43 protein-coding genes and 1 riboswitch are annotated in these 52,201 nt (G+C 70.6%); of the genes, 7 read left to right on the top strand and 36 right to left on the bottom strand.

Features of this window, described 5'->3' with window-relative positions; all coding sequences use genetic code 11:
- Positions 1-288 (top strand): cobalamin biosynthesis protein (locus AB4Z01_RS21510; protein WP_441697365.1); only part of this gene is annotated, 288 nt, incomplete at its 5' end.
- A gap of 116 nt (positions 289-404) precedes the next feature.
- On the opposite strand, the gene AB4Z01_RS21515 is transcribed toward AB4Z01_RS21510, so the two are convergent.
- The 15 genes from AB4Z01_RS21515 to AB4Z01_RS21585 form a co-directional block, all read right to left on the bottom strand.
- Positions 405-1,892 carry a cobyric acid synthase gene (locus AB4Z01_RS21515; RefSeq protein WP_441697368.1) on the bottom strand — a complete coding sequence of 496 codons (1,488 nt, stop codon included), beginning with the start codon at positions 1,890-1,892 and terminating at the stop codon, positions 405-407.
- A complete protein-coding gene (gene cobO, locus AB4Z01_RS21520; RefSeq protein WP_441697371.1) occupies positions 1,892-2,518 on the bottom strand; it encodes a cob(I)yrinic acid a,c-diamide adenosyltransferase in 627 nt (208 codons plus the stop codon). The genes AB4Z01_RS21515 and cobO overlap by 1 nt, the downstream gene beginning before the upstream one ends.
- The gene (cobN, locus tag AB4Z01_RS21525) at positions 2,515-6,441 is read right to left on the bottom strand and encodes a cobaltochelatase subunit CobN (protein ID WP_441697374.1); all 3,927 of its coding nucleotides are present in this window, start codon (positions 6,439-6,441) and stop codon (positions 2,515-2,517) included. The genes cobO and cobN overlap by 4 nt, the downstream gene beginning before the upstream one ends.
- The gene (gene cobW, locus AB4Z01_RS21530; RefSeq protein WP_441697377.1) at positions 6,441-7,469 is read right to left on the bottom strand and encodes a cobalamin biosynthesis protein CobW; all 1,029 of its coding nucleotides are present in this window, start codon (positions 7,467-7,469) and stop codon (positions 6,441-6,443) included. Before cobW ends, cobN begins: the two co-directional genes overlap by 1 nt.
- A gap of 9 nt (positions 7,470-7,478) precedes the next feature.
- On the bottom strand, positions 7,479-8,003 hold the full coding sequence (cobU, locus tag AB4Z01_RS21535) for a bifunctional adenosylcobinamide kinase/adenosylcobinamide-phosphate guanylyltransferase (protein WP_441697380.1): 525 nt from the start codon (positions 8,001-8,003) through the stop codon (positions 7,479-7,481).
- Between the two features lie 118 nt (positions 8,004-8,121).
- Positions 8,122-8,331: riboswitch (cobalamin riboswitch) on the bottom strand.
- 55 nt (positions 8,332-8,386) lie between these two features.
- On the bottom strand, positions 8,387-9,556 hold the full coding sequence (locus AB4Z01_RS21540) for an acyl-CoA desaturase (protein ID WP_441697383.1): 1,170 nt from the start codon (positions 9,554-9,556) through the stop codon (positions 8,387-8,389).
- A 79-nt stretch (positions 9,557-9,635) separates the two neighbouring features.
- Positions 9,636-10,667, bottom strand: a complete 1,032-nt coding sequence (locus AB4Z01_RS21545; protein WP_441697386.1) for an ABC transporter permease — start codon at positions 10,665-10,667, stop codon at positions 9,636-9,638.
- Positions 10,668-10,862: 195 nt separating this feature from the next.
- A complete protein-coding gene (locus tag AB4Z01_RS21550; RefSeq protein WP_441697389.1) occupies positions 10,863-12,359 on the bottom strand; it encodes a sugar ABC transporter ATP-binding protein in 1,497 nt (498 codons plus the stop codon).
- A gap of 200 nt (positions 12,360-12,559) precedes the next feature.
- Positions 12,560-13,582, bottom strand: coding sequence for a sugar ABC transporter substrate-binding protein (locus tag AB4Z01_RS21555; protein ID WP_441697391.1), 1,023 nt, complete (start codon positions 13,580-13,582; stop codon positions 12,560-12,562).
- Positions 13,583-13,679: 97 nt separating this feature from the next.
- Complete coding sequence (locus tag AB4Z01_RS21560) at positions 13,680-13,991, bottom strand: hypothetical protein (protein WP_441697394.1); 312 nt, start codon at positions 13,989-13,991, stop codon at positions 13,680-13,682.
- Positions 13,992-14,025: 34 nt separating this feature from the next.
- Positions 14,026-14,736 (bottom strand): ABC transporter ATP-binding protein, encoded by a 711-nt coding sequence (locus AB4Z01_RS21565; RefSeq protein WP_441697396.1) that lies wholly within the window; start codon positions 14,734-14,736, stop codon positions 14,026-14,028.
- Positions 14,733-15,485, bottom strand: coding sequence for an ABC transporter ATP-binding protein (locus AB4Z01_RS21570; protein WP_441697399.1), 753 nt, complete (start codon positions 15,483-15,485; stop codon positions 14,733-14,735). The genes AB4Z01_RS21565 and AB4Z01_RS21570 overlap by 4 nt, the downstream gene beginning before the upstream one ends.
- The gene (locus AB4Z01_RS21575; RefSeq protein WP_441697402.1) at positions 15,478-16,446 is read right to left on the bottom strand and encodes a branched-chain amino acid ABC transporter permease; all 969 of its coding nucleotides are present in this window, start codon (positions 16,444-16,446) and stop codon (positions 15,478-15,480) included. Before AB4Z01_RS21575 ends, AB4Z01_RS21570 begins: the two co-directional genes overlap by 8 nt.
- Before the next feature lie 4 nt (positions 16,447-16,450).
- On the bottom strand, positions 16,451-17,374 hold the full coding sequence (locus tag AB4Z01_RS21580; RefSeq protein WP_441697404.1) for a branched-chain amino acid ABC transporter permease: 924 nt from the start codon (positions 17,372-17,374) through the stop codon (positions 16,451-16,453).
- A gap of 185 nt (positions 17,375-17,559) precedes the next feature.
- Positions 17,560-18,735, bottom strand: a complete 1,176-nt coding sequence (locus AB4Z01_RS21585) for an ABC transporter substrate-binding protein (protein WP_441697407.1) — start codon at positions 18,733-18,735, stop codon at positions 17,560-17,562.
- A gap of 200 nt (positions 18,736-18,935) precedes the next feature.
- On the opposite strand from AB4Z01_RS21585, the gene AB4Z01_RS21590 reads away from it, so the two are divergent.
- Positions 18,936-19,451: a hypothetical protein gene (locus AB4Z01_RS21590; RefSeq protein ID WP_441697409.1), complete on the top strand. Its 516-nt coding sequence runs from the start codon at positions 18,936-18,938 to the stop codon at positions 19,449-19,451.
- Here AB4Z01_RS21590 and cobD read toward each other — a convergent pair.
- From cobD to cobA, 3 genes are read right to left on the bottom strand one after another with little or no spacing between them, the layout of a single operon-like run.
- Positions 19,448-20,434 (bottom strand): threonine-phosphate decarboxylase CobD, encoded by a 987-nt coding sequence (gene cobD / locus AB4Z01_RS21595; protein WP_441697411.1) that lies wholly within the window; start codon positions 20,432-20,434, stop codon positions 19,448-19,450. The genes AB4Z01_RS21590 and cobD overlap by 4 nt on opposite strands.
- A complete protein-coding gene (locus tag AB4Z01_RS21600) occupies positions 20,431-21,798 on the bottom strand; it encodes a cobyrinate a,c-diamide synthase (protein ID WP_441697413.1) in 1,368 nt (455 codons plus the stop codon). The genes cobD and AB4Z01_RS21600 overlap by 4 nt, the downstream gene beginning before the upstream one ends.
- A 2-nt stretch (positions 21,799-21,800) precedes the next feature.
- Positions 21,801-22,643, bottom strand: a complete 843-nt coding sequence (cobA, locus tag AB4Z01_RS21605) for a uroporphyrinogen-III C-methyltransferase (protein ID WP_441697416.1) — start codon at positions 22,641-22,643, stop codon at positions 21,801-21,803.
- Positions 22,644-22,713: 70 nt separating this feature from the next.
- On the opposite strand from cobA, the gene AB4Z01_RS21610 reads away from it, so the two are divergent.
- Positions 22,714-23,805, top strand: a complete 1,092-nt coding sequence (locus tag AB4Z01_RS21610; protein ID WP_441697419.1) for a cobalt-precorrin-5B (C(1))-methyltransferase — start codon at positions 22,714-22,716, stop codon at positions 23,803-23,805.
- Positions 23,795-24,562 carry a cobalt-precorrin-6A reductase gene (locus AB4Z01_RS21615; protein WP_441697422.1) on the top strand — a complete coding sequence of 256 codons (768 nt, stop codon included), beginning with the start codon at positions 23,795-23,797 and terminating at the stop codon, positions 24,560-24,562. The genes AB4Z01_RS21610 and AB4Z01_RS21615 overlap by 11 nt, the downstream gene beginning before the upstream one ends.
- Here AB4Z01_RS21615 and AB4Z01_RS21620 read toward each other — a convergent pair.
- From AB4Z01_RS21620 to AB4Z01_RS21650, 7 genes are all read right to left on the bottom strand, one after another.
- The gene (locus tag AB4Z01_RS21620; protein WP_441697425.1) at positions 24,546-25,124 is read right to left on the bottom strand and encodes a HupE/UreJ family protein; all 579 of its coding nucleotides are present in this window, start codon (positions 25,122-25,124) and stop codon (positions 24,546-24,548) included. The genes AB4Z01_RS21615 and AB4Z01_RS21620 overlap by 17 nt on opposite strands.
- A 29-nt stretch (positions 25,125-25,153) precedes the next feature.
- Positions 25,154-25,933: a precorrin-4 C(11)-methyltransferase gene (gene cobM / locus AB4Z01_RS21625; protein ID WP_441697428.1), complete on the bottom strand. Its 780-nt coding sequence runs from the start codon at positions 25,931-25,933 to the stop codon at positions 25,154-25,156.
- Positions 25,930-27,729, bottom strand: a complete 1,800-nt coding sequence (cobJ, locus tag AB4Z01_RS21630; protein WP_441697431.1) for a precorrin-3B C(17)-methyltransferase — start codon at positions 27,727-27,729, stop codon at positions 25,930-25,932. The genes cobM and cobJ overlap by 4 nt, the downstream gene beginning before the upstream one ends.
- The gene (gene cobI / locus AB4Z01_RS21635; RefSeq protein WP_441697434.1) at positions 27,726-28,430 is read right to left on the bottom strand and encodes a precorrin-2 C(20)-methyltransferase; all 705 of its coding nucleotides are present in this window, start codon (positions 28,428-28,430) and stop codon (positions 27,726-27,728) included. Before cobI ends, cobJ begins: the two co-directional genes overlap by 4 nt.
- A 211-nt stretch (positions 28,431-28,641) precedes the next feature.
- Positions 28,642-29,865, bottom strand: a complete 1,224-nt coding sequence (cbiE, locus tag AB4Z01_RS21640; protein WP_441697437.1) for a precorrin-6y C5,15-methyltransferase (decarboxylating) subunit CbiE — start codon at positions 29,863-29,865, stop codon at positions 28,642-28,644.
- The gene (locus AB4Z01_RS21645) at positions 29,865-30,488 is read right to left on the bottom strand and encodes a precorrin-8X methylmutase (protein WP_441697440.1); all 624 of its coding nucleotides are present in this window, start codon (positions 30,486-30,488) and stop codon (positions 29,865-29,867) included. Before AB4Z01_RS21645 ends, cbiE begins: the two co-directional genes overlap by 1 nt.
- Before the next feature lie 8 nt (positions 30,489-30,496).
- On the bottom strand, positions 30,497-31,585 hold the full coding sequence (locus AB4Z01_RS21650) for a sirohydrochlorin chelatase (protein WP_441697443.1): 1,089 nt from the start codon (positions 31,583-31,585) through the stop codon (positions 30,497-30,499).
- Positions 31,586-31,799: 214 nt separating this feature from the next.
- On the opposite strand from AB4Z01_RS21650, the gene AB4Z01_RS21655 reads away from it, so the two are divergent.
- Complete coding sequence (locus AB4Z01_RS21655; RefSeq protein WP_441697446.1) at positions 31,800-32,681, top strand: SDR family oxidoreductase; 882 nt, start codon at positions 31,800-31,802, stop codon at positions 32,679-32,681.
- A gap of 154 nt (positions 32,682-32,835) precedes the next feature.
- On the opposite strand, the gene AB4Z01_RS21660 is transcribed toward AB4Z01_RS21655, so the two are convergent.
- Positions 32,836-34,899 (bottom strand): M3 family metallopeptidase, encoded by a 2,064-nt coding sequence (locus AB4Z01_RS21660; protein ID WP_441697449.1) that lies wholly within the window; start codon positions 34,897-34,899, stop codon positions 32,836-32,838.
- A 296-nt stretch (positions 34,900-35,195) separates the two neighbouring features.
- Here AB4Z01_RS21660 and AB4Z01_RS21665 point away from each other — a divergent pair, with 296 nt between their 5' ends.
- Entirely contained in the window at positions 35,196-36,239 is a 1,044-nt protein-coding gene (locus tag AB4Z01_RS21665) for a calcium-binding protein (protein ID WP_441697452.1), read from the top strand.
- A 16-nt stretch (positions 36,240-36,255) separates the two neighbouring features.
- On the opposite strand, the gene AB4Z01_RS21670 is transcribed toward AB4Z01_RS21665, so the two are convergent.
- The 9 genes from AB4Z01_RS21670 to AB4Z01_RS21710 all read right to left on the bottom strand — a co-directional run bounded on the left by AB4Z01_RS21670 (position 36,256) and on the right by AB4Z01_RS21710 (position 51,219).
- Positions 36,256-37,491: a YeeE/YedE family protein gene (locus AB4Z01_RS21670; protein WP_441697454.1), complete on the bottom strand. Its 1,236-nt coding sequence runs from the start codon at positions 37,489-37,491 to the stop codon at positions 36,256-36,258.
- A 147-nt stretch (positions 37,492-37,638) separates the two neighbouring features.
- Entirely contained in the window at positions 37,639-38,085 is a 447-nt protein-coding gene (locus tag AB4Z01_RS21675; protein ID WP_441697457.1) for a hypothetical protein, read from the bottom strand.
- Between the two features lie 182 nt (positions 38,086-38,267).
- Entirely contained in the window at positions 38,268-42,161 is a 3,894-nt protein-coding gene (putA, locus tag AB4Z01_RS21680; protein WP_441697460.1) for a trifunctional transcriptional regulator/proline dehydrogenase/L-glutamate gamma-semialdehyde dehydrogenase, read from the bottom strand.
- Between the two features lie 96 nt (positions 42,162-42,257).
- Positions 42,258-43,946, bottom strand: coding sequence for a cis-3-hydroxy-L-proline dehydratase (gene lhpI / locus AB4Z01_RS21685; RefSeq protein WP_441697463.1), 1,689 nt, complete (start codon positions 43,944-43,946; stop codon positions 42,258-42,260).
- A 331-nt stretch (positions 43,947-44,277) separates the two neighbouring features.
- Positions 44,278-46,281, bottom strand: coding sequence for a CocE/NonD family hydrolase (locus tag AB4Z01_RS21690; RefSeq protein ID WP_441697466.1), 2,004 nt, complete (start codon positions 46,279-46,281; stop codon positions 44,278-44,280).
- 24 nt (positions 46,282-46,305) lie between these two features.
- Complete coding sequence (locus AB4Z01_RS21695; protein ID WP_441697469.1) at positions 46,306-47,907, bottom strand: ABC transporter ATP-binding protein; 1,602 nt, start codon at positions 47,905-47,907, stop codon at positions 46,306-46,308.
- Positions 47,904-48,719 (bottom strand): ABC transporter permease, encoded by an 816-nt coding sequence (locus AB4Z01_RS21700; RefSeq protein WP_441697471.1) that lies wholly within the window; start codon positions 48,717-48,719, stop codon positions 47,904-47,906. Before AB4Z01_RS21700 ends, AB4Z01_RS21695 begins: the two co-directional genes overlap by 4 nt.
- Positions 48,716-49,663 (bottom strand): ABC transporter permease, encoded by a 948-nt coding sequence (locus AB4Z01_RS21705; protein ID WP_441697473.1) that lies wholly within the window; start codon positions 49,661-49,663, stop codon positions 48,716-48,718. Before AB4Z01_RS21705 ends, AB4Z01_RS21700 begins: the two co-directional genes overlap by 4 nt.
- Entirely contained in the window at positions 49,663-51,219 is a 1,557-nt protein-coding gene (locus tag AB4Z01_RS21710; protein WP_441697476.1) for an ABC transporter substrate-binding protein, read from the bottom strand. Before AB4Z01_RS21710 ends, AB4Z01_RS21705 begins: the two co-directional genes overlap by 1 nt.
- Before the next feature lie 207 nt (positions 51,220-51,426).
- Between AB4Z01_RS21710 and AB4Z01_RS21715 the strand changes: the two genes are divergently transcribed.
- The gene (locus AB4Z01_RS21715; protein ID WP_441697479.1) at positions 51,427-51,684 is read left to right on the top strand and encodes a CBU_0592 family membrane protein; all 258 of its coding nucleotides are present in this window, start codon (positions 51,427-51,429) and stop codon (positions 51,682-51,684) included.
- A gap of 218 nt (positions 51,685-51,902) precedes the next feature.
- Here AB4Z01_RS21715 and AB4Z01_RS21720 read toward each other — a convergent pair.
- On the bottom strand, positions 51,903-52,201 hold a 299-nt coding region (locus tag AB4Z01_RS21720; protein ID WP_441697482.1), incomplete at its 5' end, for a hypothetical protein.

Here is a 52,201-nt window from a genome sequence, read left to right on the forward strand (position 1 = left end):
CCGTTCGGCGGCGGCCGCACCGGCGCGGCCTGGCGGGCGATGCTGCGCGATGCGCCGCAGCACCGCTCGCCCAATGCCGGCTGGCCCGAGGCGGCAATGGCCGGCGGCCTCGGCCTCGCCTTGGCCGGGCCGCGGCAGTATCACGGCGCGGTGGTGACCGACGCCTGGATGGGCGATGGCGGCCGGGCCGAGGCGACGCCGCGCGACATCCGCCGGGCTCTGGAGGTCACCAAAGGCGCCGGGGTGATCCTGATTCTTCTGACGGCGGCGACCGCCTTGATCCTGTAGCGCTAATTCTTACCGTCATCGCGAGGAGCGAAGCGACGCGGCGATCCAGAGATCGAGCCGCTGGATCGCCCTGCGAGGCTCGCGATGACGGATATAGTTTTGCGTCACCCGAGTGGTCAGGCGGACAGGCCGGCGATAGCAGCCAAGGCCGCCAGATCGAGATGCCGCTCCAGATGGTCGGCCAGCCCGTCCAGCGTGGCGTCGACCCTGGCGTCATAGGCCAAGCCGGCTTCGGCGCGCGGCCCGAAGCCGGCCAGGAAGGCGGCGCGGAAGCCATCGGCGGCGAACAGGCCGTGGACGTAGCAGCCCGCGACGCGGCCATCGGCAGAGACGGCACCGTCCGGCCGGCCGTCGAGGTCGAGCAGTGGCCGGGCCAAAGCCGGGCCCTCGGTGCGGCCGACATGCATCTCGTAGCCGCGGATCGCGGCACCGGTCGGAAGGTGGGTGCCGGCGACGGCGACCAGGCTCTTCTCCGGCGTCATCACGGTTTCGAGGTCGAGCAGGCCGAGCCCGTCGGCCGAGCCGGGCGGGCCGTCGATGCCGTCCGGGTCGTGCAGCCGGCGGCCCAGCATCTGGAAGCCGGCGCACAGGCCCAGCACCCGGCCGCCGCGCCGGACATGGGCGATCAAGTCGATGTCCCAGCCCTGGGCACGCAGGAAGGCGAGGTCGCCGATGGTCGATTTCGACCCCGGTAGCAGCACCAGATCGGCGTCGCCCGGCAGCGCCTCGCCGGGCGGCACCATCCGCACCGCCACATCCGGCTCCAGCCGCAGCGGATCGAGGTCGTCGAAATTGGCGATGCGCGACAGCACCGGCACGGCGATGGTGATGGCCCGGCCGCGCGGCGTCTCAATCTCGGCCAAGGCGTTGGCGTCTTCGGCCGGCAGAAGCGACGCCTGCGGCCAGTGCGGCACGATGCCGAGGCCGCGCCAGCCGGTACGGTCCTCGACGATGCGCATGCCGTCGGCGAACAGGGCGGCGTCGCCGCGGAAGCGGTTGATGATAAAGCCGCGGATCCGCGCCGCCTCTTCCGGCGCGATCACCGCATGGGTGCCGACCAGGCTGGCGATGACGCCGCCGCGATGGATGTCGGCGACCAGCACCACCGGCAAATCCGCCGCCTCGGCGAAGCCCATATTGGCGATGTCGCCGGCCCGCAGATTGACCTCGGCCGGGCTGCCGGCGCCCTCGACCAGCACCAGGTCGGCCCCGGCCGACAGGGACCGCCAGCTGTCCAGCACCGCGGCCAGCAGCTGCGGCTTATGGGCGGCGTAGTCGCGGGCCTTCAGCGTGGCGATGCGGCGGCCCTGGACGATGACCTGGGCGCCGGTCTCGCTCTCCGGCTTCAGCAGCACCGGGTTCATGTGGACGGTCGGGTCGACGCCGCAGGCGCGCGCCTGCAGCGCCTGGGCCCGGCCGATCTCGCCGCCATCCGCCGTGACCGCCGCGTTGTTCGACATGTTCTGCGGCTTGAACGGCCGCACCCGCAGGCCGCGCCGGGCGAACACCCGGCACAGCCCGGCGACGACCAGCGACTTGCCGACGTCGGAGCCGGTGCCCTGGATCATCAGGGCGGGCGGACGGCCCCCAGGGCCAGGGCCCATCAGAATTCGATCCCGGCCTGCGCCTTCACCCCGTCGCGGAACGGGTGCTTGATCTGCGTCATCTCGGTGACCAGGTCGGCGATCTCGATCAGCTCGTCCTTGGCGTTGCGGCCGGTGACGATGACATGGGTGTCCGCCGGCTTCTCGTCGCGCAGGAAGGCCACCACCTCGTCCACCGGCAGGTAGTCGTAGCGCAGCACGATGTTCAGCTCGTCCAGCAGCACGAGGCGGTAGGACGGGTCGCGGATCATCGCCTTGGCGGCCTCCCAGGCGGCGTGGGCGGCGGCGATGTCGCGCTCGCGGTCCTGCGTCTCCCAGGTGAAGCCCTCGCCCATCGCGGCGATGGTCACGAGGTCGGGGAACCGCTCCAGCACATGGCGCTCGCCGGTGTCCCAGCTGCCCTTGACGAACTGGACCACGCCGGTGCGGAAGCCGTGGCCGATCGAGCGCAACACCATGCCGAAGGCGGCGGTCGACTTGCCCTTGCCCTTGCCGGTGTGGACGATCAGCAGGCCCTTCTCGATGGTCTTGCCGGCCAGCATCCGGTCGCGCACCGCCTTCTTCTTCGCCATCTTCTCGGCGTGGCGGGCGTTGATCTCGTCCTCGGTCATGCCGTCGGTGTTCATCGGCCGGGCTCCTTCGTCAGCGTATTGAGCTCATGGTAGACGGCATTGGCGCGCGGCTGCCACAGGCCTCGGTCCAGCGCCTCCTGCAGCCGCTCCGCGATCTCGCGCGCCGCCGCCGGATTGGCCTGCTCCAGGAAGGCGCGGACCTCGGGGTCGCCGAGCATGGCGTCATAGACCAGGTCGAACTGGTGGTCGGCCACGGCGTCGGTGGTGGCGGCGAAGGCGAACAGATAGTCGACCGTCGCCGCCATCTCGAAGGCGCCCTTGTAGCCGTGGCGCATCACGCCGCGGATCCATTTCGGGTTGACCACCCGGGCGCGGACCACGCGGGCGATCTCCTCGCGCAGGGTCCGGATCACCGGTCGCTCGGGGCGCGAATGGTCGTTGTGCCAGACCGCCGGCCGGGCGCCGGACAGGTGATGGATCGCCGCCGCCAGCCCGCCCTCGAACTGGTAGTAGTCGTCGGAATCAAGCAAATCGTGCTCGCGGTTGTCCTGGTTGTGGACCACCGCCTCGACCCGCTCCAGCCGCCGGGCGAACAGGTCGTGCGCTGCCGCGCCCTCGGCACCGTCGCCATAGGCCCAGCCGCCCCATTCCAGATAGGCGCGGCCGAGATCGGCCTCGTCGCGCCACAGCTTCTCGTCGATCAGCGCCTGCAGCCCGGCGCCATAGGCCCCCGGCTTGGAGCCGAAGACCCGGAAGCCGGCGCGGCGGCGGGCCTCGGCCTCGGCCATCCCGCCTTCGACCAGCGCCGCGGTCTCGGCCCGCACCCGGGCGGCGAGCGGGTTCGCCTCCTCCGGCTCGTCCAGCGCGGCGACGGCACGGACGGCGCTGTCGAACAGGTCGATCTGGCTGGGAAAGGCGTCGCGGAAGAAGCCGGAGACGCGCAGGGTCACGTCGACCCGCGGCCGGCCCAGCACGCCCTCGGGCATCACCTCGAAGCCGGTGACGCGGCGGGATGCGGGGTCCCAGCGCGGCTGCACGCCGAGCAGCGCCAGCGCCTGGGCGATGTCGTCGCCGCCGGTGCGCATGTTGCTGGTGCCCCAGGCGCTCAGCGCCATGGTGCGCGGCCAGTCGCCATGCTCCTGCCGGTGCCGCTCGACCAAGAGGGAGGCGGATTTCCAGCCGAGATGCCACGCGGCCGGGGTCGGCACCGTGCGGCTGTCGACCGAGTAGAAGTTGCGGCCGGTCGGCAGCACGTCAAGACGGCCACGGGTCGGGGCGCCGGAGGAGCCGGGCTGGACAAACCGCCCGGCCAGGCCGCGCAGCAGCCCGTCGATCTCGGCCACGCCGGAGCGGTCGACGGCCGGGGCGACCGCAGCCGTGATTTCGGCGAGGACCGCGGCGGTGGCGGCCCACGCCGGTTCAGGCATCCGAGTGCCGGCGACCAAGTCCCGCGCGATCCCTTCCAGCCGCTCGACCGTGTCGCCATGGGTGCGCCAGCCCGCCTCCGACCCCAGCACCGCTGGGCGCGGCCCGGCCCAGACGTCGCCGAAGCGGCAGTCGAGCGGGTCGAAGCCGAGGCCGAGATCATTCGCCAAAGCGCGGATCAGCGAGGCGTCGCCGCCCTGCCCCGCCCCGCGCGGCACCCGTGTCAGTGCCACCAGCAGGTCGGTGCGCTGGTCGCCCTCCGGCGAGCGGCCGAAGATGTGCAGCCCGTCGCGGATCTGCATCTCCTTCAGCTCGCAGAGATGGTTGTCGATCTGCGCCAAAGCGGAGTCGGAATCGGCATCCGCCGCCACGCCGCAATCGCGGTCCAGGCCCGAGCTGCGGGCCAGGTCGAGGATGCGGTCGCGCAGATGGGCCAGCCTGCGCGGGTCCATGCCGGCGGCCTCGTAGTATTCGTCGACCAGCGCCTCGAGGTCCTTCAGCGGGCCGTAGCTCTCGGCCCGGGTCAGCGGCGGCGTCAGATGGTCGATGATGACCGCGGCGGCACGGCGCTTGGCCTGGGTGCCCTCGCCCGGGTCGTTGACGATGAAGGGGTAGAGATGCGGCACGGGGCCGAAGGCGGCCTCCGGGAAGCAGTCCTGCGACAGCGCCAGCGCCTTGCCCGGCAGCCATTCCAGGTTGCCGTGCTTGCCCATATGGACGATGGCCTGGGCGCCAAAGCCGCCGCGCAGCCAGGCGTAGAAGGCGAGATAGCCGTGCGGCGGCACCAGATCCGGGTCGTGATAGGTCGCCTGCGGGTCGATGTTGTAGCCGCGCGCCGGCTGCACGCCGATGACGACATGGCCGAAGCGGTGCACGGCCAGGCGGAAGGCATCGCCCTCGACGAAGGGATCGACCTCGGGCTCGCCCCAGCGAGTCGTCACGGCAGCCCGCACCGCCTCGGGCAGGGTGTCGAAGAAGGCACGGTAGTCGGTCAGGGGATAGGCCTCGCCGCCGGAGCGATCGGCCCGGTTCTCCAGCGCGTTGGTCGGCCCGGCGGTTACCCGCGCCATCAGCGCTGCCGCATCCTCCGGCACATCCTCCACGGCATAGCCGGCGGCAGCCAGGGCGCGCAGCACCTCGACCGTCCCGGCCGGGGTGTCGAGGCCGACGCCGTTGCCGAGCCTGCCGTCGCGGTTCGGGTAGTTGGCCAGGACCAGCGCGACCTTGCGCTCGGCCGCCGGCGTGCGGCGCAGCCCGGCCCAGGCGGCGGCGAGATCCGCCACGAAATCGATCCGGTCCGACACCGGGCGGTAGGACACCACGGTGCATTCGGTCAGAGGATCCCAGCGCGCCTCCGACTTGAAGGAGACTGCGCGGGTCAGCACCCGTCCATCGATCTCGGTCAGAGCGACGTTCATCGCCAGATCCTGGGCCGACAGGCCGCGGGTGCCGTCGCGCCACGCCGCCTCGGCGCCGCCGGCGAACACCACCTGCAGCACCGCGCAGTCCGCCGCGTCGAACGGCGTCGGCTGGGCCGGACCGCCGGGGCTGGACACGGCGAAGCTGGTGGCATTCAGGATCACCGCCGGCGGATGGCGGGTGAAGGCGTCGGTGATCAGCTCGGCCGAGACCGCGTCCTTGAGGCTGGAGACGAAGACCGGCAGCGGGTTCAGCCCACGGGCCCTGAGTGCTGCGACCAGCGCGTCGACCGGCGCCAGGTTTCCCGCTTGCACCAGCGCCCGATAGAAGACGAGGCCGATGACGGGGGCGGTGGTGGCGTCCCGCTCCCCTTCCCTGACGCTTTCCTTATGAGTCCCCCCTCCCCTTGCGGGAGGGGGTAGGGGGAGGGGGTTGTCGAGCGAAGGGCTCGGTATCGCCGGTCGGCCTTTGGACTGTGGCTCCTGCGGCGCGAACCCCCTCCCCCTATCCCCCTCCCGCGGGGGGAGGGGGGACTCGGTTTGTTCCCTCCACCGCTGCTCGATCTCGCCAAACGACGGATGCCGCAGGTCCGGCCAGTACAGCCCCGCCCGCAGCAGCGGCCGGGGCTCGGCCCAGGGCAGGTCGTGGCCGGCCAGGGTGGCGGCATAGGCCAGGAAGCTGCGGGCGTTCTCGATGCCGCCTTCGACCAGATAGCGCCACAGCCGCCCCCTGGCCTCTTTCGGCAGGGTCGAGAGGTCGTCGAGATCGGCATCCGGCTTGTCGTCGCCCGGCAGCACGGCCAGGGCGATGCCCTCGCGCCGGCAGGCGGCATGCACCTGCTCGATGCCGTAGCGCCAGTACCCTGCTCCGCCGAGCAGCCGCACCACCACCAGCTTCGCCCGGCTGACCACGTCGTCGACATAGGTGTCGACCGACAGGTTGTGGCCGAGCTGCAGCAGGTTCGCCAGCCGCAGCCGGGGGAAATCCTCGCCGAATCCGGACCGCGCGGCCGACAGGCAGGCGAGCTCAGTGTCCGCCGCGGTCAGCACGACGATGTCGCCCGGGCTCTGGCCCAGATCGACCGCCTCCGACCCGTCGGCGATGCTGCCCGGCCTGGTGGCGAGGAGATGCATCAGGCCGCCAAGGCCGCGGTGATGGCGGCACGGTCGAGGCCGCGTTCGCCGATCACCACCAGGGTGGTGCCGCGGGCCTCGTCGGCGCGCCAAGCGCGGTCGTAATAATGCTGGATGCGGCCGCCGACCGCCTGCACCACCAGGCGCATCGGCTTGCCCTCGACCGCGGCGAAGCCCTTCAGCCGCAGGATGTCGTGCGCCTCGATCACCGGCTTCAGCTTGCGCGCCAGGGCGTCCGCGTCGGCCACTGTGCCGAGGTCGACATGGAAGCTCTCGAAATCATCGTGGTCGTGCTCGTCCTCCGCATCGTGGTGGGAGGGGCGCGCCGCCAGGTCGTCCTCGGCCGCGGCGCCGAGGCCCAGCAGCACCGCGGCGTCGATGGCGCCGTGCCGGGCCTTGACCACCTTCACCCCCGGCCGCAGCTGCGCGGCCAAGTCGGACGACACCGTCGCCAGCCCGGACTCGTCCAGCAGGTCGGTCTTGTTCAGGATCACCATGTCGGCGCAGGCCAGCTGGTCCTCGAACAGCTCCTCCAGCGGGCTGTCATGGTCCAGCGCCTCATCGGCGGCGCGCTGGGCCGCCAATGCTTCCTCGTCCGGTGCGAAGCGGCCTTCCGACATGGCGGCGCCGTCGATCACGGTGATGACGCCGTCGACCGTCACCCGGGTGCGGATCTCCGGCCAGCCGAAGGCCTTCACCAGCGGCTTGGGCAGGGCCAGGCCGCTGGTCTCGATCACGATGTGCTCCGGCGGGTCGGCGCGGTTCAGCAGCTTCTCGATGGTCGGGATGAAGTCGTCGGCAACGGTGCAGCAGATGCAGCCATTGGCCAGCTCCACCACATCCTCCTCGCGGCAGGTGGCGTCGCCGCAGCTGCGCAGCAGGTCGCCATCCACGCCGACATCGCCGAACTCGTTGATGATCAGCGCCAGCCGGCGGCCATTCGCGGTCTGCAGCAGGTGGCGGATCAGCGTGGTCTTGCCGGCGCCGAGGAAGCCGGTGATGACGGTCGCGGGGATCTTGGCGGGCATTCGGGGTCCTCAGGCGGATTTCAGGGTCAGGGGAAGGCCGGCGGCGACGAAGACGACGGCGGGCACGGCGGCCGCCACGGCCTGATGCAGGCGCCCGGCATGGTCGCGGAAGGCGCGGGCCAAGGCGTTGTCGGGGACGATGCCGAGCCCGACCTCGTTCGACACCAGCACCACCGGGCCGGGCGGCACCGCGAGCCAGCGCACCAGCCGGTCGGTCTCGGCGGCGATGTCGCGGTCGGCATGCATGAGATTGGAGAGCCAGAGCGTCAAGCAGTCGACCAGCACGGCGCGGCCGGGGCCGGCCACCTGGCCGAGCGTCTCGACCAGGTCGAGCGGCGCCTCGACGGTGCGCCAGCGCGAGCCGCGCTGGGCCTGGTGGCGGGAGATCCGCTCCACCATCTCGGCGTCCCAGGCTTCGGCTGTGGCTAGATAGATACAGTCGCCGGGCTGGCTCTCGACCAACGCCTCGGCATGGCGGCTCTTGCCCGACCGGGCGCCGCCCAGCACCAGCGTCGCCGCCGGCAGCTCAGACATGGATCGGTCGATGCAACACGCCCTCGCCCCTCGCTCGGCCGGACAGGGCTTGGACGCCGGAGACGGCACCGGAGGCGCCGCGCATCCCGCGCCACCGGTTCACCCCGCCCGGCGGTTCGCACGCATCGCCTCGCCGGCAGGTCTCCTGGCTCGCGGGTCATCGCCTGCCTCCGCCTTCCCGGCCATCGGCCAGTGGCTGTCGGAGGTGGGCTCGCCGCCTACAGTTGCGGGGGCAGCCGCGGATCAGGCCTGAAAGACAGACCGTCCCGCGTTCCCTTTTCACCCCTCTGGCGTCCGCCTTCGGGGAACCGGTTGCGCGATGGCGGCACAGTAGGCGGCGCGGGACGCAGGGTCAATCGATGCCGATTGGATGTGGCGGGGGCTCAGGCCGCGGCGAGGCGCTTGCTGACCGCTTCGAGCACCAGGTGATGGGCCCGTTCGACGATGTCCTCCATCGACCGGGTCTTGGCGAACATGGAGGCGGCGCGCGCCCGGATCTCATCGCGCGTCGGCAGGGCCGGGAGATGCGCCTTGGCCAGCAGGTCCGCAGTCTTGTGCTGTGCGGTCGCCAGGGCGTCGCGGAGGTCGGCCAGGGTCGGGGCGTGTGCATGGGCCCGCGCCTCGTGCAGCGCCGCGGCGATGCGCTCGATCGGGAAGGTCGCCGCCAGCTCGGCCGCTGCGCGCTCGATGATCTTGGTGCCGAGCCGCTGCTCGTTGCGCAGTACGGCCTCGGGCGGGGTCTTGAGGTTCCAGACCACGCCGCACCAGGACAAGGCCTTCAGGATGTAGAAGGTCGGGTCGACCTCCCACCACCGGAAGCCCTGGCGCACGCTGCTCTGATAGGCGTGATGGTTGTTGTGCCAGCCCTCGCCCATGGTCGCCAAAGCGAGCAGCCAGTTGTTGCGGGAATCGTCGCCGGTGACATAGCGCTTCCGGCCATGCACATGGGCCAGCGAGTTGATGCAGAAGGTGCCGTGATAGACCAGCACCGTGCTCCAGACGAACCCGACCACCAGCCCGGGCCAGCCGCCGATCAGGAAGGTGATCGCGGCCAGGATGACGGCCGGGGTCAGCTCGTATTTGTGCAGCAGCATCAGCTCGGGGTAGCGCGCGAAATCGGCGATCTTGCTGAGATCCGTGGTGCGGTGGCGGGTCGAGAAGATCCAGCCGAGATGGGCATAGACGAACCCGCGATGCCGCGGCGAATGCACGTCCTGTTCGGTGTCGGAATGCAGGTGGTGGTGCCGGTGCTTGGCCGCCCACCACAGCGTGCTCTTCTGCGCCGTGCTCTGCGACAGGAAGGCCAGGATGAACTGGAACACCCGGCTGGTGGAATAGGCGCGATGGGCGAAATAGCGGTGGTAGCCGGCCCCGATCGCGAAGATGCGCAGGAAGTACAGCACCGCGCAGATCGCCACGGCCTGCCAGGTGACGCCGGTCCAGATCGCCGCGAAGCTGGCGAGATGGAGCAGGACGAACGGCACCGCCTCCGGATACAGGATGTCCTCGTGGTCGTGCGAGGCGTCGTCCGGATCGGTCCGCGGGATGCTCATGGGCTCCGTCATCTACTGGTGCATCGACCTCGACGAAGGGGCGCCGGGCGTCCCCTAGATAGGGATCGGTGCGCCGCCGTCAAGCGGAAGCAGCGCCGCGCACCGTCCGCAGGCGCTGGGCATAGACGTTGATCACCAGGGCCGCCAGCAGGATCAGTCCGCGGATCAGGATCTTCAGGAAGCTGTCGATGTCGACATGGTCCAGGCCGTTGTTCAGCACGCCCAGGATCAGCACGCCGATGATGGTGTTGCCGATGCCGCCGCGGCCGCCGAACAGGCTGGTGCCGCCGACCACCACCGCGGCGATGGCGTCGAGCAGGAAGGTGTCGAACTCGTTCTGCTGGGCGCTGCCGAAATAGGCCACGCCGAGCATGCCGGCGAGGCCGGAGCAGACCGCCGAGATCACCATCACCGCGCCGATGACGACCCGGACATTGACGCCGGAGAACTCGGCCGCCTCGCGGTTGCCGCCGACCATGTAGACGTAGCGGCCGAAGCGCGTATAGGTCAGCACCAGATGGGCGACCAGCAGCGTGATTCCCGCCACGATCACGATCCACGGGATGCCGCCGATCGAGCCCGACCCGAGCATGACCAGGAACGGCGGCACGGCATAGGCGATCTGGCCGCGCACCAGCATGGCGCAGATGCCCGCGCCGATCTGCATCATCGCCAGCGTCATGATGAAGGACGGGATGCCGATCCGGGTCACGCCGAAGGCGTTGATCAGGCCCAGCGCCGCGCAGCTGGCCAGCGCGATGACGATCGCGGCCCAGCCCGGCAGCGGCACATTGGCGATGTTCACATAGGATTCCTGCAGCGTGAAGAAGGCGACCACGATGCCGGCGGCGTTGGCGATGGCGGCGACCGACAGGTCGATCTCGGCGCACAGGATGACGAAGGTCAGGCCGACGGCGATGATCGCGGTGACCGACACCTGGTTCAGGATGTTGCTGAAATTGTCGACCGTCAGGAAGGATGGGCTGGCGACGCCGAAGAACACCAGCAGGGCGATCAGCGTGATGAAGGGCGCGATGTTGCGCAGCTGGCTGCCCAGCATGGCGCCGAGCCGGCTTCCGGCGCTGCGGGTCGGTGTGGTCTGCGCATCCATCAGGATTCCGCCCCTATCGTGCCAACGATCTGAAAGATGAATTCGTCATGGCGAGCCCCGCAGGGGCGTGGCCATCCAGCGGCACCGCCCTCTGGATGGCCACGTCGCTTCGCTCCTCGCCATGACGGGGAAGGGCTGGAGAGTCGATCTCACAGCCCGTTGATCTCACATACAGAGAGATGGTCCGCATTTCTGTCACGCCGCCTCGAGCAGGCGGTCCTTGCTGACCGTGCCGTCCGCGAATTCTCGGGCGATCTGGCCTTTGCGCATCACCAGGATGCGGTCGGCCAGCGCCAGCACCGTCTCGGGCTCGGCCGAGACCACCACGACGCCGATCCCCTGGTCGCGCAGGCCGCGGACGATGCCGACCACATCCTCCTTGGCGCCGACATCCATGCCGCGGGTCGGCTCGCTGAGGATCAGCACGCGCGGCGGGTAGGTCAGCCACTTGGCTAGCGCCACCTTCTGCTGGTTGCCGCCCGACAGGGCGCCGAGCTCGGCATCGACATGCGGGGTGCGGATGCGCAGCGAATCGACATGCTTGCGGGCGATGACACGCTCGGATTCCGGCTTCAACAGCCAGCGCGAGATCCGGCCGAGGATGCTGATCGAGACGTTCTTGTAGATCGGCTCATGGTGGAACAGCATCGCCCGCCGGCTTTCCGGCACGAAGGCGATGCCGGCCCGCCGGGCCTTGGCGGTGGTGGACAGCCGCACCGGCTGCCCCGCGACGGAGATCCGGCCGCTGTCGGACGGCAGCTTGCCGAACATGGTGCGCGCCAGCTCGAGCTGGCCGCAGCCCATGAAACCGTAGATGCCCAGCACCTCGCCGGCCCGTACCTCGAGCGAGATGTCGCGGTAGCGGCCGGCCAGCGACAGCCGGTCGACCGACAGCACCACCGGATGGCCGGGCTTCGGATCGAGCCGGAACTCGCCGGTGTAGCTTTCCTCCAGCTCGTCATGGCCGGTGCCGATCATGCGGTCGATCAGCATCATCTTGTCGGTCCCGGCCGCCGCGGCGGTCATGACGCGCTGGCCGTTGCGGAACACCGTCACCGAATCGGAGATTTTCAGGATGTCGTCGAGGAAATGGGAGATGAAGACAAAGCTGCGCCCCTCGTCGCGCAGCCGCCGCAGCACGCCAAACAGCCGCTCGATCTCCGGCGGCGACAGTGCGGAGGTCGGCTCGTCCAGGATGATGATGCGGGCGCCGGAGAACAGCACCCGGGCGATCTCGATCAGCTGCTGCAGCCCGATCGGCAGCGCGCCGGCCGCTGTGCGCGGGTCGAGATCGATGCCGAGCCGGCGCAGCTGCTCCCCCGCCGCGCGGCGCATGCCGGCCCAGTCGACCAGGCCGAGCTTGGTCAGCGGCTGCGAGCCGAGGAACACGTTCTCGGCCACGCTGAGGTCCGGCACGATGCTCAGCTCCTGATGCACCATGCCGACACCGGCCGCCAGCGCGTCGCGGGCCGAGCGGAAGCGGACCTCCCGCCCGTCGATCTGCATCCGGCCTTCATACCCGGAATGCACGCCGGCGATGATCTTCATCAGGGTCGACTTGCCGGCGCCGTTCTCGCCGACCAGGCCATGGATCTCGCCGGCCTTGAGCGCGAAGTCGACATCCCGAAGGGCCCGGACGCCACCGAACGCCTTCGAGATGCCGCTGAGCTCGAGCACAGGGGTCTGGGTCATCGTCCGGGTCTGTCCACTGCTGTCCGGCCGAGGGTTCGCCCCAAGCCCCCATTGTCATTGCCGGGCTTGACCCGGCAATCCAGAGGGTCTCGACATCCTCTGGATGCCCGGGTCAAGCCCGGGCATGACAGTCTAAAGTTGCGACGTTGGATCCAGAGTCGACCGGCTGTTTGCATGTCTCGCTCGACCGGACCCCGCGATCAGATCAGGAAGTGATCCTGCATCCACTGCATCCCGGCCGCGTTCGCCTTGGTCACGACCGGACCGTCGGTGACCACGGATTTCGGAATGCCCTCCCCGCTCTTCTCGCCGGCCGTGACCGCCGCGACCCCGGCGATCACCGCACCGCCATGGATCCGGCAGGACGGGTTGCGCACGGTGGCGAACATGCGGCCTTCCGCCACCGCCGAGATCGCCGGCGGCATGGCATCGACGCCGCCGATCAGGATGTCGGTCCGGTTGTGGGCCTTCATCACGTTGTAGGCGGCCAGCGCCATGTCGTCATTGTGGAAGAACGCGGCGCTGATCTTCGGATACTTGGTCAGGTGGGTTTCCCACAGCCGCGCCGTCTTCGACACGTCCCAGTCGGCGGGGTCGGTGTTGAGCACCTCGATCTTCGGATACTGCTTGACCACCGAGTCGAAGCCGCGCGCCCGGCCCTGCGCCCCGGTGTGGCCGAGGGCGCCCTGGGTCATGATGATGGTGCCCTCGCCCTTGATCGCCGAGCACAGGGCCTGGGTCACCGAAGCGCCCATGAACTCGTTGTCCGGGGCTAGGAAGGAGTGGACGTTGAGCTGATCCAGCGGCGCGATCAGCGTGTCCATGTCGATCACCGGGATGCCGGCATCGATCATCTTCTGCACCGGCTGAGTCAGGGTGCCGATGCCGAAGGCCTGGATCGCCACGAAATCCCATTTCTGGGACGCCATGTTGTCGATCGCGCTGCGCTGCTTCGGCGCCGCCAGCTCGCCGTCGAACCAGGTGATCTCGACATTGAACAGCTTGCCCCAGAATTCCGCCGCCTGCTTGCCCTGGGCGCACCAAGTGGCCTGCAGCCCGGCGTTGGAGAAGGCCGCCTTCAGCGGCTTTTCGGACCGGCCGGCAGCTTCCGCCGCCTGGGCCGCCATCTTGAAATCCAGCCCGCCGAGCGCGGCTGCCGCGCCGGCCGTGGCCGCAGCGGCCATAATGAAATCGCGCCGGCTGCGATGCTCGCGGTCGCCCATGAACGTCCTCCCAAATCGTGCTRTCGAAACACAGTCACCCGGGGCTTCTTCCGAGCCCCGGCGAAACTCTGGCAGTGGTCGGGAGGCGACGCAACGGCTATTTGTCAGACAGATTGATCCGCACCTTGTTCTGCCCGACGCGGGCCGCCAGGACGGAGAAAGCGGGCGCCGGTTCCTCCGCCGCGGCCCGGTTGGCCAGGCGGAGATAGCGCAGCGGGAAGCAGATCGCCTCGACGTTGGCGGCGCTGACCCCGGCCGGGCGCCGGGCATCGGCGACAAGACCCGATTCCGCCTTCGCCAGCGCCTGGTCGATCTCGTCGACGCTGAGCAGGCCCTTGTCCCGCAGCGCCGTCATCAACGCCGTCATCGCGGCGTAGACACCTTCGAGCTGGAGATTGGCGGTGTTCATCTGGCACTCCCGGGCTGGACGGCACTGTTTTCGACTATAGCGCCAAATAGCGCTCCCGGGTTCCCTCGGCTGCGGCCAACTCGGCGCTGCTGCCGGTCCACACCACCCGCCCCTTCTCGATCACGGCGTGGCGCTGGGCCAGGCGCAGCAGAGCGTCGAGGGTCTTGTCGACGATCAGGATCGACTGGCCCTCGCCCTTCAGCCGGTCGAGGCAGCTCCAGATCTCGGCCCGGATCAGCGGCGCCAGCCCCTCGGTCGCCTCGTCCAGCACCAGCAGCTTCGGGTTGGTCATCAGCGCCCGGCCGATCGCCAGCATCTGCTGCTCGCCGCCGGACAGCTGTCGGCCGCGGTGCCGCCGCCGCTCCACCAGCCGCGGAAAGACGGCGTAGACCCGGTCCAGCGTCCAGGGCGCGGCACGGTGGAAACGGTCGGCGGCGGTGGCGACCAGGTTCTCCTCGACCGTCAGGGTCGGGAAGATCTGGCGGCCCTCCGGCACCAGCCCGATGCCGGCCTGGGCGATGCGGTAGGGCGGCAGGCCGGTGATGTCGGATCCCTCGAAGCGGATGCGGCCGGCACCAGGGCGCAGCAGGCCCAGCAGGCTGCGGATGGTGGTGGTCTTGCCCATGCCGTTGCGGCCGAGCAGGGTCGCGATCTCCCCCGCCGCCACGGTCAGGGAGATGCCGAACAGCACCTGGGCGCCGCCATAGCCGGCCTCCAGCCCCTCGATCTCCAAGAGCGCGCTCACGCCGTCTCCTCGCCGAGATAGGCGGCGCGGACCTCCGGGCTGGCGCGGATCTCGGCCGGCGTGCCGGTGGCGATGACGCGGCCGTAGACCAGCACCGAGATGCGGTCGGCCAGGGCGAAGACCGCACTCATGTCGTGCTCGACCAGGATCATCGGCAGCGTGCCGGCCAGGCCGCGCAGCAGTTCGACCAGCCGCGCCGTCTCCTCGCGCCCCGTGCCGGCCATCGGCTCGTCCAGCACCAGCAGCTTCGGCTCCAGCGCCAGGGCCATGGCGAGCTCGAGCTGGCGCTTCTCGCCATGGCTCAGCGCCGCCGCCGGCACATCGCCACGGGTGCCAAGCCCGGTGCGCTGCAGCAGCGCCCGGGCCGCCGCGTCGATCTCGCGGTCGCGGCCGACCGGGCGGACGAAGCGGAAGCTGGAGCCGCGCCGGCGCTGCACCGCGGTCGCCACGTTCTGCAGCGTGGTGAAGCTGGGCAGCAGGCGGGCGATCTGGAAGGTCCTGGCCAGGCCGCGCTGGGCCCGGCGATGCGTCGGCAGGCGGGTGATGTCCTCGCCGAAGAAGCGGATGGTGCCGGCATCGGGCACCAGCCGGCCGCAGATCTGCTGGATCAGCGTGGTCTTGCCGGCGCCGTTCGGGCCGATCAGAGCATGGATCTCGCCGGGCCGGACGTCGAAGCCGACGCCGTCGGTGACGGTCAGGGCGCCGAAGCGCTTGCACAGGCCCTCGACTTGCAGGACCGGATCAGTCATGCCAGACCTTCCCGAGCAGGCCGCCCAGCCCGCCGCGCAGGAACAGCACCACCAGGATCAGCAGCGGCCCGAAGATCAGCCGCCAATGCTCGGTGACGTCGGACAGCAGCTCCTCGGCCAGCAGGAAGGCGGCGGCGCCGACGATGGCGCCGTGCAGGCTGCCGATGCCGCCCAGCACCACCATCACAATCAGCTCGCCCGAACGCTGCCAGGACATGTAGGCCGGGCTGACGAACTCGGCCTGGACCGCCAGCAGCGCCCCGGCCAGGCCGGCGATCGCCCCGGCGATCACCGTGGCGGCCAGGCGGTAGGCGAAGGGGTCGTAGCCGAGGGCGCGCATCCGCTCCTCATCCTCGCGGCAGCCGCGCAGCACCCGGCCGAAGCGCGACCGGGTGACGGCACGGCACAGCGCCCAGGCGGCGACCAGCAGGAGCAGGACGATGTAGTAAAAGGCTGACCGGTCGTTCAGCCAATTGAAGCCGGCCAGCAGCGGCCGCGACCACAGCGTCAGCCCGTCGTCGCCGCCATAGGCGGACAGGCTGGTCATGGTGAAATACGCCATCTGGCCGAAGGCCAGAGTGATCATGATGTAGTGCACGCCGCGGGTCTTCAGCGACACCGCGCCGGTCAGGGCCGCGAAGACCGCCGCCGCCAGCATCGCCGCCGGCAGCAGCAGCAGCCCCTCCTCGAGCCCCGCATCCATCAGGATGCCGACGGCATAGGCGCCGAGGCCGATGAAGGCGGCATGGCCGAAGGAGACCAGCCCGCCATAGCCGAGGATCAGGTCCAGGCTGACCGCGGCGATGGCGAAGATCATGATCCGGCCCGCCACGGTCAGCGGATAGGTGCCGCCGAGCAGCGGCGCCACCACCGGCACCAACGCCAGCACGGCGAAGATCAACAGTGCCGGCCAGACCGAGCGCAGCACCGATCGGGATGCGCCGATATCCGCTGTGGTCATCGCGTCACTGGCCATGGGCGGGGAACAGCCCCGCCGGGCGCCAGAACAGGATCACGGCCATCAAGAGGTAGATCAGCATCGAGGCCAGCGCTGGCCCGACCTGGTTGGCCGAGGCCGGCGCCAGCACCAGCCGGAACAGGTCGGTGGCGAAGGACCGGCCCAGCGTGTCGACCAGCCCGACCAGCAGCGACGCCATGAAGGCGCCCTTGATCGAGCCGATGCCGCCGATGACGATGACGACGAAGGCCAGGATCAGGAAGTTGTCGCCCATGCTCGGCTCGACCGCGAAGATCGGCCCGGCCAGGGCGCCGGCGAAGCCCGCCAGCATGGTGCCGACGCCGAACACGATCATGAACAGCCGGCGGATGTTCACTCCCAGCGCCGAGACCATGTCGGCATTGCTGGCCCCGGCCCGGACGCGCATGCCGACGCGGGTGCGCGCGATCAGGATCCAGAGCAACAAGGCGACGCCGAGCCCGGCCGCCAGCACGGCGAGGCGATAGACCGGGTACAGCAGCCCCGGCATCAGCGCGATCGACCCCGACAGCGCCTCCGGCATCGGCATGCTCAGCGGCGACGAGCCCCACAGCGCCCGCACCGCCTCGTTGAAGAACAGGATCAGCCCGAAGGTGGCCAGCACCTGGTCGAGATGGCTGCGGCCATAGAGGTGCCGGAACACCAGCACCTCCAGCATCAGGCCCAGCAGCAATGCGGCCGCCAGGGCCAGCAGCAGGGCCAACAGGAAGTGGCCTGTCAGCCCATAGAAAGCGACGGCGAAATAGGCGCCCAGCATGTACTGCACGCCATGCGCCAGGTTGATGAAGTCCATCACCCCGAACACCAGCGTCAGCCCTGCCGCGATCAGGAACAACAGCACGCCGAGCTGCAGCCCGTTCAGGGCCTGGACGACCAGGAGGGTGGTGCTCATGGGGCTGCCCCCCTCCCCCCATTCCCTATTCCGTCATCCCCGCGAAACCGGGGATCTCGTCCCAGACCGGTCGGAAAGAGATTCCCGCTTTCGCGGGAATGACGATGTGGAGAATCGGGAAAGCTCTGGAAAATCCTGACGAGCGGTAATGGAAAGCGTCCGTCCACAGGCATCCGCCCTTCCGCTCAATCCATCTTGCACTGGTCGGCGTAGGCGTCGCCGTAGTGCGGGAAGACGGTCTCGACCCGGCTGGTGACGAACTTGCCGTCGTCGMGCTTCACCACCTCGGTCAAATAGAAGTCCTGGATCGGGAAGTTGTTCTTGTTCCAGGCGAAATCGCCGCGGACGCTGGTCCATTTCGCGTCGCGGATGGCGGTCTTCAGCGTCTCCGCGTCGGTCTTGCCGCCGGCCTGGCGGATGGCGGCGTCGATCAGCTTGGCGGCGTCATAGCCGTTGGCGGCGTAGAGCGCCGGGGCGTAGCCGTATTCTTTCTCGAAGGCGGCGACGAAAGCCTTGTTGGCGGGGTTGTCGAGGTTCGGCGCCCATTGCGCCCCGGCGAACAGGCCGAGCGCCGCGTCCTTGGTGGCCGGCAGCGTGGTCTCGTCGACGGTGAAGGCGGACAGGAACGGGATCCGGTCGGCCAGGCCGGCCTGGCGGTACTGCCGCACCAAATTGACGCCGGAGCCGCCGGGCATGAACACGTACACCGCCTGCGGCTCGGCCGCCGCGATCTTCGCCAACWCGGCCGAGAAATCCTGCTGGTTGACCTGGGTGTAGATCTCCTCGACCACCTCGCCCTTGTAGTGGCGCTTGAAGCCGGCCAGCGCGTCCTTGCCGGCCTGGTAGTTCGGGGCGATCAGCGCGACCTTGGCCCACCCTTTGTCCTGGGCGTATTTGCCCATGACCTCGTGGTTCTGGTCGTTCTGGTAGGAGACCGAGAAGAAGTACGGGCTGCAGCCCTTGCCGGCCAGCGGCGACGGCCCGGCATTGGCGCTGATCAGGATCTTCTCGGCGTCGGTCACCGGCTTGGCAACCGCCATCATGACGTTGGAGAAGACGACGCCGACGACGATGTCGACCTGGTCGCTTTCCAGCAGCTTGCGCACCTTGTTGACGGCGATGTCGGGCTTCAGCTCGTCATCCTCGACCACCACCTCGGTCGGCAGCCCGCCGAGCGTGCCGCCCAGCTCCTTGACCCCGAGCTGGAAGCCGTCGCGCATGTGCTGCCCCAGCGCCGCCGGCGGGCCGGAGAGCGTGGCCATGAAGCCGATCTTGAGCTTGCCCTCCTCGGCCTGCGCACCGAGCGGCAGGGCCGCCGTCATCAGCGCGGCCATCAGCAGGGCCGGAACGCGTCTCGCCATGATGCTCTCCCCCGTTTCTTGTCGAGCGCCGGCAGTGGGCCGCCGATCGCGCCGCCAGTCTTTCACGCGCCTCCGTCGGGCGGAAGCGATTGGATCCATCTAATCATGAAATGCTTTAAGGTTAAAACAGATTCAGGCCGGGTTGCGCCTGCGGTCGGCGGGGCTATGGTCGCAGCATGCCGAAGCGAACGAAACCCCGCATGCCCTCCGCGATGCTGCTGGTCGGCAGCATGTTTACCGTCGGTGCGATCCTGCTGTTCCTGCTGGCACGGCACCTGTGGTGGACCGAGCCGCGCCCGTCGACCGCGCTGGTCATGGTGATCGCCTTCGACTGGGCGGTGGCCGCGATGGTCGGGTCGATGATCCTGGTCTCGATCACCTCGGGCCGCGGCCGTCGCACGGCCCGCGGCCGCCGCAGGGCCAGGGCCCGAAAAGGCCGGGTGACGGTCGAGCTGCAGGAGAGCGACCCGCGCCGGACCACGCGGCTGACCGGCCCGGGCGCCGAGATGTCCGCCTCCTCCGACATCCAGGTCGGCAGCCGCCTGCCGGCGCTGTTCCTGTTTGCGGCCTCGGCCGGGCTCGCCGTCTTCGTCGTCTGGTTCCATCTGCAGGGTCAGTCGACCTGGATCGGCACCGGCGTCTCGCTGATCCTGGCCTCCTACGTCGGCAACTGGGCCCGGAACGCCTGGCCGCGGCCCGAGGCGGCGAAACCCTAGCCGAGCGCGGCGGCGAGCCGGGCGAAGCCGGCGGCGTCGCCCGGCAGGCCGAAGCGCAGCAGCGTCGGCCGGTCCGGGAAAGGCCGGACCAGGATGCCGGCGCGACCGAGGCGGTCCCAGATCCTCGCCGCCTCGGGATGCTCCACCAGCCGGAACAGGTCGGTGCCGCCGCAATCGGCGAAACCATGGGTAGCGAGCAGATCGGTGAGCCTGTTGGCAGCGGCCAGAAGGCGCGCCCGCGTCTCGTCCTGCCAGCCCCGGTCCGACAGGGCGGCGATGCCGATCTCGATCGCCGGGCCTGGTACCGCCCAGGGTCCGAGCCACCACGCCAGCCGGTCGATCTCGGCCGCCGTGCCCAGGGCGAAGCCGAGCCGGATGCCGGCCAAGCCGAAGAATTTACCGAACGATCGGAGAATCAAAAGCCCTGGGCACCCGGCCTCGGCCGCGACGCTCGCGCCCGGCGTGACCTCGGCGAAGGCCTCGTCGACCACCAGCAGGCCGCCACGCGCCGCCAAGCCGTCGGCCAGGGCCAGCAGGCGCTCGGAATCGACGATGCGGCCGTCCGGATTGTTCGGGTTGACCAGCACCACGACCTCGGCCGTCGCGGCCTCCTCCAGCGAGCCGACGGTGGCCACCCTCGCGCCCTCGGCGCCCCAGCAGGCGGCATGCTCGCCATAGGTCGGGCCGAGGATCGCCACCCTGGCGCCGGGACGCAGCCGCGGCAGCAGCTGGATCAGGATCTGGGTGCCGGGCGCGGCTACGACCGGTACGTCCGCCGGGGCGCCGTAGCAGGCCCGGGCGGTCTCCAGCAGCCGGCGCAGCCGGTCGTGCTGCGGCAGCCGTTGCCATGCGGCGGGATCGATCGCCGGGATCGGATAGGGCACCGGGTTGATGCCGGTGGAGAGGTCGAGCCAGCCCTCGGCGGGACGGCCCCAGCGGGCCTCGGCCGCGGCCAGATCGCCGCCATGCGGAACCATGCTCATGCCCGGTCGATCAGGTGGAAGAAGGAGCCGAAGACCGAGCCGCTACGGCGGCCGAGGCGACCGAGCGGCGCGCCCTCCGCATCCCAGGCCTCGAACAGCGCCTCGCCCGGTCCCTCGGACAGGATCGAGGCGTAGTGGAACTCGTGCCCGCGCCAGACGGTGCCGGCGGCGCCGAGCGGCGTTGCGGCGGCCAGCGCGGCGCGGCGATAGCCGAGATGCAGCTTGCGTTCGGCGAAAGAAGTCTCGACCGGCAGCAGCCCGGCCATGGCGTAGCGGCGCCCTTCGGCGTCGGTGAGCCCGGTGCCCAGCACCATATAGCCGCCGCATTCGCCGTAGATCGCCCGGCCCTGCCTCGCCGCCGCGCGCAGCCCGTCGAGGAAGCGGCGATGGCCGGCCAGCCGGCCGGCCTGGAGCTCGGGATAGCCGCCGGGCAGATAGACCGCATCGGCGGACAGGTCCGGCGCCGCGTCGGCCAAGGGCGAGAACGGCAGGATCTCCGCCCCCGCCTCGCGCCAGGCGGCCAGGAGATGTGGATAGGCGAAGGCGAAGGCCGTGTCGCTGGCCACGGCGATGCGTTGGCCGAGGGGCGGGATATTCGTAGGTTGGGTTCGCGTCGGCGAACCCAACATGCCTCCGCCGGAGCCACCCCGTTGTTGGGTTCGCGAGTCGCGAACCCAACCTACTCGGAGCAAATTCTCTACATCCACCCCCGCCCCGACCGCCTCCCCCGCCGCGGCGAGGAACGCCTCCAGCGCCGCATGCTCGCCGGCCTGGACCAGGCCGAGATGGCGGGAGGGCAGCGCCAGGGCCGGCAGCCGCGGCACCAGGCCCAGCACCGGGAGGCCGGCATGGGCGGCGGCGCGGCGCAGGATCGCCTCGTGCCGGGCGCTGCCGACCCGGTTGAAGATCACCCCGGCGATCCGGATGTCGTCGCGGAAGCCCTTGAAGCCGGCCAGCACCGCGGCGGCGGAAAAACCCTGGCCGCCGGCATCCAGCACCAGCACCACCGGCCAGCCGAAGCGGGCGGCGAGGTCGGCGGCCGAGCCGTCGCCGACCGAACCGGGCCCGGGGGCGCCGTCGAACAGCCCCATCGCCGCCTCGACGATCAGGAGATCGGCGCCTTCGGCCTGCCGTGCCGCCAGCGCATCCAGCGTCTCCGGCCGCATCGCCCAGGCGTCGAGGTTGATGCAGGGCCGGCCGCTGGCCGCGGCGTGGAAGGCGGGGTCGATATAGTCCGGCCCCGACTTGGCCGAGGTGACGGCGATGCCACGGTCGCGCAGATGGCGCAGCAGGCCGAGCGTCACCACCGTCTTGCCGCTGCCGGAGGCCGGCGCCGCGATCATCAGGGCAGGGCAAGCGCTCATGGTCAGGAGGCCGCCTCGCCCTTCGAACGGGTGCCGAGCGGGTCCGGAGTCAGGGCCTTGCCCTCGATCGCACCGAGCCAGTCGAGCGCCTGACGCAGCCGCACCACCTCGCCCACCACCACCACCGCCGGGGCTTCCATGCCCTGGGCCACCACATCCTCCGCCGCCTTGGCCAGCGTGGTCTCCAGCACCCGCTGCTGCGGCGTCGTCGCCCGGCTGATCACCGCCACCGGCTCGGACGGCGACCGGCCGCCCTCGATCAGATGCGCCGCGATCCGGGCGATGTGCTTGATCGCCATGTAGACCACGATCACCGGCGAGCCGCGGGCGATCGCGTCCCAGGCGACGCCGGCGGTGACGTCGCCGCTGGCATCGTGGCCGGTCAGAAAGGTGACGGCGTGGTTGGTGTCGCGATGGGTCACCGGGATGCCGGCATAGGCCGGGCCGCCGACGCCCGCGGTGATGCCGGGGACGATGCGGAACGGGATGCCGGATTCGACCAGGGCCAGCCCCTCCTCCCCGCCGCGGCCGAAGACGAAGGGGTCGCCGCCCTTCAAGCGCAGGACACGTTTGCCGGCCTGGGCGAGTTGGATCAGCTTGGCCGTGATGTCGGGCTGCTTCGGCGACGGCTTGCCGCCGCGCTTGCCGGCGAATTCCAGCACCGCGCCCGGCGCTGCCAGGCCGATGATGGCATCGGAGACCAGCGCGTCGTAGACCACGACATCGGCCGAACGCAGCGCGTGCAGCGCGTGCAGGGTCAAGAGGCCGGGATCGCCGGGGCCGGCGCCGACCAGCCAGACCCAGCCGGGCTCGAAGGCCGGAAAGGACAAGGGAAGATCAATCATCACGGCCACCTTAAAAGCCATGCGCCGCCGCGGCTAGGCAGCCTGCGACGCTTCCTGTATCGAAACCCGTATGGCCCGTAAACCCGAGGGACCGCTGCGGCGCGGCTGGACCACCGGCGCCTGCGCCACCGCCGCCACCGCCGCCGCCTACACCGCGCTGCTGACCGGCCGCTTCCCGGACCCGGTGGCGATCACCCTCCCTCGCGGGGAGACGCCGGCCTTCGCCCTGGCGCTGGAGGGCCGCGGCGACGGCTGGGCGCGCGCCGGCATCATCAAGGACGCCGGCGACGACCCGGACGTGACCCATGGCGCGCTGGTGGTGTCCGAGGTGCGGCGCGGGCCGGACGGGTCGGGCGTCACTTTCAAGGCCGGCCCCGGGGTCGGCACCGTCACCCTGCCCGGCCTGCCGATTCCGCCCGGCGAGCCGGCGATCAACCCGGTGCCGCGGCGGATGATGACCGAGGTTGTCGCCAGGATCGCGGCCGAGCACGGCGACCCTGGCGATATGGTGATCGAAATCTCGATCCCGGACGGCGAGCGGCTGGCGCAGAAGACCTGGAATCCGCGGCTCGGCATCCTGGGCGGCCTGTCGGTGCTGGGCACCACCGGCGTGGTCGTGCCGTTCTCCTGCTCCGCCTGGATCCACTCGATCCATCGCGGCATCGACGTCGCCCGGGCGCTGGGCCTGCCCCATGTCGCCGGCTGCACCGGGTCGACCTCCGAGGCCGCGGTGGTGGCGCGTTACAGCCTGCCGGACATGGCGCTGCTCGACATGGGCGATTTCGCCGGCGGGCTGCTGAAATACCTGAAGGCGCATCCGATCCCACGCCTGACCATCGGCGGCGGCTTCGGCAAGCTGACCAAGCTGGCGCAGGGCTTCCTCGACCTCCATTCCGGCCGCAGCGAGGTGGATTTCGACTGGCTGGCCGACCGGCTGGCGGAGGCCGGCGCCCCGGCCGGCATGGCCGAGCAGGCGCGGCGCGCCAACACGGCCAAGCAGGTGCTTGACCACGCCTCGGGTGCCGGCATCGCTTTGGCCGATTTGGTGGCCCGGCGGGCMCAGGCGACGGCGCAGGGCGTGGTCGAGGGCAGTGGCGTCGCGGTCGAGATCCTGGTGTTCGACCGCCAGGGCGGGCTGGTGGGGGCCGCCGATGGCTGGTAGGCGGCTGCTGATCCTCGGCGGCACCGGCGAGGCCGCGGCGCTGGCCCGCGCTCTGGCAGAGGCTGGCGAATGGGAGGTCACCACATCGCTGGCCGGGCGCACCCGGGCGCCGGCGGCGCTGCCCGGCGTGGTGCGAGTCGGCGGCTTCGGCGGCATCGACGGGCTGGCGGCGTATCTGCAGGCCGAACGGATTGACCGGGTGGTCGACGCCACCCATCCCTTCGCCGCCACCATCTCCGCCAACGCCGCAGCCGCCTGTGGCCAGCTCGGCCTGCCGCTGCTGCGGATCGAGCGGCTGGCCTGGATGCCGGTGCCGGGCGACCGCTGGATCGATGTCGCGGATGCGGTGGAGGCGGCCGACTGGCTGGCCGGAGCATTGCCAGCCGGCGCGGCCGTGCTGTTGACCTTGGGCCGGCAGGATTTGGCGCCGTTCCAGCGCTGCCCGGAGTTGCGCTTCGTGCTGCGCTCGATCGAGGCGCCGGCGGCGCAGGATCTACCGCCGGACTGCCTGCTGCTGAGCGAGCGGGGGCCTTTCACATTGGATGGCGAGCGCGCGCTGATCGCCCGGCACGGCATCCGCGCCGTCGTCGCCAAGAATGCCGGCGGCGACGCCACGGCGGCGAAGCTGGCGGCGGCGCGCGAGGCGGCGATCCCGGTGGTCATGATCCGGCGCCCTGCGCCCCCGGCGATGTCGGACGCCACTGGGGCCGTAGCCGACATCGCCGGGGCGCTGGACTGGCTCAGCCGGCCGCGATGACCACGCCGGCGACGGCGATGGCCGCGCCCAGCGCGCGCTCCACCGGGGCGAAGCGCAGCCGGTTCAGGCCCAGCGCCGCGCCGATGCCGATGCCGTGCAGGATCGCGGTCGCGGCGATGAAGCCGAGCCCGTAGGTCACGGCCGAGGAATCCGGGTGCATCTCGGCACCATGGGCATAGCCGTGGAACACGGCGAAGACCCCGGTCACCGCCATGCCGATCCAGGCCACCGGCCGCACCGCCAGCGCGATCAAGGCGCCGAAGACGATGATCGACCCGGCGATGCCGAGCTCGACCATCGGCAGGCCGAGGCCCTGGATGCCGGCGATGCCGCCCACCGCCATCAGGGTCAGGAAGGCCAGCGGCGCCTGCCAGATATAGCGGCCGCCGACCTGGCCGGCCCAGATGCCGACCGCGACCATGGCGAGGATATGGTCGAGGCCTGAGAAGGGGTGCGCGAAGCCGGCCGAGAAGCCGACCACGTCATGCCCCGGATGGGCATAGGCCGCCACCGGCAGCAGCGTCGCCAGGGCGGTCAGGGCAAGGGTCTTGGCGAGTTTCATCGAGGGTCTCCAGGGTCAGAACGTCAGGGTCAGGCAGAAGCAACTTTCGTGCCGCGCTTCGGGCGCAGCACATGGACATGTGCCGGGTCATAGAGGGCACTGTCGGTGAATTCGGTGTCGCCAAGCACGCGGCCGACCAGGATCAGCGCGGTGCGGGTGATCTTCGCCGCGCGTATCTTGGCGCCGATATCGGCCAGGGTGCCGCGGATGATCTGCTGGTCCGGCCAGGTGACGCGGTAGACCACCACCACCGGGCAATCGGCGCCGTAATGCGGCTCCAGCGCCCGCCGCACCGCCGGGATGTTGCGGATCGAGAGGTGGATCGCCAGCGTCGCGCCGGACCGGCCGAGCGTCTCCAGCTCCTCGCCCGGCGGCATGGCCGAGGCCTTCATCGTGGTCCGGGTCAGGATCACGGTCTGGCTGACATCCGGCAGGGTCAGCTCGGTGCCCAAGGCGGCGGCAGCGGCCGCGAAAGCCGGCACGCCCGGGGTGATGGTGTAGGGGATGCCCAGCGCCTTCAGCCGGCGGATCTGCTCCGCGATTGCGCCGTAGAGCGACGGGTCGCCGGAATGCACCCGGGCAACATCCTGGCCCTTGATGTGGGCGGCCTCGATCTCGGCGATGATCTGGTCGAGATGCAGCGGCGCGGTGTCGACCACCCGCGCATCCGCCGGCGCGTGCGCCACCACCGCCTCCGGCACCAGCGAGCCGGCATAGAGGCAGACCGGGCAGCGGGCGATCAGGTCGCGCCCCCGCAGGGTCAGCAGGTCCGGGTCGCCGGGGCCGGCGCCGATGAAATGCACGGTCATGCCCGTTGCGCCTCCGGCTTGTCGCCATAGCCGCGCGGCGTGTAGACGCGCGGGGTGCCGTCGCCGAGCACCAGCGCCCGGCTTTCCGAGGAGCCGACCAGCACCAGGGTCAGCATGTCGACCATGTCGACGGTCAGGTCGCCCAGCGTGGTCACGGTCAAGGTCTCGCCCTCGCGGCCGAGATTGCGGCCCAGCACCACCGGCGTCGCCGCCGGGCGATGCGCCAGCAGGATCTCGCAGGCCCGCGCCAGCTGGCTGCGGCGGCGCTGCGACACCGGGTTGTAGAAGGCGACCACGAAATCGCCCTGCGCCGCCGCGGTGATCCGCCGTTCGATCGCCGGCCAGGGTGTCATCAGGTCGGACAGCGAGATGGCGCAGAAGTCGTGGCCCAGCGGTGCGCCGATCCGGGACGCGGCCGCCTGCATCGCCGAGATGCCGGGCACGGTGGTGACCTCGACCCGGCGCCAGTCGGGCCGGCCGCCGCGCTCGATCAGCTCCCACAGCAGGCTGCCCATGGCGTAGATGCCGGCGTCGCCGGAGCAGATCAGGGCGACGTCCCGCCCCTCCGCCGCCAGGTCCAGCGCCGCGCGCACCCGCAATTCCTCCTCGCCCAGCTTGTAGTCGTGCCGCGCCTTGCCGACGGAGGCCGGGCCGAGCAGGTCGATATAGAGGCTGTAGCCGACCAGGTCGGTGGCGGCAGCGATCCGCCGGTCGGCCTCCGGCGCCCGCCAGTCGGCCCGGCCCGGACCCATGCCGATCAGCGCCAGCGTGCCGCGCTTGCGGCCGATCCGGTCCGGATCGAGGATCGCCGGCGCCTCGGCCACGGCGCAGGTGGCGCGGCGCGACTTGTGCTTCTCGACGACGAGGCGGCCCTCGGGGCCAGACGCGGCCAGCGCCGCCGCCTCGGCCACGCCATGGCAGCCGATCTCGCGGAACACGATTTCGGACGGGTTGGCGAGCCGCGGCGTCTCGGCCTCCAGCGTCGCCGGATCGAACACCCGCAACGGCAGGCCCAGACTCCGCGCCGCGGCCTGCAGCCCGGCCTCGTCGGCCTTGAGGTCGACCGAGACCAGCGCCGCCACGGCCTCCAGGGCCAGGCCGGCTTCGGCCAGGGTGCCGCGGACCAGCGCCTCGATCTCCGCCGCCTCGGCGCCGCGCTCGCAACCGATTCCGACCGCCAGCACCGCCGGATGGAACACCAGCCGGTCGGGATCGGCCGGCTCCGTGCGAACACTGGCGACGATCGTCTTGCGCGCGGCCGGGTCGAGCGGCAGGCCGGCCTCGGCCAGCCAGGGCAGGTTGCCGTCGAGGCGGACGGAGTCGCCGGCCAGAAGATCGGCGGCGAAGCTCTTGTAATCGCTGGAGTCCGACAGGCGCCAGCCGGGCGGCGGGTCGTCCAGCGCCACGCCGAAGCGCAGGTCGCCGGCGGTGGTGATGGCCGGGGCGATGCCGAGGATCCCGGCCACCTGCCGGGCCAGCTCGTTGGCGCCGTGATGGCCGCCGAGGAGCGGCACCACGGCGCTGCCATCCTCGGCCACCGCCAGCACCGGCGGCTCGGTGCGCTTGTCGGACAGCAGCGGCGCCAGGATGCGGATCAGGGCGCCGGCGGCGCAGAGGCCGATGATCGGCTCGCCAGCCGCGAACAGGGTGCGCAGATGGTCGGCCAGCTTGCCGAAGGCGATGTCGGCGCCGGTGACGCGGCAAGACGGCGCGTGGATCGCCGCCCCCGGCAGCAGCGGCTTGAGACGCTGGGCCGTGGCGAGGCCGCCCGCAGTCAGGGTGATCAGCGCCGTCATCGCCACGCCGCCCCGCGCCGATGCGCCAGGATCATCGAGAAATAGGGCACGGTCTCGGGGTCGACCTCGCTCAGCTTCAGCACGCGCTGATGGCCCAGCGTGGCCCGCTCGACATAGCGTGCATCGTCATACAATCCAGTTTCTTCAAGCAATTGCGATATCTTCTTGAAGTGTCGACTGAGCTTCATGATCACCACGGCCTCGGCCGCTTGCAGCCGCGGCCGCAGCTCGTCCTCCGGCAGCGGCGCCGGCAGAACCGTCAGCACGTCGTTGCGGGCGGCCAGCGGCAGGCCGGTGGCGGCGGCGCAGGCGGTCAGCGAGGACACGCCGGGCACCACCTCGACCCGGTGGCGCTCCGCCAGCCGGCCGAACAGGTACATGAAGGAGCCGTAGAAGAACGGGTCGCCCTCGCACAGCACCGCCACGTCGCGGCCGGAATCGAGATGGCCGGCGATCTCGACCGCCGCGGCGTCGTAGACCGCCTGGGCCGGGGCCGGGTCGACCCGCATCGGCACGCGGATCGCGATCTCGGTCTGGCCGCCCAGGAGATGCGGCGCCACGATCGAGCGGGCGAAGCTGTCGCCGACATCCGGTGCCGGGTAGGCCAGGACGGGTGCTGACCGCAGCAGCCGCAGCGCCTTCAGCGTGACCAGCTCCGGATCGCCCGGTCCCACGCCGAGGCCATAGAGGGTACCAGTCATGCGGACCTCCGGAGCAGACCGGTCGCGCCGAACTTCCTTTTGCCTCTCCCGCTTGCGGGAGAGGTCGGAGACGCGAAGCGGCTCCGGGTGAGGGGATTTTGTTGAGGCCGGTGCCAGCCCTCACCCGGACGTCCTCGCGGACGTCCGACCTCTCCCGCCACGCGGGAGAGGTAAACGAGGGTTCCGCTTTCGACGCAGCCGGGACGAATCATCAACTGGCACCCCACGGCTTCATCGCCGCCCATTGCGTCACCGGCATCAGCGGGCGCCAGCCGTGATAGCCGCCGATCGGCTCGGCCCGCGACACGGCGATGCGGGACAGAGCGCCGCGGAGCCGGGCCTGGTGGCCGATCACCACCGCCTCGCCCTCCGCCGTCACCACATTGGCGACCAGCCGGCCGCCCGGCGGCAGCGCCGCCCAGCAGGCTTCGACCAATCCTTCGGCGGTGATGCCGCCCCCGATGAACACCGCATCCGGCCGTGGCAGGTCGCCCGCCAGCGCCGCCGGTGCGTCGCCGCGCACCACCTTGAGGAAGGGCGTGCCCAGCGCCGCCGCGTTCTGCGCGATCAGGGCCAGGCGGCCATCGTCGCGCTCGACCGCCACGGCGCGGCAGCGCGGGTCGCTGCGCATCCATTCGATGGCGATGGAGCCGCAACCGGCGCCGACATCCCACAGCATATGGCCGGGCGACGGCGCCAGCGCCGCCAGGGTCATAGCCCGGATCTCGCGCTTGGTCAGCTGGCCGTCATGGGCGAAGGCATCGTCCGGCAGGCCCGGCACGGCCGGCAGCACGCGCGTCTCCGGCCCGGCGACGCAGTCGATGGCGATGGTGTTGAGGTCGTCGACCTCGCGCTCGCCCCACGCCGCGGCGGTGGTGCGGACGGCGCGCTCGCCCTCCCCGCCCATCCGCTCCAGCACGGCGAAGCCGCTGCGGCCCCAGCCGGTGCGGCCCAGCAGCTCCGCCAGCCGCGCCGGGGTGGTGCGGTCGGCGCTGAGCACCAGGATCTTCGCGCCGGGCTGCAGATGCGGCACCACCAGCTCCAGCGGCCGTCCGTGCAGCGTCACCATGCGGGCCTCGACCAGCGGCCAGCCGAGCCGGGCACAGGCCAGGCTGAAGGCCGAGGGCGCCGGCAGCACCACCATCTCCGCGATCGGGATGCGGCGCGACAGAGTGACGCCGACGCCGAAGCACATCGGGTCGCCGCTGGCCAGGACGCAGACGCGGCGGCCGCGCAGGGCCTCGATCTCCGGCACGAGCTCCATCAACTGCGGCGGCCAGGGAATGCGGCGGCGGCCATCCTCCGGCACCATCGCCAGGTGCCGCTTGCCGCCGACCACGATCTCGGCGCCGTCGTAGAGGGCGCGGGCGGCCGGTGACAGGCCGTCCAGCCCGTCTTCACCGATGCCGATGACGCTGAGCCAAGGCGTGGGCATCAGATCCCCTCCCGCGCCAGGGCGTTGACCGCGGCCGAGGCCATGGCGCTGCCGCCGCGCCGGCCCGGCAGGGTCAGGAACGCTTGGTCGCTTTCGGCCAGCGCCGCCTTGGATTCGGCGGCGCCGACGAAGCCGACCGGGAAGCCGAGGATGGCGGCGGGCCTCGGCGCCCCCTCCTCCAGCAGTTCCAGCAGCCGGAACAAGGCGGTCGGGGCGTTGCCGATCACCACCACCGCATCCTCCAGCCGGTCGCGCCACAGCTCGACCATCGCGGCCGAGCGGGTGGTGCCGAGACGCCGGGCCAAATCGGGCAGCGATGGGTCGCCGATCAGCGAGACGATCTCGTTTTCCGCCGGCAGGCGCGACCGGATGATGCCGGCCTCGACCATGCGGCAATCGACCAGCACCGGCGCGCCGGCCACCAGGGCGGCCCGGCCCCGCGCGGCAACGTCGGGGGTGAAGAGCAGGTCGTCGACCACCTCGACCATGCCGCAGGCATGCGCCACCCGGACCGCGAGCCCAGCGACGTCCGGCGGAAACCGCTCCAGCCGCGCCTCGGCCCGGATGGTGGCGAAGGACTGGCGGTAGATCGCCTCCGGATCGCGGAGATAGGCGTGCGCCATCCCGCCCCTCACCCGGCCTTCTTCAGGCTCTTCGGCCCCAGCGGGTGGTCGGCATGGGCATAGGGATGGTGGTGATGGTCGTGGCTGTGGCCATGGTCGTGACCAGGCTCGTGATGGTGATGCCCGTCGTCGTGATGATGGTGATGGTGGCCGTGATCGCCGTGGTGATGATGGTCGTGCCCATGGTCATGCTCATGCGCCGGGCCGCCGGAGATGCCCTCGACGTGGTGGTGGTGGCTTTCCTGCGGCAGGCCGACTTCGGCCTCGAAGCCCAGCACCTGCATCCGGTACTTGCACATCTGGCAGTTCATGTTGCCGGTGCCGTCGAGGATCTCGGCGATCCGCTCCTCCAGCGTCGCCAGCACCAGCGGGTGGTCGTTCAGGTAGCGCGCCTTAACGAATTCGATGCCCGGATGGCGGGCGGCGACGGCATCGGTGGCATCATAGATCCGGTCGACCAGGATGCCGGTGAACAGGAAATACGGGAACACGACGATGCGGCGGTAGCCGAGCTTGGCCGCATGCTCCAGCGCCGGCTCGACCAGCGGGAAGGTGACGCCGGAATAGGCGGTCTCGCCCCAGCCGAAGCCGATGCCCTCCCACAGCATGCGCATGACTTTGGCGACGTTGGAGTTGGCGTCGGGGTCCGAGGCGCCGCGGCCGACCACCACCAGCATGGTCTGGTGCAGCGGCACCGGCCCGTCGTCACGCCGGGCGTCGGCGATCTCCACCGCCTCCTGCACCCGCTCGCCGGCGGCGCGCAGCATCTTGACGTCGATGCCCAGCTCGCGGCCATAGCGGATGGTCAGGCCCGGATGCTGCGCCTGGTAGGTGTTGAGCACCGAGGGGATGTCGTTCTTGGCGTGGCCGGCGGCGAACAGCATGCCCGGGATCGCCAGCACCTCAGTCACGCCCTTGGCCCGCAGCCGGTCCAGCCCGTCGCGGATGATCGGGCGGGCGAATTCGAGATAGCCGTAATCGACCTCGTAGTGCGGCAGGCGGCGGCGCAGCTGCAGGGACACGGCGGCGAACTCGTCCACGGCCCCCTGGTCCCGGCTGCCATGGCCGCAGATCATCACGCCCAGCTTGCCCGCCATTACATGCCTCCTGGCTCCACGCCATGCCGGCACGGCCGGGACGGATCCCGGCAGCGGACGGTGGGCGGCACGCGCGGATATCGCTTGGATCTATCCGTCCGATGGAACCCCGTTGCTTCGAGCATTCCGGGGGCGTCGCGGGACGCACCGTCGACGTCCCGGCCGGCACATTGCTATAGGGTTCCCCCGGAAGGCAACAGCGACGCGACATCCGATGGACGATCTGCGACCCGGAAGACTGTTTGTCTTCGGCCTCGGCTACAGCATGACCCGGCTGGCGCGGCGGCTGCGCGACCTCGGCTGGCAGGTTGCCGGCACCACCCGTGATGCCGACCGCCTGGTACGGCTGCAGGACGAGGGATTCGAGGCCCATGCCTTCGGCCCGGACCAGCCGCTGGACACGGCCGCCCTGGCCGGGACCACGCATCTGATCCAGTCGATCTCGCCGGAAGAATCGGGCGACCCGGCGGCGCCGGCGCTGGCCGAGGCGCTGCGGGCGCTGCCGGCGCTGCGCTGGGCCGGCTATCTCTCGACCCCCTCGGTCTATGGCGACCGCGGCGGCGCCTGGATCGACGAAAGCGCCGATCCGACTCCGGGCTCGCCGCGCGGCTGGAAGCGGCTGGAGTCGGAGCGCGCCTGGTTCGCGGCGTTCCAGGACACCGGCGTGGCGGTGCAGGTGTTCCGCCTGGCCGGGATCTACGGGCCCGGGCGCAGCGCGCTCGACCAGCTGCGGCATGGCCGGGCGCGGCGCATCGACAAGCCGGGCCAGGTGTTCAACCGCATCCATGTCGACGATATCGGCAGCGTGCTGATGGCCTCGATGCGCCAGCCGACTCCTGGGGCCGTGTACAACGTCGCCGACGGCCACCCGTCCAGCCCGAACGACCCGATCGAGCACGCCGCCCGGCTGCTCGGCATTGACCCGCCGCCGCTGGTGCCGTTCGAGCAGGCCGGCCTGTCGCCGCTCGGCCGCGAGTTCTATTCCGAATGCAAGCGGCTGAAGATCGACCGGATCATCGACGAGCTCGGGGTGCATCTCGCCTATCCGAGCTATCGGGAAGGCTTGGATGCGATCTGGGCGGAGGAGCAGGCCTAGTCTTGCTCGGACCAGCAACCAAACCAGACTGTCATTGCCGGGCTTGACCCGGCAATCCAGGGGCCACTGAGAGCGGCCCTTGAAAGCCCCTGGATCCTCGGGTCAAGCCCGAGGATGACAGTGGAATGGTGAACCGACCGCTCTCGATCACGCCTTAGGCCGCGTCGGCCAGGCCGCGCTTCTTCAGCAGCGCCGCCGGCTCCGGCGGGCGGCCGCGGAAGGCCTGGTAGGCCTCGGCCGGGTCGCGGCGGTAGCCGGCGGAATAGACGAACTCCGCCAGCCGGCTCGACACCGCCGGGTCGAAGATGTCGCCCGCCTCCTCGAAGGCGCCGAAGCCGTCCGCGTCCAGCACCTCGGACCAGAGATAGCTGTAATAGCCGGCGGAATAGCCGCTGCCGGCGAAGACGTGCTGGAAATGCGGCGGTCGGTGCCGCATCACGATCGCCGACGGCATGCCGATCCGCTGCAGCGTCGCGCGCTCGAACGCCGCCGGATCGGTGGCGTCGGCGCCCGCGGCATGGAAGTCGAGATCGACCAGGGCGGAGGAGATGAACTCGACGGTCGAGAAGCCCTGATTGAAGGTGCGCGCCGCCAGCACCCGCTGCAGCAGCTCCTCCGGCATCGGCTCACCGGTGCGGTAGTGCAGCGCGTGGCGGCGCAGGATCTCCGGCCGCTCCAGCCAGTGCTCGTACAGCTGCGACGGGAACTCGACGAAGTCGCGCGCCACATTGGTGCCGGCGATGGCTGGGTAGGTCAGGTCGGACATCAGCCCGTGCAGGGCGTGGCCGAACTCGTGGAACAGGGTGCGGGCGTCGTCGAAGCTGAGCAGGCTCGGTGTGCCCGCCGCCGCCTTGGCGAAGTTCATGACGTTGACGACGATCGGGCGCACCTCGCCGTCGAAATTCTCCTGCTCCCGGATCGCCTCCATCCAGGCACCGCTGCGCTTGGACGGCCGGGCGAAGTAGTCGCCATAGAACAGGCCGATGAAGCGGCCATCCCGGCCCGTCACCTCCCAGGTCCGGACGTCGGGGTGCCAGACCGGCACGTCGGGCCGCTCCTGGAAGGACAGGCCGAACAGGCGATGCGCGGTGTCGAAGGCGGCCTCGATGATCCGTTCGAGCTGCAGGTAGGGCTTGAGCTCGCTCTCGTCGAGGTCGAATTCCAGCTTGCGCTGCTGCTCGGCGTAGTGGCGCCAGTCCCACGCCGCGACCTCGAAATTGCCGCCCTCTTCCGCGACCAGGGCCTGCAGCTTGTCCTGCTCGCGCAGGGCGCGGGCGCGGGCCGGCTGCCAGACCGAGTTCAGCAGGCCCAGCGCCGCCTCGGGCGTCTTGGCCATGGTGTCGGCCAGGCGGAAATGGGCATAGCTGGGGTAGCCCAGCAGCCGCGCCTGCTCGGCCCGCAGCGCCACGGTCTCGGCGATGATCGGCCGGTTGTCGGCGGCGGCGCCCTCGCCGCGGGCGAGCCAGGCCTTGAACACCGTCTCGCGCAGGTCGCGCCGGACGGAGAACTGCAGGAAGGGCTCGACGCTGGAGCGGCCGAGCGTGATCGCATATTTGCCCGGCTGGCCGCGATCGGCCGCGGCGGCCGCTGCCGCGTCGCGCAGTTCCTGCGGCAGGCCGGCCAGGTCGGCCTCGCCGTCCAGCACCAGGGCATAGGACTTCTCGTCGGCCAGCACATTCTGGCCGAACTGCGTGCCCAGCGTGGCCAGGCGCTCGACGATCTCGGACAGCCGGCGCTTCGCCGCCTCGTCGAGGCCGGCGCCGCTGCGGGTGAAGTCGAGATGGTAGCGCTCCAGCACCCGGTCCTGCTCCGGCGTCAGGCCGAGCTCGACCCGGCGGACGAACAGCGCATCGACCCGGCGGAACAGCGCCGGGTGCTGCTGGATCGCGTTGTGGTGCCGGGCCAGCAGCGGCGCGACGTCGCGCTCCACCGCCTCGAGCTCGTCGTTGCTGTGCGCCGAGGTCAGGTTGAAGAAGGCGGCGGCGACGCGGCGCAGTGCGCGGCCGCTGCGCTCCAGCGCCGCGACGGTGTTGTCGAAGCTGGGCTCGGCCGGATCGCCGGCGATCGCCGCGATCTCGCGATCATGCTCGGCGAGCGCGGAGTCGAAGGCCGGGCGGAAATGCTCGACCGCGATCCGCTGCCAGGGCGGGCTGCCGAACGGCGTATCCCAGTCCGCGAGCAGCGGATTGGCGGAAGTCTGGGTTTCGGAGCTCATCATGCACCGCTGTGATCGGGATCCTTGGCTGCCAGACTAGCGAGGATCGCAGGCCGATGTCAGCAGCCGTATCGCCGACACCGATGAGACAGGACTGCTGAACCGACATCAACGGCTAAAGGTTTAAAACTGATGAATTTGCATTGCAGCAAAATACTGGAGATTTTGAATCTTTAGTCATAAAGATTTAACTGCGATGATGCTGCATTCGCGATGGCGATTCCTGATCGGTCTCGCTAGCATACCCCCATATTCCAGACCAAAGTCCCCGGCCGGCCGGGGCCAGGAGGGGTCCGCAGATGACGACGTTGACGGTTGCGCCAAACGGGATCGATGGCGCCGGGTTCTCCTTCGACGCCCTGGGGCAGCTCGATTTCGACAACCCCCGGGTGACCTCCCTCACCTCCACCGCCGGGCACATCAACTTCGACGGCGTGTCGGTCGACCTCACCGGCGCCGGCCTCGGCGTCGGCCTGTTCGGGATCACCGGCGTGGTCACCGGGCTGGTGGTGTCGCAGAACGGCGTCGCGATCGCCACCATCACCGGCACCTCGCTCAGCGCCGCGACCACCTATTCGCAGATCATCAATGGCGACTTCACCGGCCTCGCCAACAGCCTGTTCGCCGGCAATGACAGCCAGACCGGCTCGCAGAATGGCGATCTGCTGGCCGGCCTGGCCGGCAACGACACCCTTAGCGGTCTGGCCGGCAACGACACGCTCGAAGGCCGAATCGGCAATGACGTGCTGCGCGGGGGCGCCGGGGCCGATGTGCTGGATGGCGGCGCCGGCATCGACACGGCCAGCTATTACACCAGCGCGGTCAGGGTTTCGGTCAGCCTGACCACGGGCAAAGGCGGCGGCGGCGAGGCGCAGGGTGACACCTTTTCCGGCATCGAGAACCTTTCCGGCGGCCAGGGCAGCGACACCCTCACCGGCAACGGCCGGGCCAATGTGCTGCAGGGCTGGAACGGCAACGACGTCCTCACCGGAGCCGGCGGGGCCGACACGCTGACCGGCGGCGCCGGGGCCGACCGCTTCGTCTATACCAGCGCGGCGCAGAGCCCGACCGGGTCCGGCGCCGATCGGATCACCGATTTCAGCCACGCCCAGAGCGATCGCATCGACCTGTCGGGGATCGACGCCAATGCCGCCGCTTCCGGCAACCAGGCGTTCCGCTTCATCGGCACCGGCCTCTATACGCACCATGCCGGCGAGTTGCGCTTCTCCACCTCCGCCAGCGCCACCACCATCGCCGGCGATGTCGACGGCGACGGCACCTCGGACTTCCACATCCTGCTGACCGGGGCGGTCCAACCGGTCGCGGGCGATTTCGTGCTGTAGCGGGCGCGGGTGGGCGTCAGCAGCCGGTCAGACGCGGCGTCCGCTCGACCTCGAGGCCGAAGGCCGGGCGCAGCCAAGTGCCGGCGACATTGCCGAAGAACGCCGCGACCAGCCACAGCCAGCCATGCAGGCTGCCCGAGGCGATGCCGGAGAAATAGGCGCCGATGTTGCAGCCATAGGCCAGCCGGGCGCCGTAGCCGAGCAGCAGCCCGCCAATGATTGCGGCGACGACCTGACGGCCGGGGATGCGCCAGACCGGGGCGAAGCGCCCGGCCAGGCCGGCGGCCAGCAGCGCGCCGACGACGATGCCGATATCCATCACCGAGGTGACGTCCGAGAGGATGCTGCCGTTCAGCGCCGCGGCATTGGCCGGCTTCGACCAGTAGGGCCAGGAGGCCGGATCGAAGCCGACCAGCGCCGCGGCCTTGGAGCCCCAGAGCGCGAAGGCCGAGGTGATGCCCCAGGGCCGCCCGGCCAGGGCCAGGGTGACGAAGTTCAGCACCGCCAGCGCGACGCCGCCCCAGACCAGCGGCCAGGGGCCGCGCAGCAGCCGCTGCAGGCCGCGCGTCGCCGGCGTCTCGGGCGCCACCAGGGCGCCGTGCACGCGGCGCTCGCGCAGCACGGTCAGGCCCGCGATGGCGGCAAAGGCGGCGAGGTTGAGCAGCAGCGCCGGCCACAGGCCGAGGCTGGTGACCAGCGACACGGCGGGCAGCGAGGGCTGCGCCGTCCACCAGTGCAGATGCGCCGCGCCGATCGCCGAGCCGGCGATGAAGAACACCAGGGTCAGCACCATGCGGGTGGAGCCGCCGCCGACCGTGTAAAGCGTGCCCGAGGCGCAGCCGCCGCCGAGCTGCATGCCGATGCCGAAGAGGAAGGCACCGACCACGACGGAGACGCCGAGCGGCGAGACGTTGCCGCTGACCGGCTGGCCGAACAGCGTGCCGGCCGACAGCGCCGGGAAGAACAGCAGGACGGCGACCGCCAGCATCACCATCTGTGCCCGCAGCCCGGCGCCGCGGTCATCGGCGATGAACACTCGCCAGGCCGAGGTGAAGCCGAAGGCGGCGTGGTACAGCACCACGCCCAGCGCCGCGCCGAGGGCATAGAGCGCCGCCTGGCGGGCATCGATCACCGACGACAGCAGCAACACGCCGGCGAGCAGGACCAAGCCGGCCAGACCGACGACGCGCCCATTGATTGCCGGGGCAAAGCGAGGAGCGCCGGAGACGCCCGGAAAACTGACTGTCGACATCGCATGAATCCAGAAGCGGTCGCCGCGGCGGCGGCCTCGCCGGATCACATGGCTACGCCGTACAAGATGTCAATTCTGAAAATTCAACAAAGAAAGATTGCTTATTGCGGCATGCCGACGATCAGCCGGCATGCCGCATCAGCCCGATCAGCTCTTCAGCCGGGCGTTGCACTGGCTGTAATAGCCGCCGCCGGTCTGGATCCAGCGCAGGCCGCCGTTGCTCCTGGTGGTCTTGTTGACGCTGTACTGGTCGCGGCAGGTGTGCATCCGCGCCCTGGCCGGGGTCTCTGTGGCATATTTCGACGAAACGGCCGGCGGGAACATCGCATCACCGGCCGCAACGGGTGCCACCGGGGCAGTGGCGGGCGTGGCAGCCGCAGCTGGAGCCGCTGTCTGCGCGACATCGGCATCGCACTCGGCCTTGCGGAAGTCGTTCCACGTCTTGCCGTCGAGCGTTCCAGCGGTCTGTGCCGCCTGATACCTGGCGCTGCACTCCTGCACAGTTGCGGCCTGGGCGGGTGATGCCGCCACCAAGACCGCGCCGGTCGCCAGGACCAGCGCGCCTACACCGTTCCGGATTGTCTGGTTGATCATCGGCATCTTCCCCACAGGCATGAATCGCTCCGATTGAGCAGCGGCAGCGCCCGCTGCGGAGCAAGCGCGTGCCTGTGCTCATAATAGCAGAGAATGCCATTATGGGTTGCATTAATTTATCTAACTCTATTATTGTCGCGATGTCATTGCCGGCGCGCCGGCCGGACACCGCGCCAGCGCGGTCACCCGATCGTCATCAGGCTGGCATTGCCGCCGGCCGCCGCGGTGTTGTTGCTGACCGACCGCTCCAGCAGCAGCCATTCCAGGGCGTAGCCGGCGCGGCCCTCGGCGAGGTCGGCGCGGGTCACGCCTTGGACCGGCACCAGCGGCCCCGGCCGGGCCGCAACCGACTGGTTCACCGCGTGGAGGGCGTCGCTGTCGCCCTCGAACAGCACCGCGTCAGCCGGCGCCGAGGCCCAGTCGTCGGCGCGAGACAAGAGCAGCTTCAGCGACGCCGGCAAGGTCTTGAGCAACGCGTCTGCGACCTCCGCCGGGGCCGACAGCACTGCCTTGTTGCCGGTGGCCAGCGCCGCGCCGATCTGCAGCGCTGCGCCCGCCGCGGTCTGGGCCAGGCACAGCACCGTGCCGCGCGGCTCGACGCTGTAGCTGTTCTTCTCGCCGACCGGGCCGGACAGCTCGAGGGTCACGCCGAGCGGGCTGCGCGCGCCATAGGCGGCGACGCGGTCGGCCTCCGCCGTCCGGCCGGCCTTGCGCAAGGCGGCCGCCCAGTCGCGCAGCGGCTGGAAACGCTTCTCCGCGGCGCCGTCGGCATCGGGCGCCACCGGCCCGGCCTCGGGCCGGACCGACAGCAGCCGGTACAGGTACATCGGGCCGCCGGCCTTCGGGCCGGTGCCGGACAGGCCGTGGCCGCCGAAGGGCTGCACCCCGACCACSGCGCCAATCAKGTTGCGGTTGACGTAGACATTGCCGGCCGTGACGCGGTGCGACACCCGGGCGATGGTCTCGTCGATTCGGGTGTGGACGCCGAAGGTCAGGCCGTAGCCGGTGGCGTTGATCGCGTCCAGCAGCTGGTCCAGCTGGCTGCGGCGCCAGTGCAGCACATGCAGCACCGGCCCGAACACCTCGCGCTTCAGCTCGGCGATCGAGTCGAGCTCGATCAGGGTCGGCGGCACGAAGATGCCGTGCTTGGCTGCCTCGGGCAGCGGCAGGGCCTGGACCTTGCGGCCCTTGGCCTGCATCGCCTCGATGTGCTTGGTGATGATCGCCCGCGCCTCGTCGGAGATCACCGGGCCGACATCGACCGCCAGCCGGTCCGGGTTGCCGACGGCCAGCTCGGCCATCGCGCCCTTCAGCATGGTCAGCACCCGGTCGGCCACATCCTCCTGGAGGCACAGGATGCGCAGCGCCGAGCAGCGCTGGCCGGCGCTGTCGAAGGCCGAGGCCAGGACGTCGCCCACCACCTGCTCCGGCAGGGCCGACGAATCGACGATCAGCGCGTTCTGGCCGCCGGTCTCGGCGACCAGCGGGATCGGCCGGCCCTCCGGATCGAGGCGGTCGGCCAGCACCTTCTGGATGATCTTGGCGACCTCGGTCGAGCCGGTGAACATCACGCCGCGGGTTCGGCTGTCGGCGACGAGCCGGGCGCCGACCGGGCCTGCGCCCGGCACCAGCTGCACCGCGCCGGCCGGCACCCCGGCCTCGCGCAGCAGGCGCACGGCGGTCGCGGCGATCAGCGGCGTTTCCTCCGCCGGCTTGGCCAGCACGGTGTTGCCGGCGGCCAGCGCCGCCGCCACCTGGCCGGTGAAGATCGCCAGCGGGAAGTTCCACGGGCTGATGCAGACCACGGGCCCGAGCGGCCGGTGGGTGTCGTTGGAGAAGCCGTCGCGCACCTGGGCGGCGTAGTAGCGCAGGAAGTCGACCGCCTCGCGCACCTCGCCGATCGCGTTCGACAGGGTCTTGCCGGCTTCGCGCACGATGGTGCCCAGCAGGGCCGGCATCCGCGCCTCCATCAGGTCGGCGGCGCGCAACAGGCAGGCGGCACGGTCGGCCGGCGGGGTGGACTGCCAGATCGGCGCTGCGGCGGCGGCCTCCGCCATCGCCTCGTCGACCTGGCTTGCCGTGGCCTCGACCACCTGCCCGACGACGTCGCGCCGGTCGGCCGGGTTGCGCACGTCCCGCGCGGGCCCGTCGCGGTCGCCGTCGCCCAGCATCGGCACGGCGCGGACCACCGCGTCGGCCCCGGACAGCAGCGCGGCCGACAGCGAGGCCAGGCGCTGCTCGTTCGACAGGTCGATGCCGGATGAATTCTCGCGGCTGTCGCCGAACAAAGCGCGCGGCGAGGCGATCTTGGCGTGCGGGGCGCCCAGCGGCTGCACCTTGCGCGCCGCCTCGACCGGGTCGGCGATCAGCTCGTCGATCGAGACATCCGGGTCGCCGATGCGGTTGACGAAGGAGGTGTTGGCCCCGTTCTCCAGCAGGCGCCGGACCAGATAGGCCAGCAGCGTCTCATGAGTGCCCACGGGTGCGTAGATCCGGCACGGCCGGTCCAGCTTGTCGCGGCCGACCACCTCCTCATACAGCCCCTCGCCCATGCCGTGCAGGCACTGGAACTCGTACTGGCCGCGATAGTAGTTCTCGCCGGCCATCTTGTAGATGGTGGCCAGGGTCTGGGCGTTGTGGGTGGCGAATTGCGGGAACACCGCGTCCGGCGCCGCCAGCAGCTTGCGGGCGCAGGCCAGGAAGGAGACGTCGGTGTAGATCTTGCGGGTGTAGACCGGGAAGCCTTCCAGCCCGTCGACCTGGGCGCGCTTGACCTCGCTGTCCCAATAGGCGCCCTTGACCAGCCGCACCATCACCCGGTGGCCGCTGCGCCGGGCCAGGTCGATGACGTAGTCGATCACGAAGGGGCAGCGCTTCTGATAGGCCTGGACGACGAAGCCGATGCCGTTCCAGCCGGACAGCGCCGGGTCGAAGCACAGTGCCTCCAAGAGGTCGAGCGACAGCTCCAGCCGGTCGGCCTCCTCGGCATCGATATTGAGGCCGATGTCGTAGCTGCGGGCCAGCACGGCCAGCGCCGTGAGCCGCGGCAGCAGCTCGCTTTTCACCCGGTCGGCCTGGGCCCGGGAATAGCGCGGATGCAGCGCCGACAGCTTGATCGAAATGCCCGGCCCCTCATAGATGCCGCGCCGCTCCCCCGCCTTGCCGATGGCGTGGATCGCCTGCTCGTAGTCGCGGTAGTAGCGGTCGGCGTCGGCCCCTGTCGTGGCCGCCTCGCCGAGCATGTCGTAGGAGTAGCGGAAGCCCTTCGCCTCCAGCTTGCGGCCGTTGGCCAGCGCCTCGGAGATGGTCTGGCCGGAGACGAACTGCTCGCCCATCATCCGCATCGCCATGTCGACGCCCTTGCGGATCAGCGGCTCGCCGCCGCGGCCGATCAGCCGGGTCAGGGCGGCGGACAGGCCAGCCTCGCTGTTCGTGGTCACCAGCTTGCCGGTGACGACCAGGCCCCAGGCGGCGGCGTTGACGAACATCGACGGGCTCTGGCCGACATGGGACTGCCAGTCGCCGGACGAGATCTTGTCTCGGATCAGCGCGTCGCGGGTGGCGCGGTCGGGGATGCGCAGCAGAGCCTCGGCCAGGCACATCAGGGCAACGCCCTCATGGCTCGACAGCGAGAATTCCTGGATCAGACCCTCGACCCCGGCGCCGACGCCCTTGGCCCGCAGCGCCTCGACCAGCGTGCGGGCGATGCCCCGCGCCCCGTCGGTCACCGGCTTCGGCAGGGTGGCGCCGGCCAGGATGAAGGGCAGGCACTCCTCCTCCGGCCGGCGATAGGCGGCGGTGATCTTGGCGCGCAGCACGGTCTGCGGCTGCACCGACTGGGCGAATTCCAGGAAGGGCTGCGGCCCGGATTCCTCGGCGGCCGGGCCGTCGACGGGATCGACGCCGTCGGCCTCGTCCGGGCCGCCGAACGTCTCGCCGCGCTCGACCCGGTCGAGCATCGCCAGCATCGCCTGCTTGACCAGCCAGTGCGGGGTGCGGCCTTGCTTCGCCGCCGCCGCCTTCAGCCGCGCCCGCAGCTCGTCATCGATCTTCACGCCGAACGTCGTGCTGCCCATGGCCCTGCCCCGCGGGTTTGTTTCGGGCGAGTAGTACCATCAAAAGGGCAAAAGGTGCAACCCAACCCTAGAGAGGTAGCACCTCGTGCTAGGAGATTAGGACAGCCAGATCGGTTGCCGTGGCGGGACGCGCCCGGTGAGTGCCGCCTCGATGCAGTCGTCGAGGGTGCCCAGGCGCACGGCGCAGCCCGAAAGCCCAGGCCCGTAATGGGCGTATTTGCCGGAGGTGGTGATGACTGTCTTCGTGGCTACCGGGAACACCGGCCGCGAGATCGAGCACCAGCACAGGTCGGGGATCACGTCGACACCGGCGGCGCGGAGCATCGCCATCGTGCCGTCGGCCTCGGCGGCGGCGATCACCTGCCGCCCGGCGGTGACGATCACCGCGACGCCCGGCTTCCGCCTTCGGCCCGCCAGGCCGTCGGCGAGCGCGTGGCATTCCGCGAGCGAGGCGTGCGGGCTGCCGATCGCGACGAGGTCCACCGCCTCCAGCCCCGCGTTCAACCGGGCCCAGCCCTCGGCCAGCTGCGCGCGGGTGATGACGACATGGTCGGCGTTCGCATCGATCATGGCCCCCGCCTCCGGCGTGACGCCCTCGACATGCAGCATCGGCGCCGCCGAGGTGGTGCCGAAGGCGGCGCAGAGAGCCTTCAAATCGTCCTGGGTCGGCCTTGCCCCGGCCAGCCCTCGCAGCAGCGGCACCCGGTCGGGCGCGGCGTGGCCGGCGAGATAGCCGATCAGCGGCCAGGCCTCCGGCCCGGCGTCGTCGGGAAGCTCGACATCGATGATCCGCCGGGCCCGCCGGTGCTCGTCCAGGAAGGCGCCGGCCAGAGGGGCGCGGCCGGTGAGCGCGATGCAGAGGTCCAGGAAGTCGGGATGCTTCGCCGTCCGCGCGCCGAGCACGGAATTGGCGAAGATCACGGCATTCGATTCCGACCAGCCGATCGGCTCGCCAGATTTCGGCGGGTCGTCCAGGAGGTAGGGGGCGCAGGTAAAGGTCGGCTGGCAGCCCATCCGCACATAGCTGTCGGCGAGCCGTGCCGCCGCCCCCCCGAACTCCGGCGGCACGCCCTGGGCCTGCCAGTTCTGCCGGTCGACCGAGATCGCGTTCATCGTGGTCGGAACCGAGACCCGGGCGCCCAGCTTTTCCATCGTTTCGGCGAAGACGAGGTTCGCCGGCCCGGCATAGATGCAGCCGTCGATATGGGCGCGCGTCACGTCGGTGAGGGCCGTCGCCCCCTGCTGCCGCGCCATGGCGGTCAGGATGCGCATGGCCTGCCGCAGGGCGGGGCCGTCCGCGCCATCGAGCATGGCGCGGTCGCGCGCCTCGAGAGCCAGCGCGCCGGCAGGTGGCGGCGCGACGGGGATCCGCCGCCCCTCGRTCTCGACGGCCTCCGGAGAGATCGAGGCCGTCCCGGCGGCGGCCACGGCCGCGAAGGCTTCGGCCGGCAGGCGCAGGACCGGAACAACCCGGCCGAACATCTCGGCGGCGACGATCGCACCGAGGGTGAGGGTGTCCTCCGGCTCGGAGAAGACCAGCGCCGCCGGGGCCCGCCCTGCCATCGCCAGTTCGAGCAGCACGCCCGACCCCGAGCAGGAGCCGCGGCTGGTGCGCATCAGGACGACCGCCCCGGCGAGCGAGACGCCATGCCGGGGATGGTGCACGTCGATCACCAGCCCGGCGGCGGCGTCCACCCCGCCCCAGAAGCTCAACCCCTCGTCCATGGCGACGACGGGACCGCCGGCGGTCCCCCTCAGGATGCTGAGGCCACCCTGACCCGTCATGGCGAGTCCCGCAGGGGCGTGGCCTTCCAGGTTGGCGGGGCCTGTTCCGACGGCGAGGCTGGATGGCCACGCTTCGCTCGCCATGACGAGGAAGGGATTGGTATGAGCCCCTGATCGAGACGAGGGCTGTCGGCGCTGGCTGGCATGCGAGGAGTCCCGCTGGCTGTTACGGACGACGCCTAGGTTCCATCACGACATTGAACAAGACCTATATGTCATCCTCGGGCTTGACCCGAGGATCCAGGGGCAGCCAGAGCGGCTCCCGGTGGCCCCTGGATTGCCGGGTCAAGCCCGGCAATGACAGGAAAGGATAAGGACTCGGCCCCTGCGCCTAGACCAGGTCGCGCGGGATGTCCTCGGTCCAGGAGCGTTCGGTCACGACCTGCCCGTTCTCCTTCGCCGTCAGCTCGGTGGTCAGGTGCCAGCGGTCGAGATCGGCGGTCAGCACCGACCGGCTCTCGATCAGGATGTGCCAGCCCTCGCGCCCCATCTCGTAGGATTGGGTCAGGGCATAGCGGGCCGACAGCGGGTCGTCGTCGCGGATCACCAGCTCGCGCTTCAGGCTGTGCGAGGCCATGGTGTCGATCTCGTCGAAACGCAGGATGCCCTCGCCGAACAGGCCGCCGATGCCTTCAGTGACATAAGTGGTCTCACCGCTGACATGGTCCTGCTTGGAATAGCGCCGGATGGTGCCGGGAGAGAGCTGGGTGGCCGGCGCGGCCGGGCCGCGGACCGGCGGCTCGAACGCCACGGCGTCCCCTGCCCCGCCCTGCCGCACCGGCAGGTCGAGATGGCTGGCGCCGGCCCGCAGGGTCAGGGTGGCGGCGTAGGGCGCCGGCCAGACGACGGGCCAATAGCCGGTGGCGACGGCGATGCGGATGCGGTGGCCGGCCGGGAAGCGGTGGCCGCAATCGTTCAGCTTCACCCGCACCTGATAGCGCTTGCCGGGCTCCAGCGGCGCCGGCGCCTCATGCCCGTCGCGATGGGTCAGGTTCAGCACGCCGTAGCTGACCCGGGCCGAGCGCCCGTCCGGCGCCACGTCGCACAGCCGCACCGCCAGCTGCGCCACCGGCGCATCCGAGGCGAGGTCGAGCAGCAGCTCCGGCGCGCCCAGGATCTCCACCGGCTCATCCAGCGCCGTGCTGTCGAAGAGTCGCGCGGCGCCGTCATCGAGGCGCTGATCGACCGGCAGCTCGCCGGGGCAGCCGGTGGCCATCCATTCACCGGCCGCCTTGCCATGGCTGAGCGGCGAGCGCACGAGAATCCCGGCCTCCGGCCCGGCGGCCTCGGCCAGCGCCCCCGGCGCGTTCAGGGCCCAGCGCCGCGGCGCAATCGCGGGGCTCGGCCACTCCGCCTCGCCGACCCAGCGCCCCTCGGTCTCGGCCCTGGTGCCGGCCGGTTCGTTCCAGTCCTCAACGAAGGCGCGCAGCATCGGCTCCGCCATCACCCCGGTGTCGTGCCCCTTCAGCCACTGGTCCCACCAGCGCAGCGCCTCCTGCAGGAAGCCGATCGCCGGACCCGGCGCGCCGTCCTGCGGATAGACATGGCCCCACGGGCCAATGATGCCGCGGCGCGGCACCTGCAACCCGGCCAGCAGGCGCGGCACGGCGTTGGTGTAGCTGTCGGCCCAGCCGCCCACGGCCAGGACCGGGACCTGGATCGCCGACCAGTCCTCGCAGACCGAGCCGTGCTTCCAGTACTCGTCGTAGCGCTGGTGCCGCAGCCACAGGGCCGGGAAGAACGGCATCCGCTCCAGCCGCTCCAGCCATTGCCGGCGCCAGCCCTCGCCAACGATGGCCGGGTCGGCCGGCCGGGCCTGATAGGCCAGCATGATGGCGCCCCACCACAGGTTGTCGTTGAGCAGGCAGCCGCCCTGGTAGTGGATGTCGTCGCTGTAACGATGATCGGTCGAATAGACGGTGATGATCGCCTTCAGCGCCGGCGGCCGGCGCGCCGCCACCTGCAGCGCGTTGAAGCCGCCCCAGGACTTGCCCATCATGCCGACCGCCCCGGTGCACCAAGCTTGCTCGGCGATCCAGGCGATCACCTCCAGCGCGTCATCCTGCTCCTGCTTCAGGTACTCGTCCGCCATATGGCCGTCGGATTCGCCGGTGCCGCGCATGTCGACGCGGATGGCGGCATAGCCCTGGCCGGCGAACCAGCCATGCATCGGCTCGTCCCGGCCGCGGGTGCCGTCGCGCTTGCGGTAGGGGATGTATTCCAGCACGGCGGGCGCGGGCGCCGTCTCCGCCCCCTCCGGCAGCCACAGCCGGGCGGCCAGGCGGGTGCCGTCGGCCAACAGGATCCAGATGTTCTCCTCGACGCGGATCGGCATGTCGGGGTCTCCAGGGAAAGCGGGTCAGGCGGTGGCGCGCGCGGCGAGGACCTGGTCGAGCCAGTCGCGGCGCAGTTCGGGGACCGAGGCCAGCAACCGGCCGGTGTAGTCGTGGAAGGGCGGCGTGAAGATCTCCGCCGTCGGCCCCTGCTCCACCACCCGGCCGCGCTGCATCACGGCGGTCCGGTCGGCCAGGCGGCGGACCACGCCGAGGTCGTGGGTGATGAACAGATAGGCGACGCCCAGCTCGTCCTGCAGCCGGCGCAAGAGGCGCAGGATCTCCTCCGCCACCAGCGGGTCGAGCGCCGAGGTCACCTCGTCGCAGATCATCAGGTCGGGCTTCGCCGCCAGGGCCCGGGCGATGCAGACGCGCTGCTTCTGCCCGCCCGACAGCGCGCCGGGCAGCCGCTCGGCGAAATCCGGGTCAAGCCCGATCAGCCCCAGCAGCCGGCCGACCTCCTGCTTCTGCTCGCGGCCCTTGAGGCCGAAATAGAAGCCGAGCGGCCGGCCGATCGCCTCGCCCACCGTCTGGCGCGGGTTCAGCGCCACATCCGGCAGCTGATAGACCAGCTGGATGCGGCGCAGCAGGTCGCGCTTGCGGGCGGTGTAGGAGGACGGCAGCGCCTGCCCGTCCAGCCGCACCGACCCGGCGGTCGGCGGCAGCAGGCCGGTGATCACCCGCGCCAGGGTCGATTTGCCGGAGCCGGATTCGCCGACCACCGCCAGGGTCTCGCCCCGGCGCAGCGACAGCGACACATCCGCCAGCACCGGCACCTTGTGATAGGCGGCGGAGATGCCGTCGACGGTCAGCAGCACTTCGCCGCCTTCGTGCCGGCGCGGCTCGCCCGAAAGGCTGGCCCGGCGCTCGCCGACCAGGCGGCGCGTGTAGTCCTCGCGCGGCGCTTCCAGCACCTGTTCCGTCGGGCCGAGCTCGACCGGCTTGCCGTGGCGCAGCACCTGGATCCGGTCGGCGATCTGCGCCACCACGGCGAGGTCGTGGCTGATGTAGAGCGCCGCCGTGCCGTAGCGCTGGATCAGCCGGCGCAGCAGCGCCAGAACCTCGATCTGGGTGGTGACGTCCAGCGCCGTGGTCGGCTCGTCCAGCACCAGGATGTCGGGCCGGCAGGACATCGCCATGGCGACCATGGCGCGCTGCAGCTGCCCGCCCGAGACCTGATGCGGATAGCGGTCGCCGAAGCGCTCGGGCTCCGGCAGGTCGAGCGCCCGGAACAGCTCCAGCATCCAGGCGCGGGCCTCGGCCTTGCCCATCACCCGATGATGGCGCGGGCCTTCCAGGACCTGGCGGCCGATGGTCAGCGCCGGGTTGAAGGCGGCGGCCGCGCTCTGCGCCACATAGGCGATGCGGGCGCCGCGCAGCCGGGCCCGGCCGGCCGAGCTCTCTCCCGTGACCGGCTGCCCGCCGATCGCGACGGTGCCGCCGGCGATGCGGCAGCCGCCGCGGCCCCAGCCCATGGCGGCCAGGCCGATGGTCGACTTGCCGGCGCCGGATTCGCCGATCAGGCCCAGCACCTCGCCCTTCTTCAAATCGAGGTCGATGCCGTGCACCAGCACGGTGCCGTCCGGCGCCTCGACCCGCAGGCCGCGGATGGTGAGGATGTCGCTCATCGCCCCTCTCCCTGCGGCCGGGTGCGGCCGGCGAGCAGCCAGTCGACCACCAGGTTGACGCCGATGGTCAGCAGCGCGATCGCCGCCGCCGGGTACAGCGGGGCGTAGAGGCCGTAGAGGATGCCCTGCTGGTTGTCCTTCACCATCCCGCCCCAATCGGCATAGGGCGGCTGGATGCCCAGGCCCAGGAAGGACAGTCCGGCGACGAACAGGAAGGTGAAGCAAAAGCGCATGCCGAATTCGGCGATCAGCGGCGCCGCCGCATTCGGCAGGATCTCCTTGCGGATCAGCCACCAGGCGCCCTCGCCGCGCAGCCGCGCCGCTTCGGCGTATTCCATGACATTGATCCCCTGCCCCAGGATCCGGGCCAGGCGGAAGACCCGGGTGGAGTCCAGGAGCGCGATGGTGACGACCAGCACCGGCAGCGAGGAGCCGAGCGCTTGCAGCACCACCAAAGCGGAGATCAGCACCGGCACGCACATGATGGTGTCGACCAGCCGCGACAGCACGGTGTCGACCCAGCCGCCCCGCAGGGCCGCCAGGAAGCCGAGCGGCAGGCCGACAGTGAAGGACAGCAGCGAGGCGGCCAGCGACACGCCGATCGACATCTGCGCGCCGTACAGCAGGCGCGAGAGCATGTCGCGGCCGTTCTGGTCCAGGCCGAACCAGTTCAGCGCGGTGGCGGGGTCGAACGGTCCGCCGAGGATATCCTCCTCGCCGAACGGGGCCAGCAGCGGCCCGAACAGCAGCGCCGCCAGGTTGAGGGCGATGATCGCCAGGCCGATCCAGGCCGTGAGTGGGATACGTCTCATCGGGGGTGCCGCAGGCGCGGGTTCAGCGCGATGGCGGCGATGTCGGCCGTCATGTTCAGCAGCACATAAGCCGCGCCGAACACCATGGCGCAGGCCTGCACCATCGGCAGGTCGCGCTTCGCCACGGCGTCGACCATGAAGCGGCCGAGGCCGTTGTAGTTGAACACCGCCTCGACCAGCACCACGCCGGTGATCAGATAGGCAACGTTGAAGGCGACGACGTTGACCACCGGCGCGGCGGCGTTCGGCAGCGCGTGGCGCAGCACCACCCGGCCGGTCTGCAGGCCCTTGAGATAGGCGGTCTCGACATAGGCGGAATCCATCACCGCCAGCACCGCCGTCCGGGTCATGCGCATGATCTGGGCGACGGTGACCAGCAGCAGGGTCAGCATCGGCAACGTCGTCGCGTCCAGCCGCTCGGCGAAGCCCATGCCGGGATAGACGTCGGCCAGGCTGGGGAACACCGGGTTCTGCACCGCCAGGACCAGGATCAGCACGAGGCCGAGGAAGTATTCCGGCAAGGACACGGTCCCGAGCGCCACGATGTTCACCAGCCGGTCGAACACCCCGCCGCGGCGCACCGCGGTCAGGATGCCCAAGCCCACCGCCAGCGGCACGCCGATCACGGCGGCATAGGCGGCCAGGAACATGGTGTTCCAGAAGCGCGGCCACAACAGCTCTGCCACCGGCTGCTGGTTGGCCAGGGACCGACCGAGATCGCCCTGGACGAAGCCCCAGAGCCAATGGCCGTAGCGGACCAGCGCCGGCACCTCGAGCCCGAGGTCCCGGCGCAGCGCAGCCAGCGATTCCGGCGTCGCCGACTGGCCGAGGATGGCCGAGGCGACATCGCCGGGCAGCAGCTGGGTGCCGGCGAAGACCAGCACCGACACCAGCCACAAGGTGAAGAGACCGAGCCCGATCCGCTTCAGGATCAGCGCTGCCATCAGGCCGCCAGCCAGACGCGCTCCGCCAGCCGCCCGCCCATGAAGTTGAACATCGGATGCGGGGTGACGCCCTGCACCTGCGTCGACACGCCGTCGAGATAGTCGCCGAACATCGGGATCATGGCGCCGCCATCGTTCGAGATCATCTCCTGCAGCGTCCAGTAGATCTCCTTGCGCTTGGCGTCATCCAGCAGCGACCGCGCCTCCAGCAGCAGCTTGTCGAACTGCGCGTTCTTCCAATGGGTGTCGTTCCACTTGGCGTCGGAGGCATAGGCGATGGACAGCATCTGGTCGGCGGTCGGGCGGCCGCCCCAATAGGCCATGCAGAACGGCGCCTGCATCCACACCTTCTCCCAATAGCCGTCCGGGGATTCGCGCTTGATGGTCACGTCGATCCCGGCCTTGGCCGCGGCGGTGCGGAAGATGGCGGCGGCGTCGACCGCGCCGCCGAAAGCGGCGTCGGAGGCCGACAGCTCAACCTTCAGGTCCGACAGCCCGGCCTGCTGCAGATAGTGCTTCGCCTTGTCCGGGTCATAGGCGCGCTGCGGCAGCTCGCTGTTGAAGAATCGGTCTGTGCGTGGGATCGGGTGGTCGTTGCCGAGCTGGCCGTAGCCGCGCAGCGCCACCTTCAGCAGCTGCTCGCGGTCGATCGCATGCTTGATCGCGAGGCGGACATTGACGTCGGCGAACGGCGCCTTGGTGCAGTCCATCAGGAAGGTGAAATGCTGGCCGCCGGCCGACTGCACGATCTGCAGCTTCGGGTTGCGCTTCAGCAGGTCGACCGTCTTGAAGTCCAGCCGGTTGATGGCGTGGACCTGGCCCGACATCAGCGCGTTGGTGCGGGCGGCGACGTCGTTGATGACGATGACCTCGACCGCGTCGACATTGGCGCAGCCCGGCTTCCAGTAGCTCGGGTTGCGGGTGAAGCGCGAGCGCACGCCGGGCTCGTAGCTCTCAAAGACGAAGGCGCCGGTGCCGATCGGCTTCGACCAGTCGGTGAAGCCCTCCGGCACCACCAGGAAGTGGTAGTCGGACAGCAGGAACGGCAGGTCGGCGTTGCCGCCGGCCAGCTCGATCGTGATCTGGCTGTCAGAGAGCTTGCGGACGTCCTTGATCTGCTCGGCGATGGCGCGGGCGGCGGAGCTGGTCTCGCCGCGGTGCAGGTTGATCGAGTAGATCACGTCCTCGACCGTCAGCGCCTTGCCGTTGTGGAAGGTCACGCCCTGGCGCAGGTTGAACACCCATTCGGCGGCGCCCGGCTTGGCCTCCCAGCTCTCCAGCAACTCCGGCACCGCCTGGTTGTTGCGGTCGATCTCGACCAGCCCGTTCATCAGCATGAAGGCCTGGTTCAGCGGCACCCAGTCGGTCATCACCCGCGGGTCGAGCGTGTCGGTGGTGCTGCCGCCGCCCATGCCCAGCTTCAGCACGCCGCCCTTGCGCGGCGTGTCCTGGGCGAAAGCGCTGCCACCCAGACCGGCGGCGAGGCCGAGGCCAGCGGCGCCCAGCAGCAGGCCGCGGCGCGTGGTTTCGAGATGCGGGAAATCCCTGCGTGTCATGGCCGATCCCTGTTTTGCGGATGATCGGACGCTCGACGGCGCCCGGTGCGGCAGCCGTTGCGTCGCGCTGCCTTGAGCGCCGGACCCTAGTGGATGACGGCAATAAGTCGGACATGATTTTTGGGCATGACCCCATGAGCAAGATTCGGTGCCGTTTGCCGAGGCCGCCCCCTATCCAGGGCGCCTTCGTTGCCCCGAGGTCGAATCGTGAGTCTGCCGGATATGATTGGCCTGGTCGGTGTCCTGGCCTATCTGCACGCCTATGCCCTGGCCCAGATGCAGATCCTCGCGATCACGGACTGGCGCACCGCCCTGCTGAACATCGTCGGCGGCGTGCTGGTGATGTACTCGCTGCTGTGGAGCTTCAACCTGGCGTCCTTCGTGGCCCAGGTCTTCTGGATGCTGTTCACCGTCATCGGCTTGGTGAAGGCGCGGCGGATACGGGCGCGGCCGGCCGATGCCTAGAGCGGAGTGAGTCGAGGTCGGGTCGGCGCATCCGGGCAGGCCTCGACAGTCACTCACCCGGAAGCGCAAGCGCCTCCGGCCCCTCCCGCAGGGCGGGAGAGGCAAAACGATCCGGTCTTGTATTTTGTAGGTTGGGTTCGCGGCAGCGAACCCAACAGGATCGGGCCGCGGTGGCGGCGACATGTTGGGTTCGCAAAGCGCGAACCCAACCTACGCGGTCACCCCGTGTCCGGGGGCTTGCGGCGGCCGGCGCCGGCCGAGCGGGGCTCGGGCGCATCCTCCGGATCGTCCTCGCCGTCCTCCGGCGGAATGAAGCCCAGCTCCTCGAGGGCCTCGTCGGCCATCTCGAGCCACTGCTTCACCTGCACCGGATAGCCCCAGCGCCGGCACAGCGCCGCCACCGCGACCTCGGCCCGGCTGGCTTCCACCAGCTCCGCCACCTCCGGCCGCTCCAGCCGCTCGCACACCTCGTCGGCGCGGCGGTCGGCCTCCTCCTCGTCCTCGGACACCTCAGAGG

It is taken from the genome of Inquilinus sp. YAF38 (assembly GCF_052113205.1).
Lineage (GTDB): Bacteria > Pseudomonadota > Alphaproteobacteria > DSM-16000 > Inquilinaceae > Inquilinus.

Bases quoted from the DNA above. Each gene is read 5' to 3' on its own strand.
- AB4Z01_RS21515 (WP_441697368.1), bottom strand. From the start codon at position 1,892: ATGGGCCCTGGCCCTGGGGGCCGTCCGCCCGCCCTGATGATCCAGGGC.
- cobO (WP_441697371.1), bottom strand. From the start codon at position 2,518: ATGAACACCGACGGCATGACCGAGGACGAGATCAACGCCCGCCACGCC.
- cobN (WP_441697374.1), bottom strand. From the start codon at position 6,441: ATGCATCTCCTCGCCACCAGGCCGGGCAGCATCGCCGACGGGTCGGAG.
- cobW (WP_441697377.1), bottom strand. From the start codon at position 7,469: ATGCCCGCCAAGATCCCCGCGACCGTCATCACCGGCTTCCTCGGCGCC.
- cobU (WP_441697380.1), bottom strand. From the start codon at position 8,003: ATGTCTGAGCTGCCGGCGGCGACGCTGGTGCTGGGCGGCGCCCGGTCG.
- AB4Z01_RS21540 (WP_441697383.1), bottom strand. From the start codon at position 9,556: ATGAGCATCCCGCGGACCGATCCGGACGACGCCTCGCACGACCACGAG.
- AB4Z01_RS21545 (WP_441697386.1), bottom strand. From the start codon at position 10,667: ATGGATGCGCAGACCACACCGACCCGCAGCGCCGGAAGCCGGCTCGGC.
- AB4Z01_RS21550 (WP_441697389.1), bottom strand. From the start codon at position 12,359: ATGACCCAGACCCCTGTGCTCGAGCTCAGCGGCATCTCGAAGGCGTTC.
- AB4Z01_RS21555 (WP_441697391.1), bottom strand. From the start codon at position 13,582: ATGGGCGACCGCGAGCATCGCAGCCGGCGCGATTTCATTATGGCCGCT.
- AB4Z01_RS21560 (WP_441697394.1), bottom strand. From the start codon at position 13,991: ATGAACACCGCCAATCTCCAGCTCGAAGGTGTCTACGCCGCGATGACG.
- AB4Z01_RS21570 (WP_441697399.1), bottom strand. From the start codon at position 15,485: ATGACTGATCCGGTCCTGCAAGTCGAGGGCCTGTGCAAGCGCTTCGGC.
- AB4Z01_RS21575 (WP_441697402.1), bottom strand. From the start codon at position 16,446: ATGACCACAGCGGATATCGGCGCATCCCGATCGGTGCTGCGCTCGGTC.
- AB4Z01_RS21580 (WP_441697404.1), bottom strand. From the start codon at position 17,374: ATGAGCACCACCCTCCTGGTCGTCCAGGCCCTGAACGGGCTGCAGCTC.
- AB4Z01_RS21590 (WP_441697409.1), top strand. From the start codon at position 18,936: ATGCCCTCCGCGATGCTGCTGGTCGGCAGCATGTTTACCGTCGGTGCG.
- cobD (WP_441697411.1), bottom strand. From the start codon at position 20,434: ATGAGCATGGTTCCGCATGGCGGCGATCTGGCCGCGGCCGAGGCCCGC.
- AB4Z01_RS21600 (WP_441697413.1), bottom strand. From the start codon at position 21,798: ATGAGCGCTTGCCCTGCCCTGATGATCGCGGCGCCGGCCTCCGGCAGC.
- cobA (WP_441697416.1), bottom strand. From the start codon at position 22,643: ATGATTGATCTTCCCTTGTCCTTTCCGGCCTTCGAGCCCGGCTGGGTC.
- AB4Z01_RS21615 (WP_441697422.1), top strand. From the start codon at position 23,795: ATGGCTGGTAGGCGGCTGCTGATCCTCGGCGGCACCGGCGAGGCCGCG.
- AB4Z01_RS21620 (WP_441697425.1), bottom strand. From the start codon at position 25,124: ATGAAACTCGCCAAGACCCTTGCCCTGACCGCCCTGGCGACGCTGCTG.
- cobM (WP_441697428.1), bottom strand. From the start codon at position 25,933: ATGACCGTGCATTTCATCGGCGCCGGCCCCGGCGACCCGGACCTGCTG.
- cobJ (WP_441697431.1), bottom strand. From the start codon at position 27,729: ATGACGGCGCTGATCACCCTGACTGCGGGCGGCCTCGCCACGGCCCAG.
- cobI (WP_441697434.1), bottom strand. From the start codon at position 28,430: ATGACTGGTACCCTCTATGGCCTCGGCGTGGGACCGGGCGATCCGGAG.
- cbiE (WP_441697437.1), bottom strand. From the start codon at position 29,865: ATGCCCACGCCTTGGCTCAGCGTCATCGGCATCGGTGAAGACGGGCTG.
- AB4Z01_RS21645 (WP_441697440.1), bottom strand. From the start codon at position 30,488: ATGGCGCACGCCTATCTCCGCGATCCGGAGGCGATCTACCGCCAGTCC.
- AB4Z01_RS21650 (WP_441697443.1), bottom strand. From the start codon at position 31,585: ATGGCGGGCAAGCTGGGCGTGATGATCTGCGGCCATGGCAGCCGGGAC.
- AB4Z01_RS21655 (WP_441697446.1), top strand. From the start codon at position 31,800: ATGGACGATCTGCGACCCGGAAGACTGTTTGTCTTCGGCCTCGGCTAC.
- AB4Z01_RS21660 (WP_441697449.1), bottom strand. From the start codon at position 34,899: ATGATGAGCTCCGAAACCCAGACTTCCGCCAATCCGCTGCTCGCGGAC.
- AB4Z01_RS21665 (WP_441697452.1), top strand. From the start codon at position 35,196: ATGACGACGTTGACGGTTGCGCCAAACGGGATCGATGGCGCCGGGTTC.
- AB4Z01_RS21670 (WP_441697454.1), bottom strand. From the start codon at position 37,491: ATGTCGACAGTCAGTTTTCCGGGCGTCTCCGGCGCTCCTCGCTTTGCC.
- AB4Z01_RS21675 (WP_441697457.1), bottom strand. From the start codon at position 38,085: ATGATCAACCAGACAATCCGGAACGGTGTAGGCGCGCTGGTCCTGGCG.
- AB4Z01_RS21690 (WP_441697466.1), bottom strand. From the start codon at position 46,281: ATGCCGATCCGCGTCGAGGAGAACATCTGGATCCTGTTGGCCGACGGC.
- AB4Z01_RS21695 (WP_441697469.1), bottom strand. From the start codon at position 47,907: ATGAGCGACATCCTCACCATCCGCGGCCTGCGGGTCGAGGCGCCGGAC.
- AB4Z01_RS21700 (WP_441697471.1), bottom strand. From the start codon at position 48,719: ATGAGACGTATCCCACTCACGGCCTGGATCGGCCTGGCGATCATCGCC.
- AB4Z01_RS21705 (WP_441697473.1), bottom strand. From the start codon at position 49,663: ATGGCAGCGCTGATCCTGAAGCGGATCGGGCTCGGTCTCTTCACCTTG.
- AB4Z01_RS21710 (WP_441697476.1), bottom strand. From the start codon at position 51,219: ATGACACGCAGGGATTTCCCGCATCTCGAAACCACGCGCCGCGGCCTG.